Origin of the sequence: Micromonospora sp. NBC_01699 (genome assembly GCF_036250065.1) — a bacterium.
In the GTDB taxonomy this organism is placed as follows: Bacteria; Actinomycetota; Actinomycetes; order Mycobacteriales; family Micromonosporaceae; genus Micromonospora_G.
This window is the reverse complement of the sequence record NZ_CP109199.1, coordinates 805,068-862,738: the sequence shown is the minus strand read 5'-3', so window position 1 is coordinate 862,738 and position 57,671 is coordinate 805,068. Positions and strand designations below refer to the sequence as shown.

The window sequence follows — 57,671 nt, the reverse complement described above, 5'->3', positions numbered from 1 at the left end:
CGTCCTTCTCCTCGCCCTGGGCCACCTCGGGCAGCGCGGCGAGACAGTCGCCGACCTTCGCCTCGGCGGCCTTGTCCTCCTCGCCGCCGAGCACGGCGCCGACGCCGAATTTCACCGCGACCGCCACCACGATGACCACCAGCACGCTGACGATCTTCTTGATCGGGCTCTTCTTGGCCGGCGCGGGGGGAACCGGCACAGGTGCGCCGGCGTCGACCGGCGGCGGCCACGACGCTCCCGGCGGGGGCGATGCCGGGGCTACGGGCGGCGGGGGTGCCTGGTCCGTCACTGACAGTCCTTTCGAGACAGGGGGTATGTCGATCCGCACCAATTGATCAAGTGCGGGGAATACGGTATCCATCGCCCCCGACATTCGCTGCCCCGGTTCCCTCCACCTTTCAGCCGGTATTGCCGCCCGTTCCGCCCGCGCTCGGTACCACCGACGGGGTGGCCGGGACGACCGCCCCGGTCGGCGCCGGTGTCGGCGTTACCGCCACCGGCGGTGGCGTCGGCGTGACCGCCGGCACGGGCGGCGGCGCGGTACCGCCGGGAACCGGAACGTCCGAGACCCGGAACGGCGCACCCTCCGGGCAGTACGGGTACGGCTGGCGCAGCGGATCCCGTACCACCTCGGCCCGCGCACCGGGGAACTGCTCCTCCGGCGTGCACCACGGGTGTCCGAGCCGGATCGGCCGACCGTCCTGGTCGAACAGTCGTACGCCCTCGACCAACCGGCCCTGTGCGTCATAGACGTAGACGTCCTGTACGCCGGAGTACGGATCCTCGTTGTAGGACGGGGTGTAGTAGACGTTCTGCGCTCCCCGTCGGTCGATGTCGGCGAACCCGACCAGACCGAACAGCACCAGCGCCACCGTGGCGAGGTTCGTCAGGTGCCGCCGCCAGCCCAGCAACGGTGCCGTACGCCGGCCGAGCCAGATCGAGCCGACCACGCAGAGACCGAGCAGCAGCACCGCGGCGAGGTCGTTGCCGCCGAGCCGGGGCAGCAGTCCGTAGCCGCGACCGGTGAGCATGACCGTGACGAACATGGCCACCAGGTAGCCGCGCAGCACCCACCAGGCCGGAGCGAGCAGCCGGAGGAAGTCGCTGGCCTTGGCGTACCCGATCACGGGTCCGACCCGGGCGTCGACGACCCGCAGCCGGGCGCGCAGCCGGTGCACCGCGGTGGCCACCCGCCGGTCGCCGGGCGAGGGATCCGCGGGCCGCAGCCCGGCGGCCGTACGCAGTTCGGCCGCGTACGCCTCCGGGGTGCCGAGCCGGTCGACGAGCGCCCCGGCGTCCTCGGCGGCCACCTCGGCGAGATGTTCGGGCAGGTCTTCGAGGAGTTCGTCCCGGTCGGTCGGGGGCAGGTCGGCCAGGGCCAGCCGGACCCGCGCCACGTAGTCGGTGATCTCGTGCTCGGTCATGCCGTCCTCGCTTCGCTGGGTGACACCCTCCTCGTTGCGCGCGGTCATGCCGTACGCCCCCGTTCGTCGAGAAGCTGGTCCATGGTGGACGCGAAGGCCCGCCACACCTTGCCGGACCGGTCCAACTGGTCCCGCCCGGCGGTGTTGAGGGCGTAGTACTTGCGGTGCGGTCCCGATTCGCTGGGCACCACGTAGGTGGTGAGCAGTCCGGCCTGGAACAGCCGGCGCAGGGTGCCGTAGACGGAGGCGTCCCCGATCTCGTCCAGACCGGCGGTACGCAGACGACGCATGATGTCGTAGCCGTAGCCGTCCTCTTCCTTCAGGACGGCCAGGACCGCGAGATCCAGCACGCCTTTGAGCAGCTGGGTAGTGTCCACGCGAAGCACACTAGTGCGCATTGCGCAGTACCGTCAACAGCGTTGCAGGCAGTCCTGTCCCGGCTGGCCGGGACAGGGACTCAGAGGTAGAGCTTGCGAAGCTCGTGGGCGATGGCGGAAACCTCGGTCAGCTCACCGCGCGCCACGGACATCACCAACGCTTCGGCCTGATCCACGTCGACATCCTGGATCCGGATCCCGTTGAGGGCCAGAAACACCCGTGCGGCCGCCCAGGCGAGACGCTTGTTCCCGTCGACCAGTGCGTGGTTCATGCAGACCGAGTGCAGCAGCGCGCCGACCTTGCTCCACGGATCGGGGTACGCCTCGTGGCCGAACACGACGGTGGCCGGGCGCACGACCGCCGACGACAGCAGACCGAAGTCACGGACCTGCGGCGTCCCGCCCAGCACGATGGAGGCGATCTCGACGAGGTCGTCGACCTCCAGATACTCGGTCACTCGGCCAGCCGGCGCAGCAGTTCGGCGTCGCGTTCGGCAACCTCTCCCGCGAGATCCCGTACGCGGGCGCGTCGGCTGTGCGCCGTGATGTATTCCTCCACCGCCACGACGATGGTGGCGTTCATCGACCGGTGCTCCTGCTCGGCGAGTTGTTTGAGCCGCTCGTGCAGCTCGTCCGGGAGATTGACCGTGGTGACCATATGGAAATCATACCGCCCCCGGCCTGGGCGACCCGCTAGTCCGCGACCGGCACGAGGCTGTAGGCGATGCCGTCGAGGATGTCGTGTTCGCTGGTCACGACCGAGGGCATGCCGGCCCGCTCCATGATCACACGGAGCACCAGCGCACCCGCCCCGATCACGTCCGCCCGGCCGGGGTGCATCACCGGGTACTCCATCCGCTGGGCCGACGACCGGCACAACAGGTCCCCGGTCACCCTCGCCACCTCGTCGTACGACACCCGGGCGTGGTGGATCCGCTCCGGCTGGTACGAGTCGAGCCCGAGCGAGATCGCCACCACCGTGGTCACCGAACCGGCCAGGCCGATCAGGGTGCCCGCCTCCCGACCCGGCACCGCCTCCAGTGCCCGGTCCACGGCAGCGGCGATGTCCGCCTCGGCCGCCGCGACCTGTGCCTGCGTCGGCGGATCGTCGTGCAGGTGCCGCTCGGTCATCCGGACACAGCCGATGTCGACCGAGATCGCCGCCCGGACCGACTCCCCCGTCGCCAGGCCGCCGTTGCCGCCCGCCGGGCCGCGCTCGCCGACGACGAACTCGGTGGAGCCGCCGCCGATGTCCACCACCAGGATCGGCGACCGGGCGTCGGCCGGCAGGCCGCGTACGGCGCCGGTGAACGAGAGCCGGGCCTCCTCGTCGCCGGTGACCACCTCGGGGGGCACGCCGAGAGTGTCACGGACCATCGCCCGGAACTCGTCGGCGTTGCTCGCGTCGCGGGAGGCGGAGGTGGCGCACATCCGTACCCGGGTCACGCCCAGGTCGGTCAGCTCGGCCGCGTAACCGGCCAGGGCCAGCCGGGTACGTTCGATCGCCTCCGGAGCGAGCCGACCGGTCCGGTCCACGCCCTGCCCCAACCGGACGATCTCCATCCGGCGACTCACGTCCGTAAGCGACGCCGTCGGACCGGCCGCCGGATCCGGCAGATCGGCCACGAGCAGCCGGATGGAGTTGGTACCGCAGTCGATCGCCGCCACTCTGGTCGTCACGGCAGCCACCCTACGTCAGAGGCGCAGCAGCATCCGTACGTTGCCCAGGGTGTTCGGTTTGACCCGCTCCAACCCGAGGAACTCGGCCACACCCTCGTCGTACGAGCGCAGCAGTTGCTCGTACACGGCCTGCGGCACCGGCGCCCCGTCGATCTCGACGAAACCGAACGAGCCGAAGAAGCCGGTCTCGAAGGTCAGGCAGAACACCCGGGTCACGCCCAGCTCCCGCGCACCCGCCAGCAGCTCCGCGACGATCCGGTGCCCGATCTTCAGGCCCCGGCAGTCGGGGTGGACCGCCACCGTACGGATCTCGGCCAGGTCCTCCCACATCACGTGCAGTGCCCCGCACCCGACCACCGCGCCGTCGTCGGGGCGGACCGCCACCCAGAACTCCTGCACGTGCTCGTACAGGGTGACCGTGGCCTTGCTGAGCAGCCGCCCGCCGGGACTGTAGGTGTCGATCAGCTCGCGGATGCCGCGGATGTCGGCGGTCCGCGCCCGCCGGACGACAGGATCCGTGGTCAAGGCACGTCCACGCACGAGCCGCCGAGCCACCAGGGCTCGATCAGTTCGAGCGTCTCGTCACCGAACGGGTTGACGCCGGGGCCGCTGGCCAGGGCGTGACCGAGGTGCACGTGCAGGCACTTCACCCGGCCCGGCATGCCGCCGGCGGAGATGCCGTCGATCTCCGGCACCGCGCCGATCGCGTCCCGCCGGGTCAGGTAGTCCTCGTGCGCGGCCCGGTAACGCGCCGCCAGCTCCGGGTCCTCGGCCAGCCGGTCGGCCATCTCCTTCATCACCCCGGCCGACTCCAGCCGACTGCACGCGCCGACCGCGCGCGGGCAGGTCAGGTAGAACAGGGTGGGGAACGGGGTTCCGTCGGCGAGCCGGGGCGTCGTCTCCACCACGTCCGGGCGCCCGCACGGGCAGCGGTGCGCGACCGCTCGGGTGCCGCGCGGCGTACGGCCGAGTTGCGCGCCCACCGCGGCCAGGTCCTGCTCGGTGGCGGGTTCGCGGGCGGGCGGGGGAACCAGACCGGCCGCCGGCCGCTGCGGGGGTACGACGGTCAACGTGCTGGACCTTCCTCGTTGGCGGCCCGGACACTGGACCAGAGCGTGTCGTACCAGGGCTCCGCCGGTTTCGGTGCCGGCGCGGCGGCGTCGCCGGCCTCGCGGGCGGCGCCCTCGGGATCGGTGAGGATCACCAGCAGCCGCTCACCGGGCCGGACCATGAAGAACCGTTCCTTGGCCTTCGTGGTGATGAAGGCCGGGTCCTGCCACAGCTCCGCCTGCTGGGACAGCTCACCGATGTGCTCCCGCTGGGCCTGCTGTTCGGCCTCCATCCGGGCGATGTCCGCCTGCTGTCCCAGGTAGACCCGGACCGGGTAGGTGTACGCGAGCGCGAGCGCGACGAACACCGCGAACAGGGCCGTCGCCCGGCCGGTGAACCGGCGCGGCTGGGGGGCGGAGGTGCGCTTGGTCGCACCCGCGGCGGCGGCGCGTCGCGCCGCCGCCGGACGGGTGGCCGACCGTGGGGAGTCCGTGCCCCGAGGGGTACGGGTGGAGATGCCGCGCGAGGGCAGCCGGGCCGAGGACTCCCGGCCGGTGCCACGGGTCCCGCCGCCACGACCGGGTTGCCCCGGCCGCCGGGCGGGCCGCTGGCCGCTGGGTATGCGACGAGCCGTCACGTGGACGCACCCCCTCCCCGAGGCCGATAGGGAAACTAGGCAGAACGGTAACGCGGGAACGCACCGGCTCCGGCGTAGCGCGCCGCGTCGGCCAGCTCCTCCTCGATCCGCAGCAGCTGGTTGTACTTCGCCACCCGGTCGGAGCGGGCCGGCGCACCGGTCTTGATCTGGCCGCAGCCGGTGGCCACCGCCAGGTCGGCGATGGTGGTGTCCTCGGTCTCGCCGGACCGGTGGCTCATCATGCAGCGGAACCCGGCCCGGTGCGCCAGGTCGACCGCGTCCAGGGTCTCGGTCAGCGAACCGATCTGGTTCACCTTCACCAGTACGGCGTTGGCCGAACTCTCGGCGATACCGCGCGCGATCCGCTGCGGGTTGGTGACGAACAGGTCGTCACCGACGATCTGCACCCGGTCGCCGATGGCGGCGGTGAGGCTGGCCCAGCCGGACCAGTCGTCCTCGGCGAGCGGGTCCTCGATCGACACGATCGGGTACTCGTCGGCGAGCTTGGTGTAGTAGGCCGACATCTCGTCGGCGGTCTTGGCGGTCTGCTCGAAGGTGTAGACACCGTCGGAGAAGAACTCGGTCGCGGCCACGTCTAGCGCGAACACGATGTCCCGGCCCAGCCGGTAGCCGGCCTTCTCGACCGCCTCGGCGATCAGGTCCAGGGCGGCGGCGTTGGTCGGCAGGTTGGGGGCGAAGCCGCCCTCGTCGCCGAGGCCGGTGGACAGGCCCCGCTTCTTCAACACCGACTTGAGCGCGTGGTAGACCTCGGCACCGGAGCGCAGCGCCTCGCGGAAGGTCGGCGCACCGATCGGGGCGATCATGAATTCCTGCACGTCGACGTTGGAGTCGGCGTGCGCACCCCCGTTGAGGATGTTCATCATCGGCACCGGCAGCAGGTGCGCGTTCGGGCCGCCGATGTAGCGGAACAGGCTCAGCTCGGCGCTGGTCGCCGCGGCCTTCGCCACCGCCAGCGAGACGCCCAGGATCGCGTTCGCGCCGAGACCGGACTTGTCGGCGGTGCCGTCGATGTCGAGCATCTTCTGGTCGATCAGCCGCTGCTCGCTGGCCTCGTAGCCGACCAACTGGTCGACGATCCGGTCCTCGATGTTGGCGACGGCGGTCTCGACACCCTTGCCCTGGTACCGGTCGGCGTCGCCGTCGCGCAGCTCGATCGCCTCGAACGCGCCGGTGGAGGCGCCGGACGGCACCGCCGCGCGGGCGGTCGTACCGTCGTCCAGCCCGATCTCGACCTCGACGGTCGGGTTGCCGCGCGAGTCGAGAATCTCTCGGGCGACGATTCCCTCGATGGTGGCCACTGTGTCGCTCCTCGTGATGAGTGTCAACTGGTGCTCTCGGGCCGCGACGGTGCGGCGGAAGCGTTCCGAAGGCAGCGTAACGGGCCGTGGTCGCCGGACGGGGATGGCCTCCACCAACCGGGCGACGATCTGCCGGAGATCACCCGATTCTCCACCCCACCATTCGGGCCGGGGTTTACGGGGGTCACCCTGATCGACAAGGCTGACGGGCATGTTCGCCGACTGTCGCGCCACCGCCGGACCGCCCGCCAGCACCGCGCGCCCGACCGCCGCGGCCCGGTCGCCGCAGGCCGGTCGGCCCGACCACCGCCCGTACGCACAGTGAACGGCGATTCGGTGGTGACCCGGCCGGAGTTCGTCCCCGGTGCGGCGGCCGACGTACCGGCCGACCCGGCCGACCTGTGCCTGGTGGTGGCCGACGGCAAGCTGCTGGTCGGCGCCGACGGTGGCTTCCCCCGGATCGCCGAGGTGCCCGCCGACTCCGCCCCGATCCCGCTCGGCACCCTGGACGGCGCACCCGTCTGGGCCGCCGCCCGGGACACGACCGACGAACGGCTCGGCAACTGGCTCGGCTGGCGGGAACTGGCCGCCGGCCTGGCCGAGCCGCTCGCCGCCCTGGCCGGCCGGGCCCTGCAAGTGGTCACCTGGCGGCGTACGCACCGTTACTGCGGCGCCTGCACGGCGGAGCTGACCGACGTGCCCGGCGAGACCGCCCGGCGCTGCCCCGCCTGCAAGCTGTACGTCCCGATGCAACTCTCCCCGGCGGTCCTGGTCGTCATCCGCCGCCCCGGTCCGCCCGGTACGGCGGAGCAACTGCTGCTGGTCCGGCACTCGTACGGGTTGACCGAGTCGTGGGCGCTGGTCGCCGGTTTCGTCGAGGCGGGCGAGACGTTGGAGCAGGCGGTGCAGCGGGAGGTCGCCGAGGAGGTCGGGCTCCGGGTCGACCGGCTGACCTACTTCGGCAGCCAGCCGTGGGCGATGTCCGGTCCGGGCGTGGTGCTGACCGGGTTCACCGCGTACGCGGCGGATCCGGCGGCGGAGCCGGTGGTGGACGGCCACGAGCTGACCGAGGCACGCTGGTTCCCGCTCGACGCGCTGCCGGAGGCCCTGCCGCCGACGTACTCGATCTCCCGCTGGTTGATCGAGTACGTCCGCGTACGGCCCCCGGCCTGATCCGTCGGGTCCGGTCAGATCCTGATGGTGCGGGCGCGGCGGTCCGCGGTGACCGCGTCCAGTCCGGCCGCGTCGATGTCGAGGTTGAGGTTGAGCAGCTGGATCACCGGGTCGAGGTTCACCCCGGGCGACAGCGGGATCGTGATGGTGTCCGTCGGTCCCGCGCTCGCCGGTACCGCGCTGTGCGACGCCGTCGGGGTCGGCGACGACGTCGGGCCCGTGCCGCCGCCGCTCCATTCGGCCCGTACGACGTTGCCGTCCACTCCGGTCGCCTCGACCCGTATGTTCAACGGCTTGGCCGGGCCGGTGGTGGTGACGACGGCGTTGAAGGTGCCGGGGCTGGACCCCTTCTGGATCGACACCGAGACCCCGCCCACCACGCTGACTCCCGCGGCGATGGTCAGCCCGCGTACGGCGAAGGAGAGCGCCCGGGTGAGCGGGCCCAGTTGGGTGGAGACCGGGGTCGGTGCCAGCGACAGGTCCCCGTCGGCGAACTCCAGCAGGTCCGGCTCGCACTTGTACGCGTTGTTCGAGGGCAGCGGCTGGTACACGCTCAGGTTCGAGTCCGGCGCGGACCTGGTCGTCGTGTAGAGCAGCCCGGCGTCGGTGTCGGAGGTGTTGTGGGCGTACAGGTCGGTGCTGTTGCCGACGGTGATCACCTCGAACTGGACGGCTCCGGCGTCGTACGGGTCGACCGAGGCGTCACCCTCCCGTGCGGCGATCATGAGCGGGAGCACGTTGGCGGCGACCGTGGCCACCTGGACCAGTGAGCCCAACCAGTCGCCGATACCGGTGACCCGTGGCGGCGCCGCGGCGGCGGGGGCCGCGTTGGCGGCTCCGGGGGCCTCGGGGGCGCCCGGACCCGGGTCGGGGTTCGCCACCGCGTCGGACGAGGCGACCAACGGTCCTGCGAGGGCCGCCGCCGCCACGGCACCGCTCACGGCGGCGGCACCCCACATGACGTCGCGTCGGCTCATCGGCCGGTGGTCGTTCGTGTCTCGCACATCCGTCTCCCTCCGCGTCGGCCACTTTCCGGCCAGACATCGACCGAGACAAGTCTCCATATCTCGGTCGGGCGACGGAACCTCGATTCATCACTATGCGATCATCAAGCAAATACATTGACTGACGTCATTGCCTCGCGCCGACCGCCGAAACTCACCCCAGGGGATCGAGCAGCGTACGCAGGTGGCGGGGCGGCGGCGAGCCGTGCGCGAGCATCGCGTCGTGCCACTGCCGTACGGACGGCCCGACCGGACGGGCGGCGGCGATCTCGGCGACCTCGCTGTAGCCGACGAAGTACGTCGACAGCTGGGTCGAGGTGAGCAGTGCCCGGCGCCACTTGCCGGCCGCCTCCCCCTCCTCCTGGAAGCCCCGCCCGGTCATCAGCGCCATGCCCTCGGACTCGGGCAGCTCGTCACAGTGCACCAACTGGTCCAGCAGGGCGTTGATGGTCATCCGGAGCTGCATCTTGAGCTGCTGCAACCGGATCGGCAGGCCACCGAAGCCGAGATCGGCCATCATCTCCTCGGCGTACACCGCCCAGCCCTCGACGAACGGGCCGGAGTGCCCGAGCGCGCGGACCCGGGTGCTACCCCGGTATCGGCGCGAGTGCGCCAACTGGAGAAAGTGACCGGGCATCGCCTCGTGCACCGTCAGGTTGCGGATCATGTGATCGTTGTACTCGCGGTAGAACGACTCGACCCGCTGCGCCGACCAGTCCGCCGGGGTCGGCGCGATGCAGTAGAACGTCGGCACCTCGGCGGTCTCCAGCGGGCCCGGCGGGTCGCAGTAGGCCACCGCCACCCCACGGGCGAACTCTGGCATCTCCTGGATCACACACAGGTCGTCGACCAGCGACACCAGGTCGTGGGCGCGGACGAAATCGGTCGTCTCGGTCAGCGTCGTACGGGCCAGCCCCACGATCGAGCCGTTGTCCGGGTGCTCGGCACCGAGCCGGTCCAGCGCCCGGCGTACGGTCTCGTCGGTGGCCGGACCACCGACCAGCTCGGCCGCCGCCTCCCGGATCTCGTCGGTGACCCGCTCCAGGTTCGCCTCGGCGCGGGCGAAGACCTGCGCGGCGGACAGTTCGGTGTCCAGGGTGTGCCACAGCCGTGCCTCGAAGCGGCGGCGGCCGAGCCGCGGGTCCCGCCCCGGTCCGGCGTCGTCGCGCAGGCCCGCCCGGAGCCAGTCGGCGAACCCGCCCAGCGCCCGGATCGCGTCCCGGGCGACCGGTTCGACCGCGTCCCGCATCCCCGGCGCCTCGGCGAGCAGCGCGGGCAGCTCGTCACGGACCAGCGCCGCCGTGCCGTCGAACTGCCCGGCGGCGGTCTCGGCGTGGATCCGGGGCATGTCCCGCAGCGTGACCCGAGCGGTGGCAAGCGCATCCGGTACGTCAGCGAGCCGCCCGGCGAGACTCGCCAGCCGAACCTCCACCGGCGCGTACGGGCGGGCGATCAGCGCGTGCAGCAGCGGGCCCGGATTGTGCCGCGACGGGTTCCACTCGTGCGTACGCAGCTCGGACAGCTCGAACAGTTCCCGGTCGACCAGGGCGGCGAGCAGGCTGTGGTCGACCTGCTCGGCCGGATCGAGCGCGACGTCGTCCACCTGGGACAGGGCACCGGCGGCATCCCGCAGCATCGCCGACCGGGCCGTCACCCCGTCGTCGGACAGGTCCGGCAACCGGTGGTCGAAGCGGTGGTCGCCGACCGAGGACGCCAGCGGGGGACTGCTCTCCAGCAGCGCGTCGACGATGCGTTCGGCGATGGGGACGAAAGACGACATGGGAAGAATCTAGCGAGTACCGGGACCGGCGGCGCGCGGCGGACGGATCGGCACGGGCGTGTCCCCGGCCGGCGGCACGGTCAGCGGTGGGGAAACGAGGCCGGCCAGGGTGCGTACCGCGCGGGTCAGTTCGGCGGGCGGGTTGGCGGCGTAACCGAGCACCAGTCCGGGCGGGCCACCGGGTGCCAGCCGGAGCCGGGACAGCGGCACCGGTGCCAGGCCGACCCGCTGCGCCGCGTCGGCCAACCGCTCGTCGTCGATGCCGTCAGGCAGCTCCACCACCAGGTGCAGTCCGGCCGCGACACCGGAGATCCGGGCCTCCGGCAGGTACCGGCGCAGGGCCTCGGTCAGCGCGTCCCGCCGCTGCCGGTGCGCCTGCCGACAGCGGCGCAGGTGTCGGTCGTAGCCACCACTGGCCAGCAGCTCGGCGAAGGCGAGCTGCTCCAACACCGGCCCGCCGACGTCGGCCGCGAACTTGGCCGCGACCACCGCCGTCCGCCAACCCTGCGGTACGGCGAGCCAGCCGAGCCGCAGCGCGGGGGCGAGTGCCTTGCTGGCCGAGCCGACGTGGGCCACCAGCTCCGGGGCGAGGCCCTGTAGGCAGCCGACCGGATCGCGGTCGTACCGGAACTCGGCGTCGTAGTCGTCCTCGACCACCAGACCGCCGGTCTGCCGGGCCCAGGCGAGCAGGGCGGCCCGGCGGCGCGGGGCGAGCACCACGCCGGTCGGATACTGGTGTGCCGGCGTGGTCAGCACCGCCGGCAGCCCGGTACGCCACAGCGCCTCGACGTCCAACCCTTCGGCGTCGACCGGCACCGGCACCAACCGCAGCCCCTGCGCCTCAAGGTGACCCCGGATGCCGGCGCTGCCCGGATCCTCGATCCCGACCTCGGTCGCGCCCCGGCTCCGCAGCACGGTCGCGATCAGCGAGAACGCCTGGGCCGCGCCGGTGGTGATCACCAGGTCGGCCGGGTCGACCCGGGCCGCCCGGACCCGGCCGAGATAGTTCGCGAGTTCGGCACGCAGCCGGGGTGCGCCGGCCGGGTCGCCGTAGTCGAGGTCGGCGTCGCGGGCCCGGCTCAGCGCCCGCTCGTACGCCCGCCGCCACTGGACGCGGGGGAACATCGCCAGGTCCGGCACCCCGGACCGGAACGCGTTCCCGGTCGGGCTCGTTCGGGTCGCCGGCCCGATCCCGGTCCCGGTCAGGCTCGGTCTTGTCGTCGGGCCGATCCCGGTGGGGGCGGCCACCGGGGCGTCGGGTGTGCGCCGACGGCTACGCGAGACCCCGGTGTCGGGCGCGACCAGGGTGCCCGCTCCGGGCCGGGCGACCAGTCGCCCCTCGGCCACCAACTGCTCGTACGCCTCGACCACCACGCCCCGGGACAGCCGCAGGTCGGCGGCGAGCCCGCGACTGGACGGCAGCCGGGTGCCCGGGGCGAGCCGTCCCTGCACGATCGCCTCCCGGAGCGCGACGGTGAGCTGGCCGGTGAGGCCGGGTCGGCCCCGGTCGAGTTCGACGAGCGTCTCCGGGGTGGTCAACTGGTCCTCCGTAAGTCCACGGAATTGGCCCTCAACGCAGGACCACCGGCACCCTAACGTCGGACGGGTGAAGATCTCCAACACCGGCGCGGTCCTGCTCTGCGCCGCCGGCATGACAATCGTCGGCAGCTCGGTCTCGATCAGCCAACTGGTCCTCGACTTCCCCGCCCTGACCGGACAGGCCGCCCGGTACGCGCTCGCCGCCGTCGTACTGCTCGCCATCGCCCGACGCTGGCCCGGCCTCGGCCTGGACACCGTGCCCACGACCGGTCGGCCGACCCGACGCGAGTGGGTCATCCTCACCGCGCTGGCGGCCACCGGACTGGCCGCGTTCAACGCCTTCATCCTGGTCGCACTGCCGCACGCCGAGCCGGCCCTGGTCGGCACCTTCATCGGCGCGGCCCCGCTCGGCCTGGCGCTGCTCGGGCCGCTACTGCGCGGCCGGCGGCCGACCGTACGGCTGCTCGGCGCGGCGGGTATCGTCGTCGCCGGAACCGTGCTGGTGCAGGGCACCGGGCGGGCGGACGGGATCGGCGTACTCGCCTCGGTCGGGGCGCTCGGCGGGGAGATCGCCTTCTCCTTGCTCGCCGCCGCCGTGCTGCCCCGACTCGGCCCGGTACGGGTGGCCGCGTACAGCTGCTCGCTGGCCGTACCGCTGCTGCTGGCCGGTGCTCTGGTAGCGGGTGAGGCGACCAGGTGGCGGCTGCCGACCGGGGTGGAGGCGGCCACGTACGGCTATCTGGCGGCCCTGATGACCGTGGTCGCGTTCGTGGCCTGGTTCACCGGGCTACGTCGGCTCGGGGTCGAGCGGGCCGGGATCCTGGTCGGCCTGATGCCGGTGGCCACCCTGGTCACCGCGGCCGTGCAGGACGGCCGCCCGCCCGCACTCGGCCCGAGCGCCGGGGTGCTGGTGGTAGCGCTCGGCCTGGCCCTGGGCCTGTCGATCACCCACCTGGACCAGCCCGCGCTTCCGGACGCGGACAGCCAGGCGGTACCGGCTCCGGACAGTCAGGCGGTGGCGGACCCGGGCAGCCAGCCGGTGCCGAACGCGAGCAGTCAGGCGGTACCGGACGCGGTGGCGGAGCCGGTGGTGGTCTCGACGGCGCGTACGGCGTCGGCGTAGGTGAGCGCGGCCCGGCGCAGGGCGGCCTCGGCGTCGAGCCCGGCGGCGCGGGCCTCGACAACCACGTCCAGCAGCCGGGCGCCGAGCCGGGCCTCGTCGTCCGGGGTCGCCGGCAACGGCGGCGGGACGTCGAGCCCGGCGCGCTCGGCCCGGTGCAGGATCTTCGCGGCGAGGGAGAGGGCCGGCTGGGCCAGGGCGATCCCGTCCAGCGCCGAGTCGCGGGCCTTCTCCGTCTTCTTGATCTGCTCCCAGTTGGCGATGATCTCGTCGATCGAGCCGACCTCGGTGTCCGCGAACACGTGCGGGTTGCGGCGGATCATCTTCTCGACCAGGCCGCCGGCCACGTCGTCCACGTTCCAGCGCTCGTCCTCGGGCAGTTCCTCGGCCAGCCGGGCGTGCAGCACGACCTGCAACAGCACGTCGCCCAACTCCTCGCGGAGCGCGTCCAGGTCACCGGCCGAGATCGCGTCGTACGCCTCGTAACACTCCTCCAGCAGGAACTGGGCGAGCGTGGCATGGGTCTGGGCCCGCTTCCACGGGTCACCGCCGGGCGAGACGAGCCGGTCCATCACGGCGACCGCGTCGAGCAGCCGGGCGCCGGGCGGATCCCAGGAGCCGTACATCAGCTCCAGCTCGGCCAGGCCGGGTTCGCGGGCCAGCCGCAGCCCCAGCTCGCGGGCCATCCGGTCGTCGCCGGCGGGACCGGCCAACCAGACCACCGTGCCGTCGACTCCGGCGGTGGCGAGCAGGTCCGGCACCGGCGATTCGGTCAGGGTGACGGTGCCGCCGGCCACCCGTACGGCGGTGGCCAGCTCGCTCTCGACGCCGGCCAGCACCGGATGCTCGCGGACCAGGTCCCAGGCCGACGCGGTGAGCAGGCCGGCCGGCAGCCGGGGCGAGGTGACCAGGAGTACGACTCGGGCGGTCATCGGGTGCGCCGGCTCAGCTTCGGTCGGCCACCGCGCCCGTGTCGCCCTCGCCCAGCGGCACGCTCACCGCGGCCGGGCCGCCCTGGAAGGACAGGATCGGGAACTCCAGCGGCCGGTAGCGCGGGTTGACCGTGACGTCGAACCGGGCGACCGCATCGGCGAGCACCTTGCGGTTGCCGAGCGCGGACTGCAACTGCTCGCCGTTGAGCTGGTCCCCGGCGGCCTGGTCGGAGACGGTGGGCTCGATCGCACCGGCGGCCTTGGCCACCTTGCCGAGCGCGAGCAGCTCGGTCGGGGTCGGCGTCACCGGCTCGCCCGGCGGTACGGCCGACAGGCAGGTGAACAGCCCGGCGGCCCGCTTGGCGAACTCGGTCTCCGGCGCCACGCCGAACTGCTGGGCCACCTGGTCAACCGGGGCCTGCTCCTTGGCCTGGAGGTTCTCGGCCTTGGTGAACCGGTCACAGACGTCGCCCAGCACCAGCACGCTGACCACGAACGTACGGGTCGGCGGCTTGACCTCGGGGGCGCCGGCAGCGGCGGCCGGGGCGGGTTTCGCCCGCAGCTCGTCGATGAGGTCGGTCACCTGGTTCTCGGTGATCTGCCGGTCGCCGACATAGGCGGCGGCTCCGGGCTGGGCACGGCAACCGGTGAGGGCGATGATGCCGACCGCGGCAACCACGGCGATCGGCGCCAGACGGCGAGCACGCTGCATGGCCGACACTCTCTCACGCGCCGCCCGGCCCGGCCGGTACGGGGTCACCGGCGGGCCCTCGCGCCACTGTCCGTCACCGACCGGCCGACACCGGCGCGCCGAGCACGTCGGCGAGCAGCTGCCCGCACCACTCCAGCAGTGCCTGGTCGCGCAGCGGCTCGCCACCGATCCGGCGGGTGCTCGGCCGGGGCACGCTGACCTGGTCGCTGACCTGCTTGTAGACCGCGTCCGGGTGGTACCGCTTGAGCCGCAGCTGCTTCGAGTCGGGCAGCGGCAGTGGGCCGAACCGGACGTGCTTGCCCTGCACCGACACGTCGCTGAGACCGTACGCGCGGGCCAGCAGGCGGAACCGGGCCACCGCGACGAGGTTCTGCACCGGCTCCGGCGGCTCGCCGTACCGGTCGGTCATTTCGGCGACGACCTCGGTGAGGCGGGCGGCGTCGCGGGCCTCGGCGAGCTTGCGGTACATCTCCAGGCGGAGTCGCTCGACGCTCACGTAGTCGTGCGGCAGGTGCGCGTCGATCGGCAGGTCGATCTTGACGTCGACCTCCTCCTCCGGCCGCTCCCCCTTGAACGTCTGCACCGCCTCGCCGACCATCCGGACGTACAGGTCGAAACCGACGCCCTCGATGTGGCCGGACTGCTCGCCGCCGAGCAGGTTGCCGGCGCCCCGGATCTCCAGGTCCTTCATCGCCACGTACATGCCGGCGCCCAGCTCGGTGTGCTGGGCGATGGTGGCCAGCCGCTCGTGCGCGTGCTCGGTCAGCGGCTTCTCCGGCGGGTAGAGGAAGTACGCGTACGCCCGTTCCCGGCCCCGGCCGACCCGGCCCCTGATCTGGTGCAGCTGGGCCAGGCCGAGCAGGTCGGCCCGCTCCACGATCAGCGTGTTGGCGTTCGGGATGTCGATGCCGGACTCCACGATCGTGGTGCAGACCAGGACGTCGTACTCCTTCTCCCAGAAGCCGACCATGACCTTCTCCAGCGCATCCTCGCCCATCTGGCCGTGCGCCACGGCGACCCGCGCCTCGGGCACCAGCTCCCGGATCCGGCGGGCCGCCCGGTCGATCGACTCGACCCGGTTGTGCAGGTAGAACACCTGCCCGTCGCGGAGCAGCTCCCGGTGGATCGAGGCGGCCACCTGCCGGTCGTCGTACGCGCCGACGAAGGTCAGCACCGGGTGCCGCTCCTCCGGCGGGGTGGCGATGGTGGACATCTCCCGGATGCCGGTGATCGCCATCTCCAGGGTCCGCGGGATCGGCGTCGCCGACATGGTCAGTACGTCGACCGCGGTCCGCAGCGTCTTCAGGTGCTCCTTGTGCTCGACCCCGAACCGCTGCTCCTCGTCCACGATGACCATGCCGAGCGCCTTGAACCGGGTGGCGGCGGCCAGCAGCCGGTGGGTGCCGATGACGATGTCGGCGCTGCCGTTGGCGGCGGCCTCCAGGGTCAGTTCGGCTTCCTTCGGGGTCTGGAACCGGGAGAGCTGCCTGATCTGGACCGGGAACTGCCCCATCCGCTCGGCGAAGGTGTTGTAGTGCTGCTGGGCGAGCAGGGTGGTCGGCACCAGCACCGCCACCTGCTTGCCGTCCTGGACCGCCTTGAACGCCGCCCGGACCGCGATCTCGGTCTTGCCGTAGCCGACGTCACCGCAGATCAGCCGGTCCATCGGGGCGGACTGCTCCATGTCCCGCTTGACCTCCTCGATCGCCGAAAGCTGGTCCGGCGTCTCGGTGTACGGGAAGGCGTCCTCCAGTTCACGTTGCCACGGGGTGTCCGGGGCGAACGCGTGCCCCTTGGACGCCTTGCGGGCGGCGTAGAGCTGGATGAGCTGGGCGGCGATCTCGCGTACCGCCTTGCGGGCGCGGGCCTTGGCCTTCTGCCACTCGCTGCCGCCCATCTTGTGCAGCGTCGGGGTCTCCCCGCCGACGTAACGGGAGAGCTGGTCGAGCTGGTCGGTGGGGACGAAGAGCCGGTCGCCGGGCTGCCCGCGCTTGGTCGACGCGTACTCCAGGACCAGGTATTCGCGTTCGGCGCCGTTGACCGTACGTTGCACCAGCTCGACGTAGCGGCCGATGCCGTGCTGCTCGTGTACGACGTAGTCGCCGGTCTTCAGCTCCAGCGGGTCGATGGTGTTGCGCCGCCGGCTCGGCATCTTGCGCATGTCGCGGGTGGAGGTGCCCCGTCCCCCGGTGATGTCGTTGCCGGTGAGCACCGCGAGCTTGGTGGCGCTGGCGCCGTCGAGCAGGAAGCCGTGGTTGAGCGAGCCGCAGGTGACGAGCAGTTCACCGGGGGCGGGCGCGGCGGGGATGGCCTCGACCGCGGTGGCGCCGAGCCCGCCGTCGCGGAGCACCTCGACCGCCCGTTGCGCCGGGCCGTGGCCCTCGAAGACCAGCGCCACCGCCCAGCCGTCGGCGGTCCACCGCTTGAGGTCGGCGACCACCCGGTCGGTTTCGCCGTGGTAGAGAGCGGTCGGCTGCGCCGCGAGGGTGATCGACGCCCCCTCGTCGGGGGTGACCTCGGTGCGTACCGGGTCGAGCCACGGCTGGTCGTCGGTGGCCGGGGTGGCTTCGACCAGCCCGAACGGGGAGATCGACCACCAGGGCTGGCCGAGGGCGGTGGCTGTTGCCCGTACCTCGGCCAGGGTCTTGAATGCGGCGGCGCCGACGTCGATCGGGGCCTGGCCGCCGACGGCGGCCGCGGCCCAGCTCGCCTGGAGGAACTCCTCCGAGGTACGGACGAGGTCGTGCGCCCGGGTACGGATGCGTTCCGGGTCGAAGAGCAGCACGTGCGCGCCCGCCGGCAGGCAGTCGAGCAGCGTCTCCATGCTGTCCGTGCCGTGCATGAGTGCCGGGGCGAGCGATTCCATGCCCTCGACCGGGATGCCCTCGGCCAGTTTCTCCAGGATCTCGGCCAGCTCGGGATGGGCGTCGGCCAGGGCCCGCGCCCGCGCCCGGATCTCCGGGGTGAGCAGGAGTTCCCGGCACGGCGGGGCCCAGAGCTGGTCGACCTGCTCGATGGTGCGCTGGTCGGCGACGGCGAAGGTGCGGATCTCCTCCACCTCGTCGCCCCAGAACTCGACCCGGGACGGGTGCTCGTCGGTGGGCGGGAAGACGTCCAGGATGCCGCCCCGGACGGCGAACTCGCCGCGCTTGGTTACCAGGTCGACCCGCGAGTACGCCAGGTCGGTGAGCCGGTGCGCGACCGCGTCGAGATCAACTTCGGCGTGGCTGGTCAGCCGGACCGGTTCCAGGTCGCCGAGCCCCTTGAGCTGCGGTTGCAGCACCGAGCGGACCGGGGCGACGACGACCCGCAGCGGGCCGGTTCCGTCGACGCCGTCCGGGTGGGCCAGCCGGCGCAGCACGGCAAGCCGACGGCCGACGGTGTCCGAGCGGGGGGACAGCCGCTCGTGCGGCAGCGTCTCCCAGGCGGGAAAGACGGCCACCTGCTCGGCCGGCAGCAGGCTGCCGAGGGCGGCGGCGAGGTCGTCGGCCTCGCGGGTGGTGGCGGTGACCGCGAGCACGGGCCGCCCGGCGCCGCCCCGGTCGGGCTCGGCGCCGAGGGCGGCCACCACGAACGGCCGCAGCGCCGCCGGGGCGGTCAGATCCAGACCGTCCGCCTGCGCGAACCCACCCCGTGCAAGATCACGGGTACGGGTCAGAGCCGGGTCACCGAGGGCGGCAGCCAGCAGACCGGCGAGCATCGTCACGATCACTACCTTCGGACGTCAACACACGCAACTACCCCCGCTCCGCAATCGGCCGGGGGTCTACCACCCCCACCCTATCCCCCAGCTCACACCCCCACCCCCACCCCGCGTGCGCCCCCTCCCACCCCCTCCCACCCCCTCCCAACTCGTTGATCATGAAGTTAACGACACTGTTGATCGCCAAAAGCGGCGCTAACTTCATGATCAACAGGGTGGGGACGGGGAGAGGGCGGCGGGGAGGGCGGGAGGGAGGGAGGGAGGGAGGGCGGGAGGGGTTAGAGGATGGAGAAGGTTATGGTGCCTTGGTAGGTGCCGGCTACGAAGAACTCCGGGAGTTCGACCGAGAGGGTGGGGTCCCAGGAGGCGGAGTTCCGGTCGATGTCGCCGGTCCACTGGGCGGCGACCTGTGGGGCGGCCAGCACCGCGCCGTACTGGGGGACGAAGGTGCCGCTGCCGGTGGTGTCCAGCGCCGGCCCGGACCAGTACGTGACGAGGTCGTTGGGGATGGTCGCGCTGGCGCCGGCCGTACCGGTGACGAAGTCGCTGGCGGAGACCAGCACCACCCAGTCACCGGCAAAAGGGCCACGGTCGTCGGTGACGGTGACCGTGCCGAGCTGCCCCGTCGCGAAGCCCCCGACGGCCGTGCCCAGGTCGGCCTGGTCGGGGACGCTGATGGAGAGGCCGGCGTAGTGGCGCGGGTTGATCGTCACCGAGACGGTCGCCGAGGCGACGGCGTTGCCCGGGTCGATGGCCGTGTACGCGAAGCTGTCGAAGCCGAAGTAGTAACGGTCCGGGGTGTACGTGCACGACACGCTCGTACAGGAGACGTTGCCGTGGGTGGTGGGCCGACTGCCGGCCACGATGGTCAACGCGTCGCCCTCCGCGTCGGTGTCGTTGGCCAGCACGGCGACCGTCACCGACTCGTTCTCCAGCACCGTCGCGGTGTCGTCCCGGGCGATCGGTGCGTCGTTGATCTCGGTGAGGGTGGGGTTCGTCATACCGGGCACGCCGGGATCGTCGGTGACCCGGGTGTACTGGGTGCTCGTGGTCGGTGAGCCGAAGGTGCCGGTGGCCTGGTTGGAGAGGACGAGGTTCGCGACGGCCGGGTCGATCACCCGGACCCGGAACGTCACCGCCAGGCTCGTGGTCGGGGTCATGGTGCCGCCGACCGTGGCGTTCGCGCCGGTGCCGAGCCGGAACACCAGCCGGTTGTTGGCTGTGTCCCAGTGCGCGACGTCGTCCCCGACCGCGTCGGTTCGTGGTGAGCCGCCGACGGTGATCGTGCCCGGCATGTACGTGGTGCCGCTCGGGACCGGATCCACGAACTGCACACCGGTGGCGCTCTCGTTGCCGGTCGAGGTGGCCTGGATCGTGTAACGGACCTGGTCGCCGGGGTTGACCGTGGTGCCGCCACCGATCCGGGCGGCGGTCTTGGTGGCGTCGACGTCGGGTTCGGAGACGTCGATCGCGGTGAACAGCGCGATCGGCTCGTACGAGTCCGCGCCGGTGGTGAACGCGACGCTGGCCGAGGTCTGCCCGTTGCTGATCGCGCTGGCCGGAACCGCCAGGTAGTCGACGTCGAAGCCGAGTTGGTTGGCGTAGTCCGGCGTCTTCGCGGTGACCCGGCTGCCGAGCCTGGTGATCGAGCTGTTGAACAGGTTCGTGGCCGGGTTGAGCCCGTCACCGATGTTCACCCCGTTGAACTCCAACGAGTCGCCGGTCGAGGCCAGGTCGCCCTCGGAGCTGACCGCACCCACCCGGGCCGAGACCGCCCCGGTCGTCGGGGTACGGAAGTTCGACAGGGTGATGCTCACCCGCGAGCTGCCGCTGTTGTTGTTGACCTCGGCGTACCCGTCGAAGACGGCGAGGTTGCGCAACGGTTGGGTGTAGTCGCGTACCGCCGCGACGATCGCCCAGCCACCACGGGCGTTCGTGCCGAGTGCCGTGGCGAGGCCGGCGACCGTGTAGACCCCGGCGGCCTGCACGAGTGCGGTGACGTCCGCGAACGCCGAGTACGGATACCCGCCGTTGGTCGTCACCGCGCCGGTGCTCACCGTCCCGGTCACCGTGGTGTAGTCCTGCCCGGTCCGGGCCAGTCGGATCTGTGCCCGGCTCGGGTCGCCGTTGAGTGCGCTGCCGAACCAGTAGAGCCCGGCCCAGAGCACGGCGCCGCCGGCCGGCACGGACAGGGTGGCGCTGCTGGAGTTGAGGGTGGTCAGGTTGGTGTCGATGTCGACGTACCCGGCGAGGTAGTTGTCGTTGTCGGCGACCGCGCCGGCGCGGGCGCTGGCGCAGCTCGGTGCGGTGATCAGAACCGGCAGGGTGCAGGTCACCAGGGTGTTCGACGCGAAGATCACGTCACCGCGCTCACTGGTCTGGAACCGTGCCCCGAAGGGCCGCACCACGGCCGCCCCGGCCCGGTCGATCGTCACGATCGCCCAGGTCAGAGCGATGAGTAGCACCATAGCGGCGGACCTACCCCGTGATCCTCCGAGCCCGAGGCGCCAATTACCCCTAACCCTCACATTGAGCGATGATAGCTACTTTAGGCCGAAACCGGACTTACTCACACGAACATCCCCAGAAACCCGGACAGGGTGTACGCCGAAGGTCAGTAACGGACGGTGATCCGGCGCGCCGTCGGGTCGATCCGGGCGAGCCCGCCGTAGGGGACGATCAACTGCGGATCGGTGTGGCCGACATCGAGCCCGAAGACGGCAACCGCGTCCGGGTTGTACTCGGCCAGCACCCGCAGCACGGCGGCCCGCTGGGCCTCGGTGTACGCCCGCTTCCCCTCGGCGTCCTTCGGCTGCTCGAAGTCCCACGCCTTCGGTCGCCCGACCAGCACCGCCGGAAAACCGGCGAGCAGGCCACGCTCGCCCATGCAGCGCAGGATCCGGAACACCTCGACATCGGACGGCAGTTCCTCGGAGGTCTCCAGCAACAGCACACAACCGGCGTACGCGGCGTTCGGGCCGACCCGGCCGGCCTGGAGCAGCCAGGCGAGGATCTCCAGGTTGCCGCCCCAGACCGCCCCCTCGACCACGGTCGGGGGGCCGTGCCAGTGCCAGCCCTCGCTCGGGAACATCACCGGTTCGGCAGCGAGGGTGGACGGGTCCCGCCAGTCGCTCGGCTCGTCGCTGTACTCGGGCGACGGAGTCAGCTCGTACCAGTCGTCGGTGAACAGCGCGGCCCGCAGCGACGCGGCGGACGCCGGGTGCAGCGCACCGGGGCGGCCGAGGTGCACCAGGACCGAGCCCCCGTGATAGCCGACCAGCCCCAGTTCGAAGAGGTACGACAGCACGTTGGTGTTGTCCGAGTAGCCGAAGTACGGCTTCGGGTTCGCCGCGATCACCTCCGGATCCAGGTACGGCAGCACGGTGATCAGGTCGTCCCCGCCAACGGTGGCGAGCACCGCCCGGATCGACGGGTCGGCGAAGGCGGCGGTCAGATCACGGGCGCGTTCACGCGGGTGGGCGGCGGCGGCCCGGGTCGTCGGGTACTCGACCGGGATCAGGCCGAACTCGTCCCGCAGCCGACGCAGGCCCAGGTCGTACACGTGGGGGAAGACGGCCGGCAGCCCGGCGGAGGGCGAGAGTACGGCGACCCGGTCCCCCGGTCGCGGTTTCGCCGGATAACGCCTGAGTGCGGCCGAGCTGGTCACATCGGACATCGACCCACCCTAGCGATCGACCACGACGAGGGGCTTCCCATTTTCGGCTCTGGGGGTACAGTGGGGTCACAGGGGGGTTATAAGCCTCCCGCAACGCCAGAGGAGGCCGACGATGCCGAAAATCAACGTGTACCTGCCCGACGAGCTGGCCGAGGCGGTCAGGGAGTCCGGCGTGCCGGTCTCCGCGATCTGCCAGCGCGCCCTGGAACAGGCCGTGCGCCGGGTGACCGCGATCCGGGAGACGACCCTCGGCGAGACCGACCGGGACGACCCCACCGCCACGCTGACCCAGTTCACCCCCCGCGCGCGGACCGCCGTCACGCTCGGCCTGACCCAGGCTCGGGAGCAGGGCGCGACCAGCATCGACACCGCGCACCTGCTCGCCGGCATGCTCACCGAGGGACAGAACCTGGCCATCCAGGTGCTCCGGGCAATGGAGATCGACCCCGAGGCGGTGGGCCGCGAACTGGCCCGCCAGGCTCCGAAGGACACCGCCGAGACAGCCGACCAGGCCGGCGTACGGCGGTTTGGCCGGACCGCCGCCAACGCGCTGGAGCTGACCGTGACCGAGGCGACCAGCCTCGGCCACAACTACGTCGGCTGCGAACACCTGCTGCTCGGGCTGATCGCCGAGCCGGACGGCACCGCCGGTCACGTGCTGCGGGCGCTCGGCGCCGACTACCGACTGACCCGCCGGGCGGTCACCGCCGCGCTCGCCGGTTACGTCCACCTGCGCGCACAGACCCAGGGCGGCGCCCCGGCGGCCGGTGGCTCGGCGTCGGGCGGCACCGACCAGGTCGCCGCGCTCCAGGCCGCCCTGGCCCGGCAGTTGCAGCCGATCCTGGCCCGCCTCGACCGGCTCGAACAGCGGATCGAGGCCCGACCCGACACCGCCGGACCGGAAGCCGGGGCCGCACGTTGACCCGACTGCTCCTGCTCACCACCGGCGACACGATCGCGTTCGACCCGCGTCCCGGTCGAGGTGCCTTCGCGTCCGGGGCCGAGTTGCTGGCGGCACTGCCCGCAGGCTCGGTCCCGGCCGACGTGACGGTCGAGGACACGCTCGCCGAACCGAGCTGGGACCTGGACCCGGAGACGATGCTGCGCCTGGCCCGCCGGGCCGTGGTCGCCTGCCTCAACGACGAACTGCACGCCGCCCGCTGGGTCGGGCTGGTCGACGCCGGCGGGGTGGCCGCGTTCTCGTCGGCCCCGTACCCGCTGCTCGGTCGGGTGGTGGGCGGCGGGGTGGAGCTGCTGGGCCCGCCGCCGCCCCGACCGCCGGCCCCGACCGGCGAGCCGGAGTCGGCGATCGCGCTGATCAAGACGTACCCTGGCATCGGCCCGGCGTTGCTGCACGCGGTGGCCGACGGCGGGGCCCGGGGTGTGGTGCTGGAGGGCACCGGCATGGCGAACGTGCCGGTCGGCCTGCTCACCGCGATCGACGAGCTGACCGGGTGGGACATCCCGGTGGTGGTCAGCTCCCGCTGCCGGACCCGCGCGGTGTCGCCGGACGAGTTCCACGGCGGCGCGGCCCTCGCCGCCCGGATGGGTGCGATCAGTGCCCGGGGCCTGCCCCCGGTGAAGGCCCGCGCCGCGCTGATGGTCGCGGTCGCCGACGGCGGAGTACGGACCGCCCGGGACTGGTTCGGCCGCCTGACCGGCGAGGCGTGAGGCGGTGCGTGATCGACACTCGGAGCCAAGGGTGTGATTAAAACTCGGATATGGTGGCCCCCTCCTAAGAAGCACCCCCGCGCGGATACGATCAGCCTTGTCGGACAGCGCTGTCCTTAGCACACCACGTAAGGAGCGCACGGTGACCGACCAGCATGATCACGACGGCCCGGACGCCGCCCTTCGGGCGGACATTCGCCGGCTCGGGACCCTGCTCGGGCAGACCCTCGCCCGCCAGGAAGGCCCCCCGCTGCTCGACCTCGTCGAGGAGATCCGCGCCCTGGTCCGCTCGGACCCGGAGGCCGCCGCCCAGCGGCTCGGCGCGATGGACGTGACCACCGGGACCAAGCTGGCCCGCGCCTTCTCCACCTACTTCCACCTGGCCAACATCACCGAACAGGTGCACCGGTCCCGCGACCTGCGCCGGCAGCGGGCCACCCAGGGCGGCTGGCTGGACCAGGCGGCCAAGCTGATCGCCGAGCGCGGGGTGCCGGCCGAGGAGATCGCCGCCGCGGCCCGGCGGCTGGCCGTACGACCGGTGTTCACCGCCCACCCGACCGAGGCGGCCCGCCGCTCGATCCTGACCAAGCTGCGCGCGGTCGCCGACGAGTTGGACGCCGAGACCGCCGCCGCGGTGCTCTACGGCGCCAGCGACGAGGCGCCGACCAACCGCCGGCTGGCCGAACTGCTCGACCTGATGTGGCAGACCGACGAGTTGCGGCTCGACCGGCCGGACCCGACCGACGAGGCCCGTAACGCGATCTACTATCTGCGCGACCTGTACGCCGCCGCCGCGCCGCAGGTGCTCGACGACCTCGCCGACACGCTGCGCTCGCTCGGCGTGGAGACCTCGCCGACGGCCCGCCCGCTGACCTTCGGCACCTGGATCGGCGGCGACCGGGACGGCAACCCGTTCGTCACCCCGCACGTCACCCGCGAGGTGCTGGTCATCCAGTACCACCACGGGATCCAGGCGACCGAGGCGGCGATGGAGTCGCTGATCAACGAAATCTCGGTCTCCCGCCGGCTGCGCGGGGTGTCCCTCGACCTCTCCGCCAGCCTGGCCGCCGACCTCGACGCGCTGCCCGAGGTGGCGGCCCGGTTCCGCCGGGTCAACGCCGAGGAGCCGTACCGGCTCAAGGCGCGGTGCATCAAGGCGAAGCTGGCCAACACCCGGCTGCGGCTGACCCGGGGCACCGCCCACGTGCCCGGCCGGGACTACCGGGGCTCGGCCGAACTCCTCTCCGACCTGGAGCTGATGCGGGCCTCGCTGGCCCGTAACTCCGGTCAACTCACCGCCGTCGGCCGGCTCGCCTCGGCCATCCGTACCGTCGCCTCGTTCGGGCTGCACCTGGCCACGCTGGACGTGCGGGAGCACGCCGAGGCACACCACGCGGTGCTGCGCCAGCTCTACGAGCAGGTCGGCGAGGTCACCGACTACGCCTCGTTGAGCCGGGTCGAGCGGACCAAGCTGCTCAGCGAGGAACTCACCGGCCGTCGCCCGCTGTCCAACATGGACAGCCCGCTGACCGAGCCGACCCGCAAGACGTTCGACGTGTTCGGCACCATCCGCGAGGCGCAGGAACGGTTCGGCACCGAGGTCATCGAGTCGTACATCATCTCGATGACGATGGGCGTGGACGACGTGCTCGCCGCGGTGGTGCTGGCCCGCGAGGCCGGTCTGGTCGACGTGCACAGCGGACGGGCCCGGATCGGCTTCGTGCCGCTGCTGGAGACCCCGGACGAGCTGAACGCGGGCGGAGAACTGCTGGACGAACTGCTCTCCCTGCCGGCGTACCGGGCGATCGTCACCGCCCGGGGGGACGTGCAGGAGGTGATGCTCGGCTACTCCGACTCGAACAAGGAGGCGGGCATCACCACCTCCCAGTGGTCGATCCACCGGGCCCAGCGCTCACTGCGCGACGTGGCCGCCCGGCACGGCGTACGACTGCGGTTGTTCCACGGTCGCGGCGGTACCGTCGGCCGTGGTGGCGGCCCGACGCACGAGGCGATCCTGGCCCAGCCGTACGGCACCCTCGACGGGGCGATCAAGGTGACCGAGCAGGGTGAGGTCATCTCCGACAAGTACACGCTGCCGTCGCTGGCCCGGGAGAACCTGGAACTGACCCTGGCCGCGGTGTTGCAGAGCGCCCTGCTGCACACCTATCCCCGGCAGCCCGCCGAGATGCTGGAACGCTGGGACGACACGATGGAGCTGGTCTCCGACTCGGCGTACCGGTCGTACCGGTCGCTGGTGGAGAACCCGGACCTGCCGGCGTACTTCTGGGCGTCGACGCCGACCGAGTTGCTCGGCGCGCTCAACATCGGCTCCCGGCCGGCGAAGCGCCCGAACACCGGGGCCGGGCTGAGCGGCCTGCGGGCGATCCCGTGGGTGTTCGGCTGGACCCAGACCCGGCAGATCGTGCCGGGCTGGTTCGGGGTCGGCTCCGGCCTGGCCGCCGCCCGCGAGAGCGGACGGGCGGAGATCCTCGCCGAGATGCACCGTAACTGGCACTTCTTCCGGACGTTCCTGTCCAACGTGGAGATGATGCTCTCCAAGACGGACCTGAACATCGCCCGCCGGTACGTCGAGACCCTGGTCCCGGAGCCGTTGCAGCCGATCTTCGAGGTGATCCGCGAGGAGTACGAGCTGACCAAGCGCGAGGTGCTGGCGATCACCGCCTCCCCCGCCCTGCTGGAGAACTCGCCGGTGCTTCAGCGCACCCTCGCCGTCCGGGACACCTACCTGGAGCCGCTGCACCACCTCCAGGTGGCCCTGCTGCGCCAGTACCGCGACTCCGGTGCCGCCGGCCGCGCCGTCGCCACCGCCCCCGGCGCCCGCCGCGCCCCCGGCGACGGCACCGCCCTGGAACGAGCCCTCCTAACCACCGTCAACGGCATAGCCGCCGGCATGCGCAACACCGGCTGACCCCCTCCCCCTCCCCACCCCCAAGATCCGCGCACTTTCACTGTTTGAGTGGTTATCCGAGCCGGAAAAGCCACTCAAACAGTGAAAGTGCGGCCAGGGTGGATCTTTCTTTCATACGCTGAGGTGGTGGCGGATGGGGTGGGGTATCGGGCGGAGCCGGTGGGGCGGGAGTCGTGGCGGCGGTCGGTGATCCGGGGCACCCTGCTGCTGTTCGGCACGTTGGTGCTGGCCACCGCCTTCATCGCCGCGTATGCGGGGGCGCTGCACCAGCCGACGCCGAAGGACGTACCCGTCGCCGTGGTTCGGGGTGACCAGCCGGCACGAATGCTGCTGGCGGCCATCCGGCAACAGGACAGGGCACTCAAACCCATCGAGTACGGCAGCCGATCCGCCGCCGACGACGCGCTCGCCGGACGCGACGTGTACGCCGTACTCGCCTCGGCCACCGGCGGCGGGACCCCGGCACTGACCCTGGTCACGGCCAGCGCCGCCGCACCGCTCGCCGCCCAGGTGATCGGTCAGCTGGTGCAGGTGGCGGCCCAGCGCGGGCAGGTCGCGCTGACGGTCACCGACGCGGTGCCGATCGCCGCCAACGACCCGCGCGGGCTGGTGCCGTTCTACCTGGCCATCGGTCTGGTGCTCGGCGGTTACCTCGGCTCCACCGTGCTCGGCCTCACCATCGGCACCACTCCCCGTACGGTTTCCCGGGCCGCCGCCCGAATCGGCGGCCTGGCCGTCTACTCGGCCCTGCTCGGACTCTCCGGGGCGCTGGTCACCGGCCCCGGCCTGGACGTGTGGCACACCCACTTCCCCAGCCTGGTGGGCGCCGGGGCGTTGGCCGCGTTCGCCGCCGCGATGGCCGCCGCCGCGGTGCAGGGCTGGCTCGGGATGCTCGGCACCGGGCTGGTCATCCTGCTGCTGGTGGTGCTCGGCAATCCCGGCTCCGGCGGCATCTACGCCCCGGAGTTCCTGCCCGACTTCTTCCGCGACATGCACCTGTGGAACATCCCCGGACTCGCCACCGACCTGATCCGGGCGGTGATCTACTTCGGCCCCGACGCAACCGCCCGCCCCGCCGCCACCCTGGCCATCTGGGCCGCAGCCGCCCTACTCCTCCTCCTGGCCGCCGCCGCCATCCGAGGCAACGGCGTCCCCCACTCCTGGACCCGCCGCCGCCCCCACCCCGCCCCCCAAGATCCTCACTAGAACAGAGAAAGAGTGCCTGTCCACGCCGGGATAGGCACTCTTTCTCTGGTTTGGTGCGCCCTCCAGAGGGGGCGCGGGGGTTGGGTTAGCTGGTTTCGCCGGCTACCGAGAAGGAGCGGAGGCGGTCGATTGCCAGGAGGGTGAAGCCGATGGTGAGGAGGGTGGCCATGATGATCGAGACGGGGAGGGAGACCTGGGTGGTGAGCAGGTCGGTGGGGGCGATCCGGTCGGCGATCGTGATCACGTACTGCTCGATCGAGAGGTTCCGGGTGCCGCCGACGAAGTTGCCGAGCAGCCCCTCCCAGATCAGCACGTAGACCAGGCCGAGCAGCACCGGCCGCCGGGTGAGCAGGCTCAGCGCCAGGAACACCGCCGAATAGGCCAGCGCGCCGATCGCGCTCGCCACCACCAGCGCCAACCCCAGCCGTACGGAGTCCGCCAGCACCCCGACCACGTAGAGCGGGACGGCCACGGTCAGCGCGCTCACCCCGGCCGCCACGGCCAGCTTCGGCAGCACTATCTGCCAGCGCGGCAGCGGCTTGGTGAGGATGTGCACGATCGTGCCGTCGTCGATCTCGGCGCCGAGCACGCCGGTGCCGACGATCAGCGCGATCACCGGCAGGACGACGGCCAGCCCGAGGCCGACCAGCACCACCGGCGCCCACTGGCGGACGTCGGCGCCCGCCGCGCGGGGAATGGCGGCCAGCGCCACCAGCAGCACCGGCAGCGGGACCAACAGCAGGAACCGACGGCGACCGAAGAGCCCCCGCGTGGTGATCCAGGAGATAGTCGACATGTCAGGCCTCCACCAGGTAGGAGAAGACGCTCTCCAGGGATTCGTCCGAGGGCAGCAGCCGGCGGACCCGGATACCGGACCCGAGCGCGATCTTGGGCAGCGCGCGGGTGAAGCTGCCGTAGTCAGCGGCGCGTACGGTCAGCCCCTCCTTGTCCAGCTCGACGCCGCTGACCGAGGGTTCGCCGATCAGCGCGACCGCCAGCTTCCGGTCGTCACTGGACTGGACGGTGAAGACGTGCGGGCGGTGGGTCATCAGCCGCCGGATCGAACGGAAGTCACCGGAGGCGGCCAGTCGGCCGGAGACGATCACCTGGACGGTGCCGGAGACCTCCTCGACCTCCTCCAGGATGTGCGAGCTGAACAGGATGGTGTGCCCTGCCTCGCCGAGCGAGTGCAGCAGTTGCATCATGTGCAGCCGCTGGCGCGGGTCCATGCCGTTGAACGGCTCGTCGAGCAGCAGCACCTCCGGCGAGTGCACCAGCGCCGCCGCGACCCGCGTACGTTGCCGCATGCCCTTGGAGTAGGTGTCGATCCGCCGGTCCTGCGCGTCGGTCATCTCGACCAGTTCGATCGCCCAGCGGGCCGCCGCCTCCGCGTTCGGCAGTCGGTGCAGGCGCGCACTGGCCAGCACGAACTCGTACGCGGTCAGGAAACCGTGCACCGCCTCGCGCTCGCTGACCAGGCCCAGTCGGCGGTACACGCCGGGGTTGCGCCAGGTCGGCTCGCCGCCGAGGGTGACCGCACCACGGGACGGGGCCAGGAAGCCGGCCATCATGTGCAGCAGGGTGGTCTTGCCGGCGCCGTTCGGGCCGAGCAGACCGGTCACCCCGGCGCCGAGGGTCATCGTCACGTCGTTGACGGCGACGACGTTGCCGTACCAGCGGGACACCCCGCTCAGTTCCAGGTCGGTCATGAGCGGGCAACCTTCCGGTAGCGGGCGAACAGCAGGGCGACACAGGCCGCGACCAGGGCGATGGTGACCACGCCGTAGAGGGGACCCCAACCGCCGATACTCATCTCGCCGGACGATTCGAACAGCCAGTCGCCGACCCCGCCGACCAGGCTGGCCGGGTTGACCAGGCCGGACAGTTGCGTGCTGGTCTCGTACGGCAGGACCAGCAGGACCCCGGCGACCGGAAGGGTCACCATGAAGGCCGCCACCACCGCGGCGGCCGCGACCGCCCGGCGCTTCACCAGCGCCGCGACCAGGACCGCGACCGCGGAGAAGACCACCGCGTGCAGCGCCGCGTAGGCGATACCGGGCAGGTAGTCGCCGAGCTCCCGCCACACCCCGCCGAGGTTGTCGGCGGAGAAGGCGGCACCGGCGAACATCACCGTCAGCGGTACGGCGAGCAGCAGGAACGTCGCCGTGATCAGGGCGGTCAGCTTCGCGATCGCGTAGTCGGCGCGCTCCAGCGGGCGGGCGAAGTAGAGCGGCAGCACCCCGGTCTGTAGGTCACGGCTGACCAGTTCGGGCGCGACCGCCGCGCAGAAGAAGATGATCAGGATGCTGAGCACCTCGGGGAACTCGGTGTAGGCGAGGGCCGCCACGCCGGTCTGCACCTGGATCGCGGTGAGCACCACCGCGACCACCCCGACCACGCCCATGATCAGCCACGGGAAGACCTTCGCCTTGGCGCTGCGGCCGAAGCCGAAGGCGGTACGCAGGCTGTGCACGTAGAGCGCGCCGACAATGTGCCGCCGGCCCAGCCTCGGCCCGTCGTAGCGCTGATAGCCGATGTCATGGATGACCCCGCCGGGGGCGCTTCTCGGTTCAGGCGTGGGCATTGGTCGTCTCCCGGGTGGCGAAAAGCTCGGCGACGCGGTGCCGGCGCTGGTCCAGCCGGTGCAGCGGCAGGTCCAGTTCGGCGACGGCGGTCAGGATCAGGTCGTAGGTGCGGTCGTCGTCGAGCCGGACCAGCAGCATCCGGTCCTCGCGGGCCACCGGCAGGTCGAGTTCGGCGAGCCGGGCCGCGAGCTGCTCGGTGCCCTCGCTGACCTCGACCGCGAGTACGTCGATAGCGGTGGTCATCGCGGCGATGTGGTCCGAGCGGAGCAGTCGTCCGCCGTCGATCGCGACCAGGGTGTCGCAGATCCGCTCGACCTCGCCCAGCAGGTGCGAACAGACCAGCACCGAGATGCCGAACTCGGTGCCGATCCGGTGGATCAGACCGAGCATGGCGTCCCGCCCGGCCGGGTCGAGCCCGTTCGTCGGCTCGTCGAGCAGCAGCAGGTCGGGGTCGTGCACCAGCGCCTGGGCCAGCTTCACCCGCTGCTTCATGCCGGTCGAGTAGCCGCCGATCTGCCGGTAGCGCTCCTCGTAGAGGCCGACGTGCCGCAGCGCCTCCGAGGCCCGCTCGCGGGCGACCGTACGCGGCAGGCCACTGATCCGGCCCAGGTGGGTGACGAACTCGGCGGCCGACAGGTCCGGCGGCAACGAGTCGTGTTCCGGCATGTAGCCGACCCGGGCCCGGACCGCCTGGCTCTCCGTGGTCGGATCGAGACCCAGCACCCGTACCTGACCGGAGGTCGGGGCGAGCAGACCGAGCATGATCTTGATAAAGGTGGACTTCCCGGCGCCGTTGGCACCGACCAGCCCGATGACGCCCGGCTCGACCGCGACCGTCAGATCGGCGAGCGCGGTCACCCGGTTGCCGTACGTTTTGGTGAGCGACTGGGTCGCGATCAGTGTCACGCGGCCCAGCGTAGGCCCGATCGGGAAGCTCGGAGGCCCCGCATCACCCTGGCCCTTCCCCGGTAAAGGACCCGCCGGCCACTAGGGGTTCGGCGATCTTCGGTCGAGCCGGAGTGGGTGGCGCTCTCGACCGATGGGCGCCCGGCTGAGAAACTGTGTGCCGGCCGGGTAGTGGAGGGTTCGATGAGCAACGGGTGGGTGCTACCCGACGAGGTGCTGCGGGACGCGCCGGCGTACACGCCGCGTCCGCACGAGCTGGCCGATCTGGAGCTGCTGCTCAGTGGGGCCTACGCGCCGCTGGGCGGGTTCCTGGGGCGGGCCGACCTGGCCGCTCTGGCCCGGCGCGGACGGCTCGCCGACGGCACGCCGTGGCCGGTGCCGGTGACCCTCCAGGTGCCGGCGAGCGTGGCCGGGGGGCTGGATCTCGCCAACCCGTTGCGGCGGGTCCTGGTGCTGACCGACCTGGAGGACGCGCCCCTGGCGTTGCTGGAGGTCACCGACCTCTGGCCGACCCGCGACGGGTTCCACGGCGTCGGCGGCGCGGTGCGCCCGCTCGGCGACGGCGGACACGGCCCGTTCCAGCGGCTGCGCCGGGCCCCGAGCGAGGTGCGCGAGTTGCTGCCGCCCGGCCGGGTGCTCGGGGTGATCACCGACCGGCCGCTGCACCGCCCCCAGCTGGCGCAGATCGCGCACGCCGCCCGTACGCTCGCCGCGCACCTGCTGGTGCTGATCCCGGTCACCGACACCAACCCGGACGGGCTACCACCGGAGGTGCTGGTCCGCAGCGTCTTCGCGGCCCGCGACCGGATGCCCCCGGCCACCCTGGTCGCCATTCCGATGGCCGGTCGGGGCGACGAGATCCGCGACGCCCTGCTGCGGGCCCGGGTCGCCGCCGCGTACGGGGTGACCCACCTGCTCTCCACCGGCGACATGCTCGCCGGCCCCGGTCTGCGGGTGCTGGTCCCCCGCGAGCTGGCCTACGACAACCGGGACGGGCAGTGGCGGTGGCGCGACGACATCCCGCCGCGCAACCGGCGGCTGGCCCTGCGCCCGGACGAGATCGACGACCTGCTGGACCGGGGCTTCCCGCTGCCCGAGTGGCACACCCCACCGGCGGTGGCCCGCGAGTTGGCCCGCGCCCGGCCGCCGCGCCGGCACCGGGGGCTGGTGGTCTTCTTCACCGGGCTGTCCGGCTCCGGCAAGTCGACCGTCGCGCGGGGGCTCACCGACGCGCTGCGGGAAAGCGGCGACCGGACCGTCACCCTGCTCGACGGGGATGTCGTACGCCGGGAACTGTCCGCCGGGCTGAGCTTCAGCAAGGCCGACCGGGACCTGAACGTACGCCGGATCGGTTGGGTGGCGGCGGAGGTGGCCCGGCACCGGGGCCTGGCGATCTGCTGCCCGATCGCGCCGTACGCCCAGGCACGGGCGACCGCCCGGCAGATGGCCCAGGCGGCCGGGGCCGGGTTCCTGCTGGTCCACGTCGCCACCCCGCTGGAGGTGTGCGAGCAACGCGACCGCAAGGGCCTGTACGCCCGCGCCCGCGCCGGTCTGATCACCGGCATGACCGGCATCGACGACCCGTACGAGGAGCCGACCGACGCCGATCTGGTGCTGGACACCAGTCAGATGACGATCGACCAGGCGGTCGCGGCGGTGCTGGTGCACCTGACCGAGACCGGCTGGGTCGAGCCGAGACTGCAACCGGCCTGACGGAAACCGCCGCCGGTACGGATCTCAGGTGCCCGACGGTCCGTCGGTCGCCGCGTTGGCGTACCGGCGAGCCAGGTTGGCGAAGGCCGCTCTGAGTTCGGTCGGCCCGATCACCTCGATGTCGGCGTCGAACCTGCCGATGGCGGCGGCCAGGCCCGGCCATGACCACGATTCCAGGACCAGCCGGCAGCGGTCCGGGCCGAGTTCCTCGACAATTCCCTCGCGGCTGTAGCGGGAGACGACGGCGGCCGGAAGGTGGAGAATCACCTCGCCCCGGCAGGGCCAGCCACCGGAGCCGTCGGAGCCCTGGAACCTCCTGGTCACGAAGGTGGCAACGTCCCCTCCCGGCAGCTCACGCGGGGTGAAGCGCGGGCCCGTCGGGGTGCGCGGGATGATCCGGTCGGCGCGGAAGATACGCCAGTCGTCCCGGTCGAGGTCCCAGGCGACGAGGTACCAGCGCCCACCCCAGGTGACGAGGTGGTGGGGCTGCACCCGGCGCAACGTGGTGGCGGCGGGGTCGTCGCCGGGTCCCGGTGGGGCTGTGGCGGTGTAGTCGAAGCGCAGCACCTCGCGGGCGTGGACGGCGGTGCTGACCACCATCAGCACACCACTGTCGGCCTGTGGCCTCGGTCGGATCGCCGGCCGCTCGACGGCGGTGACCCGGAGGGTGTCGATGCGGTGGCGCAGCCGTGCGGGCATGACCTGCCGGACGGTGTTCAGCGCGCGGGTCGCGGCGTCCTCGATGCCGGCACCGGAGGTGGTGGCGATCTGGAGCGCGACGGCGATGGCGACGGCCTGCTCGTCGTCGAACAGCAACGGCGGCAGCCGCGTGCCGGCGTCGAGCCGGTATCCCCCGTCGGGGCCCTTGCTGGCCAGGATGGGATACCCGAGCTCACGCAGGCGGTCGACGTCGCGGCGTACGGTCCGCGGGCTGACGTCCAGCCGCTCGGCCAGCAGCGCCCCCGGCCAGTCCCGGCGCGCCTGGAGCAGCGAGAGCAGCGCCAGCAGTCGCGCTGATGTCTTCGGCACGGCTCCGATACTGCCAGGAGAAGCGGCCACAACCTGTCCGCTTCGGCTGCGAGGGTTTCCCTGCACCGGACAGCCGCTCGTTCACCTGGCCGGCGCCAAACCGCGATGACGAGTACGACCGGAAGGACCAGATCACCATGACCACACCCGTCTCAGGTCTCGATCCCGAGCGGACCGAGCTGCTCGCCGAGCTCGCCAATGCACGATCGGCCCTGACCAAGTCGATCCTCGGGCTCGGCGACGAACAGGCCGGCGAGCGGCCGACGGTCAGCGCGCTGTGCCTGGGCGGGCTGGTAAAGCACGTCGCGTCGATCGAGGAAGGGTGGCTGCGCTTCGTGGTCGAGGGCCCCTCGGCGCTGCCCTACGACCTGCCCGACGGTGTCACCTGGGCCGATTTCACCGCCGGTACCGCACGCGAGTTCCCGCAGTGGGCGATCGACCACCAGAACAACTTCCGGATGCTGCCCGGTGAGACGCTGGCCGAGATCATCACGCGCTACGAGCGGGTCGCCGCCCGGAGCGAGGAGATCATCGCCGCCGTACCCGACCTGTCGGCGACCCATCCGCTACCGGAGGCGCCCTGGCACGAACCGGGAGCGGTGCACAGCGTACGGCGGGTGCTGCTGCACGTGATCGCCGAGACCGCCCAGCACGCCGGGCACGCGGACATCCTGCGCGAGACGCTTGACGCACAGGGTCGGCGATCGGCCGACGAGCCCGCCGAGGCGTGATCCGGTGACGGTGGCGGTACTGGACACTCGGGCGCTCAACCGCGCGACGCTGGCCCGGCAGCTGCTGCTCGATCGCGCCGACCTGCCGGTCCTCGACGCCGTCGCGCACCTCGGCGGCCTACAGGCGCAGGAACCACAGGAACCGTACGTCGGGCTCTGGTCGCGGCTGCGCGCCTTCGACCCGGCGGTGCTCTCGGACCTGCTGACCGGGCGACGCGTGGTACGGGTCCACCTGATGCGCCGCACCGTCCACCTGCTCACCGCCGACGACGTCCTGGCCTGGCGGGCCCGTCACGACGCCATGTTGCGGCAACGGGTGCTCGGCGTCTACCGCCGCGAGCTCGACGGGACAGACCTCGACGAGCTCGCGGCGGCCGGGCGGGCGGTGCTGGCCGACGACCAGCCCCGTTCGATGGCCGAGCTCGCGCGGGCGCTCGCCGACCGCTGGCCGACGGCGGGCCCACGGGCACTGGGCGAGATGCTGATCGCCGCCCTCGTCCCGGTGGTGCAGCTGCCGCCGCGCGGGCTGTGGCGTACCAGGGCGGGGGCGCGTTATCTCCCGCTATCGTCCTGGCTCGGTCGCGAGATCGACCCGCCGAGCCCGGAGGGCACCGATCCGGTCGGCCAGGCGCTGGTACGGCGCTATCTGGCCGCGTACGGTCCGGCGGCAACCGCCGACCTGCGCGCCTGGTCCGGCCTCGCCGGACTGCCGGCTGCGGTGGCCCCGTTGGGCAGCCTCTCCCGGGCCGACCGCACCGCCGTCGCCGAACAGGCCCGGGAACTGGCCGCGTTCCTCTCCGACAACAAAAGCCATCGGGTACGGGTTGCCGCTCGTTGAGTCGGCAACGCCCTCGTGCCGTCCGTCGGGACGACACGAGGGCGTACGCGGGAAGGTTCAGTGACGCTTCGTCAGCTCCACGAAGGCGTGCCAGGCGTCCGGACCGAAGCTGAGCGTGCCGCCGTCGCGGTCCTTGGTGTCCCGGACCAGCACCCGGCCGGGAAGGTTGTCGGCAACCTCCACGCAGTTGCCGCCGTTCGAGCTGCTGCGCGTGCTGGTGCGCCAGTGAGGGCTGATCATCGCTTCATCCATGGCCTGGCCTTCATCAACTCGATCGATTGGTCGCGGGGCAGCGTGTGCCCGCGAACAGCATCCCAGACCCGTACCAGCACGGCCAGTTCGTTCGGTTCGGTCGCGAGCTGACCGGCCAACTGGTTGTCCAGGTACGAGACATCGCGGGAGCCTTCGACGCTGCCGATGACGAATGATCCGGCCTGCCCCGGATAGAGTCCGGCGCTGAACGGAATGATGTGCACGAACAGGTTCGGCCGGCTGGCCATCTCGACCAGGTGATCAAGCTGCTCGTTCATTAGGTCGGGATCGCCTCGTCGCAGTGCCGCCTCGTCCACCACGAAGACGGCGAGCGGCGGCCGGGGCCGGTCGAACACCGCCTTCTGCCGTTCCATCCGTACCTTGACGAACCGCTCCACGTCTTCGGCGGCGATCGGGCCGCTGGCCAGCACCGCGCGGGCGTACGCCTCGGTCTGGAGCAGGCCCGGAATGACGCTCGCCTCGAAGCTCCGGAGTGCGGCCGACTGCGCTTCCGCCTCGCGCCAGGGCCGGAACCACGGGACGTCACGCCGCCGGCCCTGGTCCGGCCAGAGGTCAAGAATCTCCCGCCGGAGGAGTTTGGCCGCGACGATGCGGTGCCGGTTGTGCGGAATCCGCCCCGGCGACAGCCAGCGTCCCACCGTCTTCACGTCGACACCGACCTTCTCGGCCACCATCTGGCAGCTCAGCCCCTGCTCCGCCATTGCCACCCGCAGCTCTTCGTTCACGACCAGACCTCCGTTTAAGACGTGCTGATGCCTACCGACCATAGGGAGTAGCACCGTCTATGTCTGCCCCTTACCGACCAGGCTTTTCAGCAGCAACTTGAGGTGTTCCGGCGCCGTTCCTCAGGACGTCCTGAATGGCCGGGACGTCCTGAGGAACGACCGAAAGCCGCAAGCTTCACGACGTCCGGGAGCCCGCCGGAGCCTCCTCCTCCGCGCGCGGTAATGTTCGTATCTGTTGGATTAAGTGCGACTGCGGGAGGATCGGCTGATGCTCGCCCAACAGCGGCAGGCCGCGATCGTGGACCGGGTACGCAGCACCGGCGGGGTACGGGTGACCGACCTGGCCGGCGAGTTCGGGGTGTCCGACATGACCATCCGCCGCGACCTGGACCTGCTCGCCGAACGGGGTCTGCTGGCAAAGGTGCACGGCGGCGCGACGGCCGCCGAGTCGGGCTCGACCGACGAACCGGGCTTCGCCGCCAAGTCGGCCCGCCAACTCGCCGAGAAGGCGGCCATCGCCGCCACGGCCGCACACCTGGTCCTGCCCGGCATGGCGGTGGCCCTTTCGGCCGGCACCACAACCGCCGCCCTGGCCCACCGGCTGGTGGACACCGCCGGACTGACCGTGGTGACGAACTCGATCCCGGTGGCGGAGGTCTTCCACCGGGCCGGTCGGCCGGACCAGACGGTCGTGCTCACCGGCGGGATCCGTACCCCGTCGGACGCGTTGGTCGGGCCGGTGGCGGTGGCCGCCATCCGTACCCTGCACCTGGACCTGGTCTTCCTCGGCGTGCACGGAATGAGCGTCCGGGCCGGTTACACCACCCCGAACCTCACCGAGGCGGAAACCAACCGAGCCCTGATCGCCTCCGCGGAACGCCTGGTCGTCCTGGCCGACCACACCAAGTGGAACACCGTAGGCATCTCCTCCATAGCCCCCCTGTCCGCCGCCCACACCCTCATCACCAACACCGCCCTCCCCACCCCCGCCCACAAAACCCTCCAAACCCACGTGCGACAGCTCCTAGTCGCGCCGATCTAGGGCAAATACAGGTGAGTTGATCTCCGATCACCTGTATTTGCCCTAGATCGCGTATCCCCCTGCTGCGTGGTCACGGGGTTTGTCGCGATCTTGCAGTTGTGGTGCCCCGATTTGGGGTGCTTGTTCGGGTTTGTGTACGACCGGAAGTGCAAGATCGGCGCGGTGACGGGGGGTGGGGGGAGGGGGGGAGGGGGGTGGCATTTGTTGATCGTTAGTGAGGTGGGACGTGGGATGGGTGGGAGTGGGATGAGGCGGAGAGAGATCAGGCTGGCGGATGGGCGGGAGTTGGTCTACTTCGACGAGCGCGAGGGCGCGGGCGCGGGCGGGGGCGGGGACGGCGGCGGGGAGCGGGGGGAGGTGGATCGGCGGGGGTTGCCTCCGTTGCCGGCGGCTTCGGAGTTGCGGTATGACGCGTTGGTGGACGAGTGGGTGGCGGTGGCGGCGCACCGGCAGACGCGGATCTTTCTGCCCAGTGCCGAGGAGTGCCCGCTCTGCCCGTCGACGCCGACGCACTCCACCGAGATTCCGGCGTACGACTATGACGTGGCGGTGTTCGAGAATCGGTTCCCGTCGTTCAGCAGCCGGGAGGGCGAGCCGGCGGGTGAGCTGACCCCGTTCACTCCGACCCGTCCGGGGGTGGGGCGGTGCGAGGTGGTCTGCTTCACCGCCGACCACAACACGTCGTTCGCCAGCCTGTCGCCGCGACGGGTGCGGACCGTACTGGAGGCGTTGGCGGATCGGACCACGGCACTGTCCGCGCTGCCCGGGGTCGAGCAGGTGTTCCCGTTCGAGAACCGGGGTGAGGAGATCGGCGTCACGCTCCAGCACCCGCACGGGCAGATCTACGCGTACCCGTTCCTGCCGCCCCGGACGCGGGCGCTGCTGGCCGCCGCCGGCCGGCACGCCGAGCGGACCGGCGGCCGCAACCTGTACGCGGACGTGCTCGCCGCCGAGCGTACGGCCGGGGACCGGGTGGTGGCCGCGAACGAGCACTGGACCGCGTACGTGCCGGCGGCCGCGCGCTGGCCGTTCGAGGTGCACCTGGCTCCGCACCGGGCGGTGCCCGACATTCCGGCGTTGGACGAGGCGGAACGGGACGCCTTCGGGCCGCTCTACCTGGATCTGCTGGGCCGATTCGACCGGCTGTTCGACATGCCGATGCCGTACATCTCGGCCTGGCACCAGGCGCCGGTGCGCGAGGGCCGGGAGCGCAGTCACCTGCACCTGCGGTTGTTCAGTATCCGGCGGGCGGCGGACAAGTTGAAGTACCTGGCCGGTTCGGAGTCGGCGATGGGCGTGTTCGTCAACGACATCCGGCCGGAACAGGCGGCTGAGCGGCTGCGCCAGGCCGCCGGCTAGCCGGGAGCGAAAGCGGAGAAAGAGGGTGCGGGGGGCCCGGGACAGGGCCCCCCGCAGGGAAGGGACGGCTGGCTGTGCGCAACAGCCGGGAGGGCTGCCCGACCGGCGCCGTTTCCGGCGACATCGAGTGGCTGGTCCTCCTGGACGCGACTGGCATCACGTCCACCCTGGTCAACGAGCGCGGGCCGGCGCCGGTAACGGGGCCACCAGTTCGATCTTGGCGTACGTCGATATCACGCCGACCCGGCCGACGGCCGCTACCCACGGGTACGCGAGAGCCCGCCGGCGGCCTGCCGGCGGGCTCTCGGAAACGCGGTCGAAATTCGAGAATCAGGCGCCGAGCTTCTTCGCCAGGTTCTCGTCCAGCGCGGCCATGAACTCGTCCGTGCTGAGCCACGGGGCGTCCCGCGAGATGAGCAGGGCGAGGTCCTTGGTCATCTGACCGCCCTCGACCGTCTCCACGCAGACCTGCTCCAGCTTCTCGGCGAACTCGGTGACCGCCGGGGTGCCGTCGAGCTTGCCCCGGTGCGCCAGCCCACGGGTCCAGGCGAAGATCGACGCGATCGGGTTGGTCGACGTCTTCTCGCCCTTCTGCCACTGCCGGTAGTGCCGGGTGACCGTGCCGTGTGCCGCCTCGGCCTCGACCGTACGGCCGTCCGGGGTCATCAGCACCGAGGTCATCAGGCCCAGCGAGCCGAAGCCCTGCGCGACGGTGTCCGACTGCACGTCACCGTCGTAGTTCTTGGCGGCCCAGACGAAGCCGCCCTCCCACTTGAGCGCGGCGGCGACCATGTCGTCGATCAGCCGGTGCTCGTAGGTGATCCCGGCGGCGTCGAAGTCGGCCTTGAACTCGGCCTCGAAGACCTCGGCGAAGATGTCCTTGAACCGGCCGTCGTACGCCTTCAGGATCGTGTTCTTGGTCGACAGGTAGACCGGGTAGTTGCGGTCCAGGCCGTACCGCAGGGAGGCGCGGGCGAAGTCGCGGATCGACTCGTCGAAGTTGTACATGCCCATCGCGATGCCGCCGCCGGGGAACTTGGCGATCTCCATCTCGACCGGCGCGCTGCCGTCGGCCGGAGTGTAGGTGATGGTCACCGTGCCCGGTCCGGGGACCACGAAGTCGGTCGCCTTGTACTGGTCGCCGTGCGCGTGCCGGCCGATGATGATCGGCTTGGTCCAACCGGGCACCAGGCGCGGCACGTTGGACATGATGATCGGCTCACGGAAGACGACGCCGCCGAGGATGTTGCGGATGGTGCCGTTCGGCGAGCGCCACATCTTCTTGAGGCCGAACTCCTCGACCCGGGCCTCGTCCGGGGTGATGGTCGCGCACTTCACGCCGACGCCGTGGGTCTTGATGGCGTTGGCCGCGTCAACGGTGACCTGGTCGTCGGTCTCGTCGCGGTACTGGATCGACAGATCGTAGTAGTGCAGGTCGACGTCGAGGTAGGGCAGGATCAGCTGCTCCCGGATCTGCTTCCAGATGATCCGGGTCATCTCGTCGCCGTCGAGCTCTACGACCGGGTTGGTTACCTTGATCTTCGCCATCGGCCGGGCGCTCCTCTCGGGGGACTCATGCTCAAGCAGTACGAGCGTACTGGCTCTGCCTGATGCCGCACGCCCGGCCTACCTCGGCCCACCGCCATTTCCCCCGATACACGGAAAGAGTGGCAGCCCAGGGTCGGACAGCCACTCTTTTCCGGTGATCACCTCCGCCCGCGCGGGCGAAAGCTCGATCAGAGGTTCGCGATGTCGCCCTGCTTGGCCCGGACCGCCTCGGCCGCGGCCTTGAGGCTGGCCAGCTCGTCGGCGTCCAAGTCGGTGGTGACGATCCGGCGGACACCCTCGCGGCCCAGCTCGGCCTCGACGCCGAGGTAGACCCCGGAGATGCCGTAGTCGCCGTCGACCCAGGCGCAGACCGGCATGACCTCGCCGGAGTCGGTCGCGACGGCCTTCGCCATCCGGGCTGCGGCGGCGGACGGGGCGTAGTACGCCGAACCGGTCTTGAGCAGCGCGACCACCTCGGCGCCACCGTTACGGGTACGGACCACCAGCTCCTCGATCTTGGCGTCCGAGAGCACCTCGCGCAGCGGCTTGCCGTCGACAGTGCTGCGCGACGGGACCGGAACCATGGTGTCGCCGTGCGAGCCGAGCGTGAGGGTCTTCACCGAGGCCACCGGTACGCCGAGCTCCTCGGCCACGAAGGTGGTGAACCGGGCGGTGTCCAGCATGCCGGCCTGGCCGAGCACCCGGTTCTTCGGGAACTGGGTGGCGAGCTGCGCCATCGCGGTCATCTCGTCCAGCGGGTTCGAGACGACGATGACCACCGCGTTCGGGGCGAACTTGGCCACGCTCTCGGACACCACACGTACGATCTTGGCGTTCGTGGCGAGCAGGTCCATCCGGCTCATGCCCGGCTTGCGCGGCAGGCCGGCGGTGATGACCACCACGTCGGAGCCCTCGATGGCCTCGTAGCCCTCGCCGTTCGGGCCGGTGGTCTGGCCGACCACCTTGGTCTCGAAGCCCTCGATCGGCCGCGACTGGTTGATGTCCAGCGCCAGCCCCTCGGGCTTTCCTTCGATGATGTCGGTGATCACGACCGTGTCGAAGACGTCGTACTCCGCCAGGCGCTGTGCGGTCGTCGAGCCGTAGAAACCGGCGCCGACGACGGTGACCTTTTTGCCCATGGTCGTCCCACTCTCTGTTACCGACGGGTTCTTTTCCGGACCGTATCAGCCAACGGACCACCGGTCCGGCCAGGGGCTGATTTGCCTGATCGTCCCCGGCTGACCGATCCGGCCGGGACCCGCCCGACCGGTCCACCGACGTCCACGGCGGTCCGCTGTCCGGGTACCCCGGTCAGCCGAGTTCAGCCCGTTCGACCACGTTGGTGAGCAGCATGGCCCGGGTCATCGGTCCGACTCCGCCGGGCATCGGCACCATCGCGCCGGCCACCTCGGCGACCTCGGCGGCGATGTCGCCGGTGTAACGGCCCTTGCCGTCCGGGCCGATCACGCGGGTGATGCCGACGTCGACCACGGTGGCGCCGGGCCGGACCATGTCGGCGGTGAGCAACCCCGGTACGCCGGCCGCCACGATCACGATGTCGGCGTTACGGGTGTGCTTGGCGAGATCCAGCGTGCCGGTGTGACAGAGGGTGACGGTGGCGTTCTCGCTGCGCCGGGTCAGCAGCAGCCCGAGCGGGCGACCCACGGTGTTACCTCGGCCGACCACCGCGACCTCGGCCCCGCGCAGCGGTACGTCGTGCCGGCGGAGCAGCTCGACGATGCCGCGCGGGGTGCACGGCAGCGGGCCGTCGTAGCCCAGCACCAGCCGGCCCAGGTTGACCGGGTGCAGCCCGTCGGCGTCCTTCTCCGGATCGATCAGCTCCAGCACCCGCTGGGTGTCCAGGTGCCGGGGCAGCGGCAGCTGGACGATGTAGCCGTGGCAGGCGGGGTCCGCGTTGAGTTCGGCGATGACCTCGTCCACCTGCGCCTGGGTGGCGTCGGCGGGCAGTTCGCGGCGGATCGAGGCGATGCCCACCTCGGCGCAGTCGCGGTGTTTCCCGTTGACGTACGCCTGCGAGCCGGGATCCGCGCCGACGAGTACGGTGCCGAGCCCGGGGACCAGGCCCTGCTCGGCGAGGGCCTTCACCCGCACCCGTAGCTCGTCCTTGATTTCCGCCGCGGTTGCCTTGCCGTCCAGAAGGGTCGCCGTCACGCCCCTGATCGTCTCACGACGGGCGGCCCGGCTTCCCGGACACCCGGTTGACCGACTCCCGGCCGACCCGCTGACCGGCTCCCGGCCGACCCGGTGTCCGGCTCCCGGCCGACCCGGTGTCCGGCTCCCGGCCGACCCGGTGTCCGGCTCCCGGCCGACCTGCACGCGCGATCACGTAACCAAAGATGATGTAACTTTCTGTAACCGTGTCGTTCGTCACTCCGGGTAGGGGACTGTGGAGTTGTCCACAATCTGGACGTCCAGCCGGGCATAAGCCGGACAAACCCCAGGTGGTATAGCCCACGCGGCGATCACCGCCGATTGCGTGGTTCGGGTAAGCAAATGACGAAATACGGCGATAGATGGTGCCGTTCGCGCCGGATCTTCTTTACCAGAGGTCAGCCCATGCCGCAAGCAGACTCCCAGGGGCTCGTTATTCAGTCGTAATCTACTGGTTTGGACTAGGGTGCCGGCGCGGCCTACCTTTGCCGAGCGTTGCGCAGAGTGACCCGTACCCGGGACCTCGCTGCCCAGCGTGAGGAGATGAGGAGGCTCAATGCAGGTCCGTAGGCTCGCTGCCTGGGCCGCCGTACCGCTCGTCGCAACCCTGGGCCTCGCGGCCTGTGGCAGCGGCGACGACGGCGGTTCCGGGGAAAGCAACCCCAACGCTACGGTGTCGATCCAGATCGGCGAACCGCAGCACCTGATCCCGACCAACACCACCGAGACGAGCGGGAACCAGGTCCTCAGCGCCCTGTTCACCCCGCTGGTGGACTACGACGCCCAGAACAAGCCGTACGAGGTTCAGGCGGAGTCGATCCAGAGCACCGACAACACCACCTGGACGATCAAGCTGAAGGACGGCTACACCTTCCACAACGGTGAGAAGGTCACGTCCGACAGCTACATCAACGCCTGGAACTACGGCGCTTATGCCCCGAACGGCCAGGGTGCCAGCTACTTCTTCGAGAAGATCGCCGGCTACACCGACCTCCAGGCGACCGACCCGGACGGCGACGGCCCGCAGAAGGCGCCGGAGCCCAAGGCGAACACCATGAGTGGCCTGAAGAAGGTCGACGACCTGACCTTCACCGTCACGCTCTCCGCGCCGTACAGCGAGTTCAAGACGATGCTCGGGTACAACGCGTTCTACCCGCTGCCGAACGCCGCCTTCTCCGCCCCCGGCGTGATCAAGGACGGCTTCGAGGACGCCATCATCGGCGATGGCCCCTTCAAGATCAAGGGCACCTGGCAGCACGACGCCAAGGTCGAGGTCGAGCGTTACGACGCCTTCCCCGGCGAGAAGCCGAAGGTGGGCGGCGTCGAGTTCCGGATCTACCAGCAGCTGACCGCCGCGTACGCGGACGTGATCTCGGACAACCTGGACGTCGTCCCGACGATCCCGACCGAGAACCTGACCAGCGTGGCGAGCGACCTCGGTGACCGGTTCCAGCAGAGCCCGGCGTCGTCGTTCCAGTTCCTGGCCTTCCCGACGTTCGACCCGGCGTACAGCAAGCCCGAGGTGCGCAAGGCGATCTCCGAGGCGATCGACCGCGACGAGATCATCAAGTCGGTCTTCAAGGACTCCCAGCAGTCCGCCCGCTCGTTCGTCTCGCCGGTTGTCGCCGGGTACCGGGACAACACCTGCGGCGCCGCCTGCGAGTTCAACCCGACCAAGGCCAAGTCCGAGTACGCGGCCGCCGGCGGTCCGGCGAAGATCACGATCTCGTACAACGGCGACGGTGGCCACAAGGACTGGGTCGACGCGACCTGCAACCAGCTCAAGACCAACCTGGGTGTGGACTGCGTCGGCGCTGCCGAGCCGAAGTTCGCCGACCTGCTGGACAAGGTCGAGAAGAAGCAGCCGGTCGGCATGTTCCGGCTCGGCTGGATCATGGACTACCCGTCCATGGAGAACTACCTCGGCCCGCTCTACACCACGAACGGTTCGTCGAACTACTACGGCTACAGCAACCCGCAGTTCGACGCGCTGGTGAAGGAAGGTGTCTCGGCCGGCACCCCGGACGAGGCGATCAAGAAGTACCAGGCGGCCGAGGACATCCTGGCGAACGACCTGCCGGTTATCCCGCTCCGCTTCGGTCAGAACAACTTCGGCTATTCGAGCAAGGTCAAGAACGTCGAGATCGACCTGTTCCAGCGGGTCAATCTGACCAAGATCGAGGCCGTCAGCTGAGCTGACCCCCCGAATCTGGTCCCAGCCATCCGGTAATCCCGCTGGCTCGGGCCGTGGATGGAGCAGTCCGGCGTCGCCCAAGAACGCCGACGCCGGACTGTTCCGCCGGGCACACCCCCGCAGGGTGTTCACCGCCGAATCGTCCGGGCCCGGGGCCCGGATACTTTCGTACGCCGAAAACATCGTTCGTACGACTTTCATCCATATTCGGAGAGAAAGCTAAGGTATGTTCCGCTATATTGTGCGGCGCCTGTTACAGATGGTCCTGGCCTTCTTCGGGACCACTCTGATCGTCTACGCGCTGATGTTCGCCGGCCAGGGCGACCCCATCCAGGCACTTGCCGGCGAGCGGCCGGTCACCCCCGCCCAGCGGGCATACCTGACCGAGACATTCCATCTCGACAAGACCGGGGTCGGCGGCTTCTTCTACCGCTACTTCGACTACATCGGCAACCTGCTCCGGGGCGACCTCGGCATGTCGCTGACCCAGCGCAAGATCAGCGACATGATCTCCACCGCCTGGCCGGTCACGCTGAAGCTCGCCCTGATCGGCATCGCCGTCGCGATCATCTTCGGCGTCACCGCCGGGGTCATCGCCGGTATCCGCCGGGGTGGCTTCTTCGACAACGCGACGCTGCTGCTCACCCTGCTGGTGCTCGGCATCCCCACCATCGTGCTGGCCCCGCTCGCGCAGTACTTCCTCGGCGTGAAGCTCGGCTGGTTCCCGCCGACCGCCGGCGCGCAGCCGAGTTTCTACGCTCTACTGCTGCCCGGCATCGTGCTCGGGTCGCTCTCGCTGGCCACCGCGCTGCGACTGACCCGTACGTCGGTCGCCGAGAACATGCGCTCCGACTACGTACGGACCGCGAAGTCCAAGGGCCTGCGCCGACGCCGGATCGTCGGCGTGCACGTACTGCGGAACTCGCTGATCCCGGTGGTCACCTTCCTCGGCGTCGAGCTGGGCAACCTGATGAGCGGCGCGATCATCACCGAGGGCGTGTTCAACATCCCCGGCATCGGATTCAACCTCTTCCGCGGCATCCGTACCGAGGACGGGCCGCTGGTGGTCGGGATCGTCAGCATCCTGGTCGTGGTCTACCTGGTCTGCAACCTCGTGGTCGACGTCCTCTACGCCGTACTCGACCCGAGGATCCGCTATGTCTGAGCGCCCCCGGACATCCGAGTACCGGTTCGACCAGCGCGGTGAGCGCGACACGTACGAGCGCAGCGAGGTGCAGGCATGAGTGACTTCAACACGGTCGCCGCGACCGAGAACCCGAGCGCGCGACGCGGACCCACCGGTGAGCCGGGCAAGCCCGGCAAGGTGGAGGTGCACAAGCCGCGCAGCCTGGCCGGCGACGCCTGGCGCGACCTGCGCCACAACCCGATCTTCTGGATCTCGCTCACCCTGGTCGTCATCGTCACCCTGATGGCGGCCTTCCCGAGCCTGCTCACCGCGAACGACCCGACCGACTGCACGCTGTCCCGACAGCACCAGGGCCCGACCGGCGGCGCCATCTTCGGCTACAACTTCCAGGGCTGCGACATCTACGCCCGCTCGGTGTACGGCGCCCGCGCGTCGCTCCTGGTCGGCGCCCTGTCCGCCCTGCTCACCGGCATCATCGCCGTGGTGGTCGGGATGCTCGCCGGCTACTTCGGCGGTTGGGTCGACGCCGTGCTCTCCCGGGTCATCGACATCGTCCTGGGCCTTCCGCTGCTGCTCGCCGCGATCGTGCTGCTCAAGCGGATCAACAGTGACAACCAGTGGGCCCGGATCTCCGCACTGATCTTCGTGCTCGCCATCCTCGGCTGGACCACCGCCGCCCGGGTGATCCGGTCCTCGGTGATCAGCGCCAAGCAGCAGGACTACGTCGCGGCGGCCCGGATGCTCGGTGCCGGCAACGGCCGGATCATGTGGCGACACATCCTGCCGAACTCGCTCGCCCCGGTGATCGTGGTGCTCACCATCGCGCTCGGTGCGTTCATCGCCGCCGAGGCCACCCTCTCCTTCCTCGGGATCGGCCTCAGGGAACCGACGATCTCGTGGGGTATGGACATCGACGCCGGCCGAGTGCACATGCGGGAAGCCGCCACCCCGCTGATCGTCCCGTCCACGTTCCTCGCCCTGACGGTGCTCGCGTTCATCATGCTCGGCGACGCCATCCGCGACGCCTTCGACCCGAAGCTGCGGTGATCAAATCATGAGCTACCTTTCCGCCCAGCCCGTCGCGTCGCCGTCCGCCCGAGGCGACCACCCGCACCTGCTTGAGGTACGGGACCTGCACGTCGAGTTCCGTACCCAGGACGGCGTGGCAAAGGTGATCAACGGTGTCTCGTACCACCTGGACGCCGGGGAGACCCTGGCCGTGCTCGGTGAGTCGGGCTCCGGCAAGTCGGTCACCGCTCAGGCGATCATGGGCATCCTGGACATGCCACCGGCCGTCATCCCGTCCGGCGAGATCCTCTACGACGGCAGCGACCTGCTCAAGATGCCCGAGGAGCAGCGCCGGCAGGTTCGCGGCAAGCAGATCGCGATGATCTTCCAGGACGCGCTCTCCGCCCTGAACCCGGTCTTCCCGGTCGGCTGGCAGATCGGCGAGACGCTGCGCCAACGCGAGGGCATGTCCCGCACCGACGCCCGCCGACGCGCGATCGAGCTGATGGAACTGGTGAAGATCCCGGCGGCGAAGCAGCGGGTCGGCGACTACCCGCACCAGTTCTCCGGCGGCATGCGCCAGCGCGTCATGATCGCGATGGCGCTGGCGCTGAACCCGCGGGTGCTGATCGCCGACGAACCCACCACCGCGCTCGACGTCACCGTGCAGGCCCAGATCATGGACCTACTCGGCGACCTGCGCCGGGAACTCAACATGGCGATGATCCTGATCACCCACGACCTCGGTGTGGTCGCCGACGTCGCCGACCGGATCGCCGTCATGTACGCCGGCCGGATCGTCGAACACGCCGACGTCCACTCGCTGTACTCGTCTCCCGGCCACCCGTACACCAAGGGTCTGCTGGAGTCGATTCCCCGGCTGGACCAGCGCGGCCACGAACTCTCCACCATCAAGGGCCTGCCACCGAACCTGATGCGGATCCCCTCGGGCTGCCCCTTCCACCCGCGCTGCCCGTACGCCCAGCAGGTCTGCGTCGACGTCGTGCCCGCCAACCGGGACCTCGGCAACGGCCGGACCAGCGCATGTCACTTCGCCCAGGAGGTCCTCGATGGCCGGCTCTAGCGCAACCAAGGTGCGCGGCGAAACGATTTTGCAGGTCGACAACGTCGTCAAGCACTTCCCGATCACCCAGGGAATCGTCTTCAAGAAGCAGATCGGCGCCGTCAAGGCGGTCGACGGGGTGAGCTTCGAACTGCGTCGCGGCGAGACCCTCGGCGTGGTCGGCGAGTCCGGCTGCGGAAAGTCGACGCTCGCCCGGCTGCTCATGCGGCTGGAGACGCCGACCGGCGGCCGGGCCATGCTGGAGGGACAGGACATCTTCAAGATGTCCGGCTCCGGCCTGCGCCGGCTGCGCCGCAACGTGCAGATGGTCATGCAGGACCCGTACACGTCGCTGAACCCGCGGATGACGGTCGGCGACATCATCGGCGAGCCGTACGAGATCCACCCCGAGGTGGCGCCACGCGGCGACCGCGGCCGGCGGGTACGTGAACTGCTCGACATCGTCGGGCTGAACCCGGAGCACATCAACCGGTACCCGCACCAGTTCTCGGGTGGGCAGCGGCAGCGGATCGGGATCGCCCGTGCGCTGGCGCTCAACCCCGAGGTGATCGTCTGTGACGAGCCGGTGTCGGCGCTGGACGTGTCGATCCAGGCTCAGGTGATCAACCTGCTGGAGAAGCTCCAGGACGAGCTGGGCCTGTCGTACGTCTTCATCGCGCACGACCTCTCGGTGGTACGGCACATCGCCGACCGGGTGGCGGTGATGTACCTCGGCAAGATCGTGGAGATCGGTACGAACGAGGAGATCTACGAGCGGCCGACCCACCCGTACACCCAGGCGCTGCTGTCGGCGGTGCCGGTGCCGGACCCGTCGGCCCGCGCCCACCGCGAGATCATCCGGCTGACCGGGGACGTGCCGTCGCCGGCCGACCCGCCGTCGGGTTGCCGGTTCCGTACCCGGTGCTGGAAGGCCCAGGACATCTGCGCCACCCAGGACCCACAGCTGGTGCTGCGGGCGGTCGACCCGCACCCGTCCGCCTGCCACTTCGCCGAGCTCAAGCAGGTCGTGGCCTGACGTGTGGTGAAGGGCCCCTTCTCATCGCTTTCGACGGGAAGGGGCCCTCGCTACGTTCCGGGGGCGATCAGTGGAAGAAGTGCCGGGTGCCGGTGAAGTACATGGTCAGGCCGGACTGCTGGGCGGCGGCGATGACCTCGTCGTCGCGTACCGAGCCGCCGGGCTGGACCACCCCGCGCACCCCGGCGTCGAGCAGCACCTGCAACCCGTCCGCGAACGGGAAGAAGGCGTCGGAGGCGGCAGCCGCGCCCCTGGCCCGGTCGGCACCCGCCCGGGAGACCGCCAACCGCGCCGAGTCGACCCGGTTGACCTGCCCCATTCCCACGCCGACGGTGGCGCCGTCGGCGGCGAGCAGGATCGCGTTGCTCTTCACCGACCGGATCGCCCGCCAGGCGAAGACCAGGTCCCGCAGCAACTCCGGCGCCGCCGCGTCGCCGGCGGCCAGCCGCCAGGTGGCCGGGTCGTCACCGGGGGCATCGATCCGGTCTGCCGACTGGGTCAGCACCCCGCCGCTGACCGCCCGCCACTCGACCGACGCCGGCTGCCAGGCGGGCACCCGGAGCAGCCGGATGTTCTTCTTGCCCGCGAGCACCTCGACCGCACCGTCGGCGAACGCCGGGGCGACCACCACCTCGGTGAAGATGTCCGCGATCTGCTTGGCCAGCTCGACCGAGACCGGCTGGTTGACCGCGATCACGCCACCGAACGCCGACACCGGGTCGCAGGCGTGCGCCTTGCGGTGCGCGTCGGCAACGTCGACGCCGGTGGCGATGCCGCACGGGTTCGCGTGCTTGATGATCGCCACAACCGGCACGTCCGAGCCGAAGTCGTTCGCCGCCCGCCAGGCCGCGTCCGCGTCGACGTAGTTGTTGTACGACATCTCCTTGCCGTGCAACTGCCGCGCCTGCGCCAGCCCGGCGGGAGCGGCCGGGTCCAGGTAGATGGCGGCCCGCTGGTGCGGGTTCTCGCCGTACCGCAGGGTCGCGCCACGACGCAGGGCGAGCCCGGAGAAGTCCGGCCACTCCGGTTCCGACGCCAGCCCCCGGGCGAACCACTGGGCCACCGCCACGTCGTACTCGGCGATGTCGGCGAAGGCCCGCGCCGCGAGCGCGCGCCGCTCGCCGAGGGTGAAACCGCCGTCGGCCAGGGCGTCCAACACCGACGGGTACGACTGGACCGAGGTCACCACCGCCACCGACGCGTGGTTCTTGGCCGCGGCCCGGACCATCGCCGGACCGCCGATGTCGATCTGCTCCACGCAGGCGTCGAAGTCCGCGCCGGAGGCGACCGTCTCGGTGAACGGGTACAGGTTCGACACCAGCAGGTCGAACGGGGCGATGCCCAACTCGGCGAGCTGCGCGGCGTGCCTGTCCAGCCGCAGGTCGGCGAGGAGACCGGCGTGCACCTTCGGGTGCAGCGTCTTGACCCGCCCGTCCAGGGTCTCGGGGAAGCCGGTCAGCTCCTCGACCTGGGTCACCGGGACACCGGCACCGGCGATGGTGGCGGCGGTGCTGCCCGTCGACACGATCTCTACCCCGGCGGCGTGCAGCGCCTGGGCCAACTCAATCAGCCCGGTCTTGTCGTACACGCTGACCAGCGCGCGGCGCAGCGCCCGCCGGCCGTCCGAAGTGGTGCTCATGGGATCGTGACCTTTCTTCCGGTGATGGTCCAGCCCTCGCGGACCAGCCGGCCGACCTGCTCGACGAGCTGTCGGCGCTCGGCAACCTTGATGCGTTCGGTGAGGGATTCCTCGTCGTCGTCATCGAGCACCGGCACCGTCACCTGGGCGACGATCGGTCCGGTGTCGACGCCGGCGTCGACGAAGAAGAGCGTGGCCCCGGCGACCTTCACCCCGTAGGCGAGCGCGTCACGCGGGCCGTGGATGCCGGGAAAGGCGGGCAGCAGCGCATTGTGCGTGTTCAGGTAACGGTCACCGAAGGCGGCGAGGAAGTGCGGGCCGACGAGCTTCAGGAAGCCGGCGGAGACCACCAGGTCGGGCTTGTGCTCGGCGACGTGCGCGGCGAGCGCCCGGTCCCACTCGTCCCGATCGGCGTACGCCTTGAGCGGGTCGACGAAGACCGGCACCCCGGCGGCGGTGGCCCGGTCGAGTCCGGCGATGCCGTCGCGGTCCGCGCCGACGGCGACCACCGAGGCGCCGTACGCCGGGTCGGTGGCCGCGTCGAGCAACGCCTGGAGGTTGCTACCGGACCCGGAAATGAGGACGACAACTCGGGCGGCCGACACGGGCTCAGTCACCCGAGCACCCTATCGGGCAGCTCAGCCCCGCTCTGCGGCGGCTCACGGTAGTCCCCCGGCCGTGGCCGCGGGTTCCCGTCAGGGCAGGCGAAGGCGCGGTGCGCCCGTCAGGGGCGGGCGAAGGCGCGGGTGACGGCGGCGCCGACCACCGCGCCGACCGCCACCACCACGGTGGCGATCGCCGCCACCTGCCAGCTCACCGGGCCGACCTCGGCCATCCGGCCGCCGCCGAGCGAACCGCCGGAGGCCCAGGCGGCCAGGCCGAGCACCGCGCCGGCAACCGGTCCCCCGATCGCGGCGGCGGCGAGCAGCGGTGGCCAGCGCATCGCCGACAGGTCCCGGCCGGACATCCGGGGCAGCGGGGCGGGCGACGGCGGCAACCCGGCCCGGCGCAGCGAGCGCCGGGTGAGCAGCCAGCCGGCGGCCATGCCGGCGATCACCGGTACGGCGAGCAGCGCCACCCGGAGGCCGCCGATCGGGCCGGACGGCAGGCCGGCGAGCAGCGGTACGGCCGGCAGCGGGCCCAGCGTGACCTCGGTGGTGCTCACGCTGGTGTCGGTGCCGATGGCGAACCCCGGTCCGAGCAGATAGGAGGCGGCCCAGACCGAGGCGTTCGGCGCGTACGCCACGCTGACCACGGTGATGCCGGCCTGCCCGAGGACGCCGGTCCGGTACGCGGTGAGCATGTCGCTGGCCGCGCCACCGCCGGTGGCCACCGCCAGGCCGGCCGCACCGGCACCGGCGCCGAGCAGCAGCAGAGCGGCCACGAAGCCGGTACGCAGCCCGTCGCGCAGCACCGACGGGGTACGCCGGGCCAGTGCGCCGAGCGTCCCGGTGATCGGCAGCGCCCCGGCCAGCGCCGCGACGGCACCGAACACGGTGAGGGTGAGCCCCGCCCGCAGCGGCGCCACCTGCTGGCCCCCGGCGTTGACGATCAGGGCGGCGACGACACCGAGCAGCCCGTACGCGACACCGACCGCGCCCGCGACGGAGAACGCCTGCCGCGGGGTGCCGTGCTGCCGGGCCCCGATCGCCCGGCTGGTGTGTACGCCCGCACGGGCGACCCGCCACGCGGCCAGTACGGCGAGCCCGAGCGGGGGCAGGTGCAGGGTCCCGGCGTCGGTGTCGAGCGGCACACCGTGGCCGAGCAGCCAGCCGGACAGCCCGACCCGGGCCGCCCCGCCCACCGCGCCGGCGTCCTCGGTGAACCGGGCGAAGCCCAGGATGACGGCGACCGGCAGGTACGACAGGGAGGCTGCCCAGCCGGTCGCCACGGCGGCGGCCACCGGTAGCGGCGCCCGCCCGGACCGGCGCTTGGGAACACCCGACGGGCCGTCCGGTCGGGCGGTCCGGGTCATCGCCCCGGCGGCGGAACGACCGGCCGGGGTCAGGCCCCGGCCGGCATCACGGCCGGCGGGCAGCCGGTCCCGGTCAGGGTCACGGTCGGCCGGGGTCAGGCCCCGGTCGGAGTCACGGCCGGCGGGCAGCCGGTCCCGGTCGGAGTCACGGCCGGCGGGCAGCCGGTCCCGGTCGGAGTCACGGCCGGCCGGGGTCCGGTCCGGTCGGCGCCCGGCGGGCAGCCGGTCCCGGTCCGACTCCCGGTCGGTGGGCCGCCGGTCCCGGTCGGGATCACGGTCGGTCGGCACCCGGTCGGGTTCGCCCCGGCGGGCAGCCGGAACCGCCGGGGCCGGCGACGGGTGGCCGGTGGTCGGGGTGGGGTCCGCCGGGTCGGGCCGTGCCGGACGCCCGGGCTGATCGGGGGTGACGGGTGGCATCGTGACCTACTCTGGCACGCCGACGCGCGGGCTGGGGGGCGACACCACCGGCGAAGCCACACGGATTCCTCAATTTCGAAGCAATCACCCCGGTCGCGGGGTTAGCGTCGGCCCAGCATCTGATTCGGGCGCTCTCCCGCGTCACCCACTGCGGAGGTGAGGCATGGCGGGTCAGTATCCGTACCCGCCGCCCCGGCCGGTGCCCTCCGGTCGGGACCGGACCACGCTGTGGGGCGTACTCGGCATAGTCATCGGGCTGGTCTGCTGCGGCGTACTCGGGGTCATCCTCGGTTACCTGTCCATCCGGGACGCCCGGCGATACGGCGGTTCACCCGTCCTGGGATGGGTCGCCATCGTGCTGAGCATCCTCAACATCCTCGGTACGGCGATCCTCCGCGGCACCGGCAACTACCCCGGCTGGCGCTAAACCCCTCCCCCCCTCCCCCTCCCTCCCCCAGGCTCGTCGCCGATCTTGCACTTGTGGTGCCCCGAGTTGGGGTGCTCGTCCGGATATGTGAGCGACCACAACTGCAAGATCGGCGCGCGTAAAAGGGCTGACCGCGCGGCGGTCAGCCCTTTTGCGATCTGGGGTGGGCGGTGGCGGGTCAGTTGCCGGACATGAGCTCCCGCATGAGTTGGGCGGTCTCGGTTGGCGTCTTGCCCACCTTGACTCCCACCGCTTCCAGGGCCGCCTTCTTGGCGTCGGCGGTGCCGGCCGAACCGGAGATGATCGCCCCGGCGTGCCCCATGGTCTTGCCGACCGGCGCGGTGAAGCCGGCGATGTAGCCGACCACCGGCTTGGTCACGTTGGCCTTGATGAACTCGGCGGCCCGTTCCTCGGCGTCGCCGCCGATCTCACCGATCATCACGATCGCGTCGGTGTCCGGGTCGGCCTGGAACGCCGCGAGCGCGTCGATGTGGGTGGTGCCGATGATCGGGTCACCGCCGATGCCGACGCAGGTGGAGAAGCCGATGTCGCGCAGCTCGTACATCATCTGGTAGGTCAGCGTGCCGCTCTTGCTGACCAGGCCGATCCGGCCGGAGCCGGTGATGTCGGCCGGGATGATGCCGGCGTTGGAGGCACCCGGCGAGGCGATGCCGGGGCAGTTCGGCCCGATGATCCGGGTCTGCTCGCCCTTGCTGACGTTGTACGCCCAGAACGCCGCGGTGTCGTGCACCGGTACGCCCTCGGTGATCACGACGGCGAGGTCGATGCCGGCGTCGATCGCCTCGACCACCGCGCCCCTGGTGAACTGCGGCGGTACGAAGATGACCGTGGCGTTGGCCCCGGTGCTCGCCATCGCGTCCGCGACGCTGGCGAATACCGGCAGCTCGGTGCCGTCGAAGTCGACGGTCTGGCCGGCCTTGCGCGGGTTCACCCCGCCGACCACGTTGGTGCCGGCGGCGAGCATCCGTCGGGTGTGCTTGGAGCCCTCGGAGCCGGTCATCCCCTGGACGATGACCTTCGAGTCCTTGGTCAGCCAGATTGCCATGTCAGACCCCCGCAGCCGCGAGCTCGGCGGCCCGCTCGGCCGCTCCATCCATCGTGTCGACCCGCTGCACCAGCGGGTTCGCGGCGGCGTCGAGGATTGCCCGACCCGCCTCGGCGTTGTTGCCGTCGAGCCGTACGACCAGCGGCTTGTCGACCTGCTCACCGCGCTCGGCGAGCAGGGCCAGCGCCTGGACGATACCGTTGGCGACCTCGTCACAGGCGGTGATGCCGCCGAAGACGTTGACGAACACGCTCTTTACCGCCGGGTCGGAGAGCACGATCTCCAGGCCGTTCGCCATCACCGCGGCGCTCGCGCCGCCGCCGATGTCGAGGAAGTTCGCCGGCTTGACGCCGCCGTGCCGTTCCCCGGCGTACGCGACCACGTCGAGGGTGGACATGACCAGGCCGGCGCCGTTGCCGATGATGCCCACGGCACCGTCGAGCTTGACGTAGTTGAGGTCCTTCTCCTTGGCCCGCTGCTCCAGCGGATCCACGGCGGCCTGGTCGACCAGGGCCTCGTGGTCCGGGTGCCGGAAGCCGGCGTTCTCGTCCAGGGTCACCTTGGCGTCGAGCAGCAGCACGTCGCCGTTGGCCGTACGGGCCAGCGGGTTGACCTCGACCAGGGTGGCGTCCTCGGCGACGAACGCCCGCCACAGCCCGACCGCGATCGCGGCGATCTGGTCGGCCACCACGGCCGGGAACTGCGCCGCGGCGACGATCTCGTTGGCCTTGGCCAGGTCGACCCCGACGTTGGCGTCGATCGCGATCTTGGCGACCCGCTCCGGGGTCTCGGCGGCGACCTGCTCGATGTCCATGCCGCCGGCCACGCTGGCGATGCAGAGGAAGGTGCGGTTCGCCCGGTCGAGCAGGTAGGAGAGGTAGTACTCCTCGGCGATCTCCGCGGTCACGGTGATCATGACCTTGTGGACCGTGTGACCCTTGATGTCCATGCCCAGGATGTCGGTGGCACGGGCCACCGCATCCTCGGGGTTGTCGGCGAGCTTGACCCCGCCGGCCTTGCCCCGGCCGCCGACCTTCACCTGGGCCTTGACGACCACTCGACCGCCGAGGCGATCGGCGATCGCGCGGGCCTCCTCCGGGGTGGTGGCGACGCCGCCGGCGAGCACGGGCAAACCGTGCCGCTCGAACAGCTCGCGCCCCTGGTATTCGTACAGGTCCACGATTGCGCGTCCCGTCCAGTCTCCGCGGCGCGCCGTCGCGCCGCCGCCAGCGTGAATTGAGTTGACGCCTGTCGTACCGAAAGGAACAGGCCTCCGGCCGCAGCCTAGCGAGACGGGCACCGGTGGCAACCGAGCGGGTGCACGGTGTGCGGTACCGCACAGCCCGCCCGCGCTCGGCGACGGCCCGACCGAGTCATCCCGGAAAGCTTTCTACGGCGATCTCGCGGCAACCGCGTAACCCGCACGGGAAGCCGTCGTTGAGTCAGGTGTCGGAGCGCTGAGCCGCGCGATGACGGGAGACGGCCGATGCCCTGTCGGTCGAGGGGTGGCGGCGGGGCATCGCGCATAGAGAGGCCGGACGTGTGAGGGGTGCGTCCGGCCTCTCCCCCCGTCAGTACGCCTGACGAGGGGCCAGCGGCACTTCCGAAACCAGGAAGAGGCCCGACTCCATCGATCGGCGCCGACGGTTCCGTGCCCAGCATCACACCGGTTACCGACATCGATCACGCAGCGCAATCGTGGGCCGGGCCGCCGCCGTACGGCTCAGGCGACGGGCTGGGCCACGTTCGCGCGTACCCATTCCACGATCGCCTGGGTGGTCGCGCCGGGAGTGAAGATCTTGGCCACTCCGATCCGCTCCAGTTCGGGGATGTCGGCCTCCGGAATGATGCCGCCGCCGAACACGACCATGTCCTGCGCGTCCCGCTCGGCCAGCAGTTCCACCACCCTGCGGAACAGGGTCATGTGCGCGCCGGAGAGGACCGAGAGACCGACCGCGTCGGCGTCCTCCTGGATGGCGGTCTCGACGATCTGCTCCGGGGTCTGGTGCAGCCCGGTGTAGATGACCTCCATGCCGGCGTCCCGCAGCGCCCGGGCGACCACCTTGACGCCACGGTCGTGCCCGTCCAGGCCGGGCTTGGCGACGACGACCCGCGTTCGAGAGCTCATCAGCACACCTTTCGAGGGCACCTCGGCAACCACCTTAACGAACGGTAACCCGAGGTACGGGCGGTGTGGAATCTGGGCGGCGCGCCGGCCCGGTACGGGTGTCGCCACCCCTTCGCGGCGACGCCCCCGACGACCGGACGCCGATGCCGTCGAGCCGTCACTGCGTGTCGCCACGGATCCACACAACTGACCCGCCGTACCACCGCCGGTAACCGAGAGTTACTAACGATAAGACCTGCTAATGGTGACGAAATTGGGCATTTGGTGACGGACAGGCGCACCGAGTGACGACAAAGCCGCGCCGTGACTTGTGGGCCGACTAGGCGGCGGTTACCGTGACGACGGTTGCCATCAGGTCCACGATCGGGTGACAACACGGTCCGACGGTGTGGTTCTCGCTTCGTCCACACGGACACGACCGGTTCAAATACCCGACAACGGAGGGTGTGCGTGCGCCAGCGCCTGTCGTCTGAGCCCGATCGATATCGCGGGCGTCGCCGCGTACCCACTCCCCCGCGCAGCCGCTACGCCGCCGTTGTCACCACCGCGTTCGTCGGTGCCGGGATCGTCGCCCTGGGCGCGGCCGCCATGCCGGACGCGAAGGCGGTCAGCTCCGCCACCCTGGCCGACCTGGAGAACGCCGCCGCCACCAGCGACGACATCGCCTCGCGTGCGGACACCGCGGAGCGGGCCACGCGTGCCGACGACCGATCGGGCC

At 71.1% G+C, this 57,671-nt stretch carries 52 protein-coding genes (2 of these 52 cut by a window edge); 18 read left to right on the top strand and 34 right to left on the bottom strand.

Translation table 11 applies throughout. The features are described from left to right. The 10 genes from OG792_RS03935 to eno form a co-directional block, all read right to left on the bottom strand. Positions 1-199: the 5' portion of an LppU/SCO3897 family protein gene (locus OG792_RS03935; RefSeq protein WP_329107409.1), read on the bottom strand. 206 nt of this gene lie to the left of the window's left edge; 199 of the gene's 405 nt are visible here — the first part of the coding sequence; its start codon is at positions 197-199; its stop codon lies beyond the left edge, outside the window. Positions 200-398: 199 nt separating this feature from the next. Further along, the gene (locus tag OG792_RS03930; RefSeq protein WP_329107406.1) at positions 399-1,472 is read right to left on the bottom strand and encodes an HAAS signaling domain-containing protein; all 1,074 of its coding nucleotides are present in this window, start codon (positions 1,470-1,472) and stop codon (positions 399-401) included. Beyond that, a complete protein-coding gene (locus tag OG792_RS03925) occupies positions 1,469-1,801 on the bottom strand; it encodes a PadR family transcriptional regulator (protein WP_329107404.1) in 333 nt (110 codons plus the stop codon). The genes OG792_RS03930 and OG792_RS03925 overlap by 4 nt, the downstream gene beginning before the upstream one ends. 80 nt (positions 1,802-1,881) lie before the next feature. Next, a complete protein-coding gene (locus tag OG792_RS03920; protein ID WP_329107402.1) occupies positions 1,882-2,259 on the bottom strand; it encodes a type II toxin-antitoxin system death-on-curing family toxin in 378 nt (125 codons plus the stop codon). Continuing rightward, a complete protein-coding gene (locus OG792_RS03915) occupies positions 2,256-2,459 on the bottom strand; it encodes a FitA-like ribbon-helix-helix domain-containing protein (RefSeq protein WP_329107400.1) in 204 nt (67 codons plus the stop codon). Before OG792_RS03915 ends, OG792_RS03920 begins: the two co-directional genes overlap by 4 nt. Before the next feature lie 35 nt (positions 2,460-2,494). Beyond that, on the bottom strand, positions 2,495-3,469 hold the full coding sequence (locus OG792_RS03910) for a Ppx/GppA phosphatase family protein (protein WP_329111105.1): 975 nt from the start codon (positions 3,467-3,469) through the stop codon (positions 2,495-2,497). Between the two features lie 27 nt (positions 3,470-3,496). Beyond that, on the bottom strand, positions 3,497-4,006 hold the full coding sequence (locus tag OG792_RS03905; protein WP_329107397.1) for an amino-acid N-acetyltransferase: 510 nt from the start codon (positions 4,004-4,006) through the stop codon (positions 3,497-3,499). After that, on the bottom strand, positions 4,003-4,551 hold the full coding sequence (locus OG792_RS03900) for a DUF501 domain-containing protein (protein ID WP_329107395.1): 549 nt from the start codon (positions 4,549-4,551) through the stop codon (positions 4,003-4,005). Before OG792_RS03900 ends, OG792_RS03905 begins: the two co-directional genes overlap by 4 nt. Continuing rightward, entirely contained in the window at positions 4,548-5,168 is a 621-nt protein-coding gene (locus OG792_RS03895; RefSeq protein WP_329107393.1) for an FtsB family cell division protein, read from the bottom strand. The genes OG792_RS03900 and OG792_RS03895 overlap by 4 nt, the downstream gene beginning before the upstream one ends. 35 nt (positions 5,169-5,203) lie before the next feature. Continuing rightward, entirely contained in the window at positions 5,204-6,487 is a 1,284-nt protein-coding gene (gene eno / locus OG792_RS03890; protein ID WP_329107391.1) for a phosphopyruvate hydratase, read from the bottom strand. A 321-nt stretch (positions 6,488-6,808) separates the two neighbouring features. Here eno and nudC point away from each other — a divergent pair, with 321 nt between their 5' ends. After that, on the top strand, positions 6,809-7,660 hold the full coding sequence (gene nudC, locus OG792_RS03885; RefSeq protein WP_329107389.1) for an NAD(+) diphosphatase: 852 nt from the start codon (positions 6,809-6,811) through the stop codon (positions 7,658-7,660). Between the two features lie 14 nt (positions 7,661-7,674). Here the strand turns inward: nudC and OG792_RS03880 are convergent, their stop codons facing one another. The 3 genes from OG792_RS03880 to pdxR all read right to left on the bottom strand — a co-directional run bounded on the left by OG792_RS03880 (position 7,675) and on the right by pdxR (position 11,983). Then, a complete protein-coding gene (locus OG792_RS03880; RefSeq protein ID WP_329107387.1) occupies positions 7,675-8,664 on the bottom strand; it encodes a hypothetical protein in 990 nt (329 codons plus the stop codon). 154 nt (positions 8,665-8,818) lie between these two features. Next, the gene (locus OG792_RS03875; protein WP_329107385.1) at positions 8,819-10,444 is read right to left on the bottom strand and encodes a DUF885 domain-containing protein; all 1,626 of its coding nucleotides are present in this window, start codon (positions 10,442-10,444) and stop codon (positions 8,819-8,821) included. 9 nt (positions 10,445-10,453) lie between these two features. Continuing rightward, positions 10,454-11,983, bottom strand: a complete 1,530-nt coding sequence (gene pdxR / locus OG792_RS03870; RefSeq protein WP_329107383.1) for a MocR-like pyridoxine biosynthesis transcription factor PdxR — start codon at positions 11,981-11,983, stop codon at positions 10,454-10,456. A gap of 67 nt (positions 11,984-12,050) precedes the next feature. Here pdxR and OG792_RS03865 point away from each other — a divergent pair, with 67 nt between their 5' ends. Further along, positions 12,051-13,106: a DMT family transporter gene (locus OG792_RS03865; protein WP_329107381.1), complete on the top strand. Its 1,056-nt coding sequence runs from the start codon at positions 12,051-12,053 to the stop codon at positions 13,104-13,106. Here OG792_RS03865 and OG792_RS03860 read toward each other — a convergent pair. The 5 genes from OG792_RS03860 to OG792_RS03840 form a co-directional block, all read right to left on the bottom strand. Further along, a complete protein-coding gene (locus tag OG792_RS03860; RefSeq protein WP_329107379.1) occupies positions 13,040-14,035 on the bottom strand; it encodes a nucleoside triphosphate pyrophosphohydrolase in 996 nt (331 codons plus the stop codon). The two genes, OG792_RS03865 and OG792_RS03860, sit on opposite strands and share 67 nt — an antisense overlap. Positions 14,036-14,048: 13 nt before the next feature. After that, the gene (locus OG792_RS03855) at positions 14,049-14,747 is read right to left on the bottom strand and encodes a hypothetical protein (protein WP_329107377.1); all 699 of its coding nucleotides are present in this window, start codon (positions 14,745-14,747) and stop codon (positions 14,049-14,051) included. 73 nt (positions 14,748-14,820) lie between these two features. Beyond that, positions 14,821-18,447, bottom strand: coding sequence for a transcription-repair coupling factor (gene mfd / locus OG792_RS03850; RefSeq protein ID WP_329111104.1), 3,627 nt, complete (start codon positions 18,445-18,447; stop codon positions 14,821-14,823). A 281-nt stretch (positions 18,448-18,728) separates the two neighbouring features. Next, on the bottom strand, positions 18,729-20,918 hold the full coding sequence (locus tag OG792_RS03845; protein ID WP_329107375.1) for an Ig-like domain-containing protein: 2,190 nt from the start codon (positions 20,916-20,918) through the stop codon (positions 18,729-18,731). Between the two features lie 146 nt (positions 20,919-21,064). Continuing rightward, a complete protein-coding gene (locus OG792_RS03840) occupies positions 21,065-22,126 on the bottom strand; it encodes a S66 family peptidase (RefSeq protein ID WP_329107373.1) in 1,062 nt (353 codons plus the stop codon). A gap of 112 nt (positions 22,127-22,238) precedes the next feature. Between OG792_RS03840 and OG792_RS03835 the strand changes: the two genes are divergently transcribed. The 4 genes from OG792_RS03835 to OG792_RS03820 all read left to right on the top strand — a co-directional run bounded on the left by OG792_RS03835 (position 22,239) and on the right by OG792_RS03820 (position 27,932). Further along, on the top strand, positions 22,239-23,048 hold the full coding sequence (locus OG792_RS03835) for a Clp protease N-terminal domain-containing protein (protein ID WP_329107372.1): 810 nt from the start codon (positions 22,239-22,241) through the stop codon (positions 23,046-23,048). Then, complete coding sequence (locus tag OG792_RS03830) at positions 23,045-23,797, top strand: asparaginase (RefSeq protein WP_329107370.1); 753 nt, start codon at positions 23,045-23,047, stop codon at positions 23,795-23,797. The genes OG792_RS03835 and OG792_RS03830 overlap by 4 nt, the downstream gene beginning before the upstream one ends. Positions 23,798-23,939: 142 nt before the next feature. Further along, the gene (gene ppc, locus OG792_RS03825) at positions 23,940-26,726 is read left to right on the top strand and encodes a phosphoenolpyruvate carboxylase (protein WP_329107368.1); all 2,787 of its coding nucleotides are present in this window, start codon (positions 23,940-23,942) and stop codon (positions 26,724-26,726) included. Positions 26,727-26,852: 126 nt separating this feature from the next. Further along, on the top strand, positions 26,853-27,932 hold the full coding sequence (locus OG792_RS03820) for a hypothetical protein (protein ID WP_329107366.1): 1,080 nt from the start codon (positions 26,853-26,855) through the stop codon (positions 27,930-27,932). A gap of 85 nt (positions 27,933-28,017) precedes the next feature. Here OG792_RS03820 and OG792_RS03815 read toward each other — a convergent pair whose 3' ends face one another. From OG792_RS03815 to OG792_RS03800, 4 genes are read right to left on the bottom strand one after another with little or no spacing between them, the layout of a single operon-like run. After that, positions 28,018-28,728 (bottom strand): ABC transporter permease subunit, encoded by a 711-nt coding sequence (locus OG792_RS03815; RefSeq protein WP_329107364.1) that lies wholly within the window; start codon positions 28,726-28,728, stop codon positions 28,018-28,020. A gap of 1 nt (position 28,729) precedes the next feature. Further along, positions 28,730-29,641, bottom strand: a complete 912-nt coding sequence (locus OG792_RS03810) for an ABC transporter ATP-binding protein (RefSeq protein WP_329107362.1) — start codon at positions 29,639-29,641, stop codon at positions 28,730-28,732. Next, the gene (locus OG792_RS03805) at positions 29,638-30,516 is read right to left on the bottom strand and encodes an ABC transporter permease (protein WP_329107361.1); all 879 of its coding nucleotides are present in this window, start codon (positions 30,514-30,516) and stop codon (positions 29,638-29,640) included. The genes OG792_RS03810 and OG792_RS03805 overlap by 4 nt, the downstream gene beginning before the upstream one ends. Next, positions 30,503-31,423 (bottom strand): ABC transporter ATP-binding protein, encoded by a 921-nt coding sequence (locus tag OG792_RS03800; RefSeq protein WP_329107359.1) that lies wholly within the window; start codon positions 31,421-31,423, stop codon positions 30,503-30,505. The genes OG792_RS03805 and OG792_RS03800 overlap by 14 nt, the downstream gene beginning before the upstream one ends. A gap of 183 nt (positions 31,424-31,606) precedes the next feature. Between OG792_RS03800 and cysC the strand changes: the two genes are divergently transcribed. Further along, positions 31,607-33,136: an adenylyl-sulfate kinase gene (gene cysC, locus OG792_RS03795; protein ID WP_329107358.1), complete on the top strand. Its 1,530-nt coding sequence runs from the start codon at positions 31,607-31,609 to the stop codon at positions 33,134-33,136. Positions 33,137-33,160: 24 nt separating this feature from the next. On the opposite strand, the gene OG792_RS03790 is transcribed toward cysC, so the two are convergent. Next, the gene (locus OG792_RS03790) at positions 33,161-34,165 is read right to left on the bottom strand and encodes a helix-turn-helix transcriptional regulator (protein WP_329107356.1); all 1,005 of its coding nucleotides are present in this window, start codon (positions 34,163-34,165) and stop codon (positions 33,161-33,163) included. Between the two features lie 137 nt (positions 34,166-34,302). Between OG792_RS03790 and OG792_RS03785 the strand changes: the two genes are divergently transcribed. Further along, a complete protein-coding gene (locus tag OG792_RS03785; protein WP_329107354.1) occupies positions 34,303-34,896 on the top strand; it encodes a DinB family protein in 594 nt (197 codons plus the stop codon). 4 nt (positions 34,897-34,900) lie between these two features. Further along, the gene (locus tag OG792_RS03780; protein ID WP_329107352.1) at positions 34,901-35,734 is read left to right on the top strand and encodes a winged helix DNA-binding domain-containing protein; all 834 of its coding nucleotides are present in this window, start codon (positions 34,901-34,903) and stop codon (positions 35,732-35,734) included. 57 nt (positions 35,735-35,791) lie between these two features. Here OG792_RS03780 and OG792_RS03775 read toward each other — a convergent pair whose 3' ends face one another. Together OG792_RS03775 and OG792_RS03770 are read right to left on the bottom strand one after the other, a co-directional pair. Continuing rightward, positions 35,792-35,974, bottom strand: coding sequence for a DUF397 domain-containing protein (locus OG792_RS03775; protein WP_329107350.1), 183 nt, complete (start codon positions 35,972-35,974; stop codon positions 35,792-35,794). Next, the gene (locus tag OG792_RS03770; protein WP_329107348.1) at positions 35,971-36,732 is read right to left on the bottom strand and encodes a DUF5753 domain-containing protein; all 762 of its coding nucleotides are present in this window, start codon (positions 36,730-36,732) and stop codon (positions 35,971-35,973) included. The genes OG792_RS03775 and OG792_RS03770 overlap by 4 nt, the downstream gene beginning before the upstream one ends. 268 nt (positions 36,733-37,000) lie before the next feature. On the opposite strand from OG792_RS03770, the gene OG792_RS03765 reads away from it, so the two are divergent. Both OG792_RS03765 and galT read left to right on the top strand, forming a co-directional pair. Then, positions 37,001-37,774 carry a DeoR/GlpR family DNA-binding transcription regulator gene (locus tag OG792_RS03765; protein ID WP_329107347.1) on the top strand — a complete coding sequence of 258 codons (774 nt, stop codon included), beginning with the start codon at positions 37,001-37,003 and terminating at the stop codon, positions 37,772-37,774. Between the two features lie 246 nt (positions 37,775-38,020). Continuing rightward, the gene (gene galT, locus OG792_RS03760; RefSeq protein ID WP_329107345.1) at positions 38,021-39,133 is read left to right on the top strand and encodes a galactose-1-phosphate uridylyltransferase; all 1,113 of its coding nucleotides are present in this window, start codon (positions 38,021-38,023) and stop codon (positions 39,131-39,133) included. A 330-nt stretch (positions 39,134-39,463) separates the two neighbouring features. Here the strand turns inward: galT and OG792_RS03755 are convergent, their stop codons facing one another. The 3 genes from OG792_RS03755 to OG792_RS03745 all read right to left on the bottom strand — a co-directional run bounded on the left by OG792_RS03755 (position 39,464) and on the right by OG792_RS03745 (position 42,853). Beyond that, a complete protein-coding gene (locus OG792_RS03755; protein WP_329107343.1) occupies positions 39,464-40,681 on the bottom strand; it encodes an NADP-dependent isocitrate dehydrogenase in 1,218 nt (405 codons plus the stop codon). Positions 40,682-40,869: 188 nt separating this feature from the next. Continuing rightward, the gene (gene mdh, locus OG792_RS03750; RefSeq protein ID WP_329107341.1) at positions 40,870-41,820 is read right to left on the bottom strand and encodes a malate dehydrogenase; all 951 of its coding nucleotides are present in this window, start codon (positions 41,818-41,820) and stop codon (positions 40,870-40,872) included. Positions 41,821-41,992: 172 nt separating this feature from the next. Further along, complete coding sequence (locus tag OG792_RS03745; protein WP_329107339.1) at positions 41,993-42,853, bottom strand: bifunctional methylenetetrahydrofolate dehydrogenase/methenyltetrahydrofolate cyclohydrolase; 861 nt, start codon at positions 42,851-42,853, stop codon at positions 41,993-41,995. Positions 42,854-43,409: 556 nt separating this feature from the next. Between OG792_RS03745 and OG792_RS03740 the strand changes: the two genes are divergently transcribed. From OG792_RS03740 to OG792_RS03720, 5 genes are all read left to right on the top strand, one after another. Beyond that, positions 43,410-45,047: a peptide ABC transporter substrate-binding protein gene (locus tag OG792_RS03740; protein WP_329107337.1), complete on the top strand. Its 1,638-nt coding sequence runs from the start codon at positions 43,410-43,412 to the stop codon at positions 45,045-45,047. A 226-nt stretch (positions 45,048-45,273) separates the two neighbouring features. Then, a complete protein-coding gene (locus tag OG792_RS03735) occupies positions 45,274-46,212 on the top strand; it encodes an ABC transporter permease (RefSeq protein ID WP_329107335.1) in 939 nt (312 codons plus the stop codon). 75 nt (positions 46,213-46,287) lie between these two features. Further along, positions 46,288-47,241 carry an ABC transporter permease gene (locus OG792_RS03730; protein WP_329107333.1) on the top strand — a complete coding sequence of 318 codons (954 nt, stop codon included), beginning with the start codon at positions 46,288-46,290 and terminating at the stop codon, positions 47,239-47,241. A gap of 7 nt (positions 47,242-47,248) precedes the next feature. Beyond that, on the top strand, positions 47,249-48,286 hold the full coding sequence (locus tag OG792_RS03725) for an ABC transporter ATP-binding protein (protein WP_329107331.1): 1,038 nt from the start codon (positions 47,249-47,251) through the stop codon (positions 48,284-48,286). Next, a complete protein-coding gene (locus tag OG792_RS03720; protein ID WP_329107329.1) occupies positions 48,273-49,301 on the top strand; it encodes an ABC transporter ATP-binding protein in 1,029 nt (342 codons plus the stop codon). The genes OG792_RS03725 and OG792_RS03720 overlap by 14 nt, the downstream gene beginning before the upstream one ends. 67 nt (positions 49,302-49,368) lie before the next feature. Here OG792_RS03720 and purH read toward each other — a convergent pair whose 3' ends face one another. The 3 genes from purH to OG792_RS03705 all read right to left on the bottom strand — a co-directional run bounded on the left by purH (position 49,369) and on the right by OG792_RS03705 (position 52,915). Beyond that, on the bottom strand, positions 49,369-50,940 hold the full coding sequence (purH, locus tag OG792_RS03715) for a bifunctional phosphoribosylaminoimidazolecarboxamide formyltransferase/IMP cyclohydrolase (protein ID WP_329107327.1): 1,572 nt from the start codon (positions 50,938-50,940) through the stop codon (positions 49,369-49,371). Continuing rightward, on the bottom strand, positions 50,937-51,557 hold the full coding sequence (purN, locus tag OG792_RS03710) for a phosphoribosylglycinamide formyltransferase (protein ID WP_329107325.1): 621 nt from the start codon (positions 51,555-51,557) through the stop codon (positions 50,937-50,939). Before purN ends, purH begins: the two co-directional genes overlap by 4 nt. A 107-nt stretch (positions 51,558-51,664) precedes the next feature. Next, on the bottom strand, positions 51,665-52,915 hold the full coding sequence (locus tag OG792_RS03705; protein WP_329111103.1) for a cell division protein PerM: 1,251 nt from the start codon (positions 52,913-52,915) through the stop codon (positions 51,665-51,667). Between the two features lie 580 nt (positions 52,916-53,495). Between OG792_RS03705 and OG792_RS03700 the strand changes: the two genes are divergently transcribed. Beyond that, positions 53,496-53,759: a DUF4190 domain-containing protein gene (locus tag OG792_RS03700; RefSeq protein ID WP_329107323.1), complete on the top strand. Its 264-nt coding sequence runs from the start codon at positions 53,496-53,498 to the stop codon at positions 53,757-53,759. Positions 53,760-53,937: 178 nt separating this feature from the next. Here OG792_RS03700 and sucD read toward each other — a convergent pair whose 3' ends face one another. The 3 genes from sucD to OG792_RS03685 all read right to left on the bottom strand — a co-directional run bounded on the left by sucD (position 53,938) and on the right by OG792_RS03685 (position 56,953). After that, complete coding sequence (gene sucD, locus OG792_RS03695) at positions 53,938-54,825, bottom strand: succinate--CoA ligase subunit alpha (RefSeq protein ID WP_329107321.1); 888 nt, start codon at positions 54,823-54,825, stop codon at positions 53,938-53,940. Between the two features lies 1 nt (position 54,826). Then, positions 54,827-56,005 (bottom strand): ADP-forming succinate--CoA ligase subunit beta, encoded by a 1,179-nt coding sequence (gene sucC, locus OG792_RS03690; RefSeq protein ID WP_329107319.1) that lies wholly within the window; start codon positions 56,003-56,005, stop codon positions 54,827-54,829. 543 nt (positions 56,006-56,548) lie between these two features. Then, on the bottom strand, positions 56,549-56,953 hold the full coding sequence (locus OG792_RS03685; protein WP_329107317.1) for a cobalamin B12-binding domain-containing protein: 405 nt from the start codon (positions 56,951-56,953) through the stop codon (positions 56,549-56,551). A 450-nt stretch (positions 56,954-57,403) separates the two neighbouring features. On the opposite strand from OG792_RS03685, the gene OG792_RS03680 reads away from it, so the two are divergent. Beyond that, positions 57,404-57,671, top strand: the beginning of a protein-coding gene (locus OG792_RS03680; RefSeq protein WP_329107315.1) for a M23 family metallopeptidase. The gene runs 455 nt beyond the window's last position; only the first 268 of its 723 coding nucleotides appear in the window; its start codon is at positions 57,404-57,406; its stop codon lies off the right edge, out of view.

Coding starts and splice junctions, on each gene's coding strand:
- OG792_RS03930 (WP_329107406.1), bottom strand. CDS start 1,472: ATGACCGCGCGCAACGAGGAGGGTGTCACCCAGCGAAGCGAGGACGGC.
- OG792_RS03915 (WP_329107400.1), bottom strand. CDS start 2,459: ATGGTCACCACGGTCAATCTCCCGGACGAGCTGCACGAGCGGCTCAAA.
- OG792_RS03875 (WP_329107385.1), bottom strand. CDS start 10,444: ATGTCGTCTTTCGTCCCCATCGCCGAACGCATCGTCGACGCGCTGCTG.
- OG792_RS03860 (WP_329107379.1), bottom strand. CDS start 14,035: ATGACCGCCCGAGTCGTACTCCTGGTCACCTCGCCCCGGCTGCCGGCC.
- OG792_RS03855 (WP_329107377.1), bottom strand. CDS start 14,747: ATGCAGCGTGCTCGCCGTCTGGCGCCGATCGCCGTGGTTGCCGCGGTC.
- mfd (WP_329111104.1), bottom strand. CDS start 18,447: ATGCTCGCCGGTCTGCTGGCTGCCGCCCTCGGTGACCCGGCTCTGACC.
- OG792_RS03845 (WP_329107375.1), bottom strand. CDS start 20,918: ATGGTGCTACTCATCGCTCTGACCTGGGCGATCGTGACGATCGACCGG.
- OG792_RS03840 (WP_329107373.1), bottom strand. CDS start 22,126: ATGTCCGATGTGACCAGCTCGGCCGCACTCAGGCGTTATCCGGCGAAA.
- OG792_RS03835 (WP_329107372.1), top strand. CDS start 22,239: ATGCCGAAAATCAACGTGTACCTGCCCGACGAGCTGGCCGAGGCGGTC.
- OG792_RS03815 (WP_329107364.1), bottom strand. CDS start 28,728: ATGTCGACTATCTCCTGGATCACCACGCGGGGGCTCTTCGGTCGCCGT.
- OG792_RS03810 (WP_329107362.1), bottom strand. CDS start 29,641: ATGACCGACCTGGAACTGAGCGGGGTGTCCCGCTGGTACGGCAACGTC.
- OG792_RS03805 (WP_329107361.1), bottom strand. CDS start 30,516: ATGCCCACGCCTGAACCGAGAAGCGCCCCCGGCGGGGTCATCCATGAC.
- cysC (WP_329107358.1), top strand. CDS start 31,607: ATGAGCAACGGGTGGGTGCTACCCGACGAGGTGCTGCGGGACGCGCCG.
- OG792_RS03785 (WP_329107354.1), top strand. CDS start 34,303: ATGACCACACCCGTCTCAGGTCTCGATCCCGAGCGGACCGAGCTGCTC.
- OG792_RS03775 (WP_329107350.1), bottom strand. CDS start 35,974: ATGATCAGCCCTCACTGGCGCACCAGCACGCGCAGCAGCTCGAACGGC.
- OG792_RS03765 (WP_329107347.1), top strand. CDS start 37,001: ATGCTCGCCCAACAGCGGCAGGCCGCGATCGTGGACCGGGTACGCAGC.
- galT (WP_329107345.1), top strand. CDS start 38,021: ATGAGGCGGAGAGAGATCAGGCTGGCGGATGGGCGGGAGTTGGTCTAC.
- OG792_RS03755 (WP_329107343.1), bottom strand. CDS start 40,681: ATGGCGAAGATCAAGGTAACCAACCCGGTCGTAGAGCTCGACGGCGAC.
- mdh (WP_329107341.1), bottom strand. CDS start 41,820: ATGGGCAAAAAGGTCACCGTCGTCGGCGCCGGTTTCTACGGCTCGACG.
- OG792_RS03740 (WP_329107337.1), top strand. CDS start 43,410: ATGCAGGTCCGTAGGCTCGCTGCCTGGGCCGCCGTACCGCTCGTCGCA.
- OG792_RS03735 (WP_329107335.1), top strand. CDS start 45,274: ATGTTCCGCTATATTGTGCGGCGCCTGTTACAGATGGTCCTGGCCTTC.
- OG792_RS03730 (WP_329107333.1), top strand. CDS start 46,288: ATGAGTGACTTCAACACGGTCGCCGCGACCGAGAACCCGAGCGCGCGA.
- OG792_RS03725 (WP_329107331.1), top strand. CDS start 47,249: ATGAGCTACCTTTCCGCCCAGCCCGTCGCGTCGCCGTCCGCCCGAGGC.
- OG792_RS03720 (WP_329107329.1), top strand. CDS start 48,273: ATGGCCGGCTCTAGCGCAACCAAGGTGCGCGGCGAAACGATTTTGCAG.
- purH (WP_329107327.1), bottom strand. CDS start 50,940: ATGAGCACCACTTCGGACGGCCGGCGGGCGCTGCGCCGCGCGCTGGTC.
- OG792_RS03705 (WP_329111103.1), bottom strand. CDS start 52,915: ATGACCCGGACCGCCCGACCGGACGGCCCGTCGGGTGTTCCCAAGCGC.
- OG792_RS03700 (WP_329107323.1), top strand. CDS start 53,496: ATGGCGGGTCAGTATCCGTACCCGCCGCCCCGGCCGGTGCCCTCCGGT.
- sucD (WP_329107321.1), bottom strand. CDS start 54,825: ATGGCAATCTGGCTGACCAAGGACTCGAAGGTCATCGTCCAGGGGATG.
- OG792_RS03685 (WP_329107317.1), bottom strand. CDS start 56,953: ATGAGCTCTCGAACGCGGGTCGTCGTCGCCAAGCCCGGCCTGGACGGG.